The organism is Streptomyces griseocarneus (genome assembly GCF_014655595.1).
GTDB classification, from domain to species: Bacteria; Actinomycetota; Actinomycetes; order Streptomycetales; family Streptomycetaceae; genus Streptomyces; species Streptomyces griseocarneus.
This window is the reverse complement of record NZ_BNBL01000004.1, coordinates 1-57,671: the sequence shown is the minus strand read 5'-3', so window position 1 is coordinate 57,671 and position 57,671 is coordinate 1. Positions and strand designations below refer to the sequence as shown.

At 70.8% G+C, this 57,671-nt stretch carries 43 protein-coding genes, 5 tRNA genes and 1 riboswitch (1 of these 49 running past the window's edge); of the genes, 29 read left to right on the top strand and 19 right to left on the bottom strand.

Going from position 1 to position 57,671, the window contains the following annotated elements; all coding sequences use genetic code 11:
* The 4 genes from purL to purM form a co-directional block, all read left to right on the top strand.
* On the top strand, positions 1-388 hold the 3' portion of the coding sequence (gene purL, locus IE295_RS11695; RefSeq protein WP_190063529.1) for a phosphoribosylformylglycinamidine synthase subunit PurL. Its footprint begins 1,862 nt before the window's first position; 388 of the gene's 2,250 nt are visible here — the last part of the coding sequence; the start codon falls outside the window, past its left edge; it ends in the stop codon at positions 386-388.
* A gap of 108 nt (positions 389-496) precedes the next feature.
* The gene (locus IE295_RS11690) at positions 497-1,339 is read left to right on the top strand and encodes a maleylpyruvate isomerase family mycothiol-dependent enzyme (protein ID WP_190063528.1); all 843 of its coding nucleotides are present in this window, start codon (positions 497-499) and stop codon (positions 1,337-1,339) included.
* 147 nt (positions 1,340-1,486) lie between these two features.
* Positions 1,487-3,004 carry an amidophosphoribosyltransferase gene (gene purF / locus IE295_RS11685; protein ID WP_190063527.1) on the top strand — a complete coding sequence of 506 codons (1,518 nt, stop codon included), beginning with the start codon at positions 1,487-1,489 and terminating at the stop codon, positions 3,002-3,004.
* A gap of 46 nt (positions 3,005-3,050) precedes the next feature.
* Entirely contained in the window at positions 3,051-4,121 is a 1,071-nt protein-coding gene (gene purM, locus IE295_RS11680; RefSeq protein WP_190063526.1) for a phosphoribosylformylglycinamidine cyclo-ligase, read from the top strand.
* A gap of 168 nt (positions 4,122-4,289) precedes the next feature.
* On the opposite strand, the gene IE295_RS11675 is transcribed toward purM, so the two are convergent.
* Positions 4,290-4,550 carry a DUF3073 domain-containing protein gene (locus tag IE295_RS11675; RefSeq protein WP_190063525.1) on the bottom strand — a complete coding sequence of 87 codons (261 nt, stop codon included), beginning with the start codon at positions 4,548-4,550 and terminating at the stop codon, positions 4,290-4,292.
* A gap of 363 nt (positions 4,551-4,913) precedes the next feature.
* A complete protein-coding gene (locus IE295_RS11670) occupies positions 4,914-6,014 on the bottom strand; it encodes a Leu/Phe/Val dehydrogenase (protein ID WP_190063524.1) in 1,101 nt (366 codons plus the stop codon).
* A gap of 206 nt (positions 6,015-6,220) precedes the next feature.
* On the opposite strand from IE295_RS11670, the gene IE295_RS11665 reads away from it, so the two are divergent.
* Together IE295_RS11665 and bldC are read left to right on the top strand one after the other, a co-directional pair.
* The gene (locus tag IE295_RS11665; protein ID WP_190063523.1) at positions 6,221-7,066 is read left to right on the top strand and encodes a DUF8083 family protein; all 846 of its coding nucleotides are present in this window, start codon (positions 6,221-6,223) and stop codon (positions 7,064-7,066) included.
* Positions 7,067-7,557: 491 nt separating this feature from the next.
* A complete protein-coding gene (bldC, locus tag IE295_RS11660) occupies positions 7,558-7,764 on the top strand; it encodes a developmental transcriptional regulator BldC (RefSeq protein ID WP_003949541.1) in 207 nt (68 codons plus the stop codon).
* Positions 7,765-8,155: 391 nt separating this feature from the next.
* On the opposite strand, the gene IE295_RS11655 is transcribed toward bldC, so the two are convergent.
* The 6 genes from IE295_RS11655 to IE295_RS11630 all read right to left on the bottom strand — a co-directional run bounded on the left by IE295_RS11655 (position 8,156) and on the right by IE295_RS11630 (position 13,066).
* Positions 8,156-8,356, bottom strand: a complete 201-nt coding sequence (locus IE295_RS11655) for a DUF6274 family protein (RefSeq protein WP_190063956.1) — start codon at positions 8,354-8,356, stop codon at positions 8,156-8,158.
* Positions 8,357-8,531: 175 nt separating this feature from the next.
* Positions 8,532-8,606 (bottom strand) — tRNA-Asp (locus IE295_RS11650).
* Positions 8,607-8,741: 135 nt separating this feature from the next.
* Entirely contained in the window at positions 8,742-12,683 is a 3,942-nt protein-coding gene (gene hrpA, locus IE295_RS11645) for an ATP-dependent RNA helicase HrpA (protein WP_190063522.1), read from the bottom strand.
* A 96-nt stretch (positions 12,684-12,779) separates the two neighbouring features.
* Positions 12,780-12,853: transfer RNA gene (locus tag IE295_RS11640), tRNA-Phe, on the bottom strand.
* A 26-nt stretch (positions 12,854-12,879) separates the two neighbouring features.
* Positions 12,880-12,954, bottom strand: a tRNA-Asp gene (locus tag IE295_RS11635).
* 39 nt (positions 12,955-12,993) lie between these two features.
* Positions 12,994-13,066, bottom strand: a tRNA-Glu gene (locus IE295_RS11630).
* Between the two features lie 137 nt (positions 13,067-13,203).
* On the opposite strand from IE295_RS11630, the gene IE295_RS11625 reads away from it, so the two are divergent.
* The 5 genes from IE295_RS11625 (at position 13,204) to IE295_RS11605 (ending at position 18,374) form a co-directional block, all read left to right on the top strand.
* Positions 13,204-13,554, top strand: coding sequence for a metallopeptidase family protein (locus IE295_RS11625; protein ID WP_190063927.1), 351 nt, complete (start codon positions 13,204-13,206; stop codon positions 13,552-13,554).
* 95 nt (positions 13,555-13,649) lie between these two features.
* On the top strand, positions 13,650-14,156 hold the full coding sequence (locus IE295_RS11620; protein WP_190063521.1) for a hypothetical protein: 507 nt from the start codon (positions 13,650-13,652) through the stop codon (positions 14,154-14,156).
* A 316-nt stretch (positions 14,157-14,472) separates the two neighbouring features.
* Positions 14,473-16,683 (top strand): DEAD/DEAH box helicase, encoded by a 2,211-nt coding sequence (locus IE295_RS11615; protein ID WP_190063520.1) that lies wholly within the window; start codon positions 14,473-14,475, stop codon positions 16,681-16,683.
* 120 nt (positions 16,684-16,803) lie between these two features.
* Positions 16,804-16,876 (top strand) — tRNA-Lys (locus IE295_RS11610).
* Between the two features lie 259 nt (positions 16,877-17,135).
* Positions 17,136-18,374 carry an MFS transporter gene (locus tag IE295_RS11605; RefSeq protein ID WP_190063519.1) on the top strand — a complete coding sequence of 413 codons (1,239 nt, stop codon included), beginning with the start codon at positions 17,136-17,138 and terminating at the stop codon, positions 18,372-18,374.
* Positions 18,375-18,442: 68 nt separating this feature from the next.
* Here IE295_RS11605 and IE295_RS11600 read toward each other — a convergent pair whose 3' ends face one another.
* Complete coding sequence (locus IE295_RS11600; RefSeq protein WP_190063518.1) at positions 18,443-19,165, bottom strand: SDR family oxidoreductase; 723 nt, start codon at positions 19,163-19,165, stop codon at positions 18,443-18,445.
* Positions 19,166-19,382: 217 nt separating this feature from the next.
* On the opposite strand from IE295_RS11600, the gene IE295_RS11595 reads away from it, so the two are divergent.
* The 7 genes from IE295_RS11595 (at position 19,383) to IE295_RS11565 (ending at position 28,237) form a co-directional block, all read left to right on the top strand.
* Entirely contained in the window at positions 19,383-20,240 is an 858-nt protein-coding gene (locus tag IE295_RS11595; RefSeq protein WP_224323602.1) for a DUF6227 family protein, read from the top strand.
* A gap of 209 nt (positions 20,241-20,449) precedes the next feature.
* The gene (locus IE295_RS11590; RefSeq protein WP_086571010.1) at positions 20,450-20,653 is read left to right on the top strand and encodes a cold-shock protein; all 204 of its coding nucleotides are present in this window, start codon (positions 20,450-20,452) and stop codon (positions 20,651-20,653) included.
* A gap of 136 nt (positions 20,654-20,789) precedes the next feature.
* Positions 20,790-22,478, top strand: coding sequence for a DEAD/DEAH box helicase (locus IE295_RS11585; RefSeq protein ID WP_190063517.1), 1,689 nt, complete (start codon positions 20,790-20,792; stop codon positions 22,476-22,478).
* A gap of 253 nt (positions 22,479-22,731) precedes the next feature.
* Positions 22,732-23,931: a PP2C family protein-serine/threonine phosphatase gene (locus IE295_RS11580; protein ID WP_190063516.1), complete on the top strand. Its 1,200-nt coding sequence runs from the start codon at positions 22,732-22,734 to the stop codon at positions 23,929-23,931.
* Positions 23,932-24,069: 138 nt separating this feature from the next.
* A riboswitch (cyclic di-AMP (ydaO/yuaA leader) is annotated at positions 24,070-24,209 on the top strand.
* 10 nt (positions 24,210-24,219) lie between these two features.
* The gene (locus IE295_RS11575; RefSeq protein ID WP_308013211.1) at positions 24,220-25,584 is read left to right on the top strand and encodes a M23 family metallopeptidase; all 1,365 of its coding nucleotides are present in this window, start codon (positions 24,220-24,222) and stop codon (positions 25,582-25,584) included.
* A 203-nt stretch (positions 25,585-25,787) separates the two neighbouring features.
* A complete protein-coding gene (locus IE295_RS11570; protein ID WP_308013212.1) occupies positions 25,788-27,263 on the top strand; it encodes an MFS transporter in 1,476 nt (491 codons plus the stop codon).
* Positions 27,264-27,292: 29 nt separating this feature from the next.
* Entirely contained in the window at positions 27,293-28,237 is a 945-nt protein-coding gene (locus tag IE295_RS11565) for an aldo/keto reductase (protein WP_190063515.1), read from the top strand.
* A gap of 19 nt (positions 28,238-28,256) precedes the next feature.
* On the opposite strand, the gene IE295_RS11560 is transcribed toward IE295_RS11565, so the two are convergent.
* On the bottom strand, positions 28,257-28,556 hold the full coding sequence (locus IE295_RS11560) for a hypothetical protein (RefSeq protein WP_190063514.1): 300 nt from the start codon (positions 28,554-28,556) through the stop codon (positions 28,257-28,259).
* 940 nt (positions 28,557-29,496) lie between these two features.
* Complete coding sequence (locus IE295_RS11555; RefSeq protein WP_190063513.1) at positions 29,497-30,375, bottom strand: hypothetical protein; 879 nt, start codon at positions 30,373-30,375, stop codon at positions 29,497-29,499.
* 333 nt (positions 30,376-30,708) lie between these two features.
* Here IE295_RS11555 and IE295_RS11550 point away from each other — a divergent pair, with 333 nt between their 5' ends.
* From IE295_RS11550 to IE295_RS11530, 5 genes are all read left to right on the top strand, one after another.
* Entirely contained in the window at positions 30,709-31,392 is a 684-nt protein-coding gene (locus tag IE295_RS11550) for a KpnI family restriction enzyme N-terminal domain-containing protein (protein ID WP_190063512.1), read from the top strand.
* 89 nt (positions 31,393-31,481) lie between these two features.
* Positions 31,482-32,894 (top strand): ParB N-terminal domain-containing protein, encoded by a 1,413-nt coding sequence (locus tag IE295_RS11545; protein WP_190063511.1) that lies wholly within the window; start codon positions 31,482-31,484, stop codon positions 32,892-32,894.
* Positions 32,895-32,899: 5 nt separating this feature from the next.
* The gene (locus IE295_RS11540) at positions 32,900-34,729 is read left to right on the top strand and encodes a DEAD/DEAH box helicase (protein WP_190063510.1); all 1,830 of its coding nucleotides are present in this window, start codon (positions 32,900-32,902) and stop codon (positions 34,727-34,729) included.
* Positions 34,683-35,657, top strand: coding sequence for a protein NO VEIN domain-containing protein (locus tag IE295_RS11535; RefSeq protein ID WP_190063509.1), 975 nt, complete (start codon positions 34,683-34,685; stop codon positions 35,655-35,657). Before IE295_RS11540 ends, IE295_RS11535 begins: the two co-directional genes overlap by 47 nt.
* Before the next feature lie 185 nt (positions 35,658-35,842).
* Positions 35,843-37,009: a DNA cytosine methyltransferase gene (locus IE295_RS11530; RefSeq protein WP_190063508.1), complete on the top strand. Its 1,167-nt coding sequence runs from the start codon at positions 35,843-35,845 to the stop codon at positions 37,007-37,009.
* Here IE295_RS11530 and IE295_RS11525 read toward each other — a convergent pair.
* The 3 genes from IE295_RS11525 to trmB form a co-directional block, all read right to left on the bottom strand.
* Positions 36,926-37,402, bottom strand: coding sequence for a very short patch repair endonuclease (locus tag IE295_RS11525; protein WP_190063507.1), 477 nt, complete (start codon positions 37,400-37,402; stop codon positions 36,926-36,928). The genes IE295_RS11530 and IE295_RS11525 overlap by 84 nt on opposite strands.
* A 62-nt stretch (positions 37,403-37,464) precedes the next feature.
* Positions 37,465-38,817: a PrsW family intramembrane metalloprotease gene (locus tag IE295_RS11520; RefSeq protein ID WP_190063506.1), complete on the bottom strand. Its 1,353-nt coding sequence runs from the start codon at positions 38,815-38,817 to the stop codon at positions 37,465-37,467.
* Between the two features lie 88 nt (positions 38,818-38,905).
* On the bottom strand, positions 38,906-39,712 hold the full coding sequence (trmB, locus tag IE295_RS11515) for a tRNA (guanosine(46)-N7)-methyltransferase TrmB (RefSeq protein ID WP_190063505.1): 807 nt from the start codon (positions 39,710-39,712) through the stop codon (positions 38,906-38,908).
* A gap of 300 nt (positions 39,713-40,012) precedes the next feature.
* On the opposite strand from trmB, the gene IE295_RS11510 reads away from it, so the two are divergent.
* Positions 40,013-40,975, top strand: a complete 963-nt coding sequence (locus IE295_RS11510; protein WP_190063504.1) for a glycoside hydrolase family 16 protein — start codon at positions 40,013-40,015, stop codon at positions 40,973-40,975.
* Between the two features lie 30 nt (positions 40,976-41,005).
* Here the strand turns inward: IE295_RS11510 and lhgD are convergent, their stop codons facing one another.
* Together lhgD and IE295_RS11500 are read right to left on the bottom strand one after the other, a co-directional pair.
* Positions 41,006-42,232 (bottom strand): L-2-hydroxyglutarate dehydrogenase, encoded by a 1,227-nt coding sequence (gene lhgD / locus IE295_RS11505; protein ID WP_224323603.1) that lies wholly within the window; start codon positions 42,230-42,232, stop codon positions 41,006-41,008.
* Between the two features lie 204 nt (positions 42,233-42,436).
* A complete protein-coding gene (locus IE295_RS11500) occupies positions 42,437-43,915 on the bottom strand; it encodes an NsdA family TPR-like regulatory protein (RefSeq protein ID WP_190063503.1) in 1,479 nt (492 codons plus the stop codon).
* A 732-nt stretch (positions 43,916-44,647) separates the two neighbouring features.
* Between IE295_RS11500 and IE295_RS11495 the strand changes: the two genes are divergently transcribed.
* Positions 44,648-46,801: an asparagine synthase-related protein gene (locus IE295_RS11495; RefSeq protein ID WP_190063502.1), complete on the top strand. Its 2,154-nt coding sequence runs from the start codon at positions 44,648-44,650 to the stop codon at positions 46,799-46,801.
* Between the two features lie 116 nt (positions 46,802-46,917).
* Positions 46,918-47,781 (top strand): pentapeptide repeat-containing protein, encoded by an 864-nt coding sequence (locus IE295_RS11490; RefSeq protein WP_224323604.1) that lies wholly within the window; start codon positions 46,918-46,920, stop codon positions 47,779-47,781.
* On the opposite strand, the gene IE295_RS11485 is transcribed toward IE295_RS11490, so the two are convergent.
* Both IE295_RS11485 and IE295_RS11480 read right to left on the bottom strand, forming a co-directional pair.
* Positions 47,684-49,993, bottom strand: coding sequence for a sigma-70 family RNA polymerase sigma factor (locus tag IE295_RS11485; RefSeq protein WP_190063501.1), 2,310 nt, complete (start codon positions 49,991-49,993; stop codon positions 47,684-47,686). The two genes, IE295_RS11490 and IE295_RS11485, sit on opposite strands and share 98 nt — an antisense overlap.
* Before the next feature lie 268 nt (positions 49,994-50,261).
* Positions 50,262-51,020, bottom strand: a complete 759-nt coding sequence (locus tag IE295_RS11480) for a TetR/AcrR family transcriptional regulator (protein WP_190063500.1) — start codon at positions 51,018-51,020, stop codon at positions 50,262-50,264.
* Positions 51,021-51,706: 686 nt separating this feature from the next.
* On the opposite strand from IE295_RS11480, the gene IE295_RS11475 reads away from it, so the two are divergent.
* Both IE295_RS11475 and IE295_RS11470 read left to right on the top strand, forming a co-directional pair.
* Complete coding sequence (locus IE295_RS11475) at positions 51,707-53,032, top strand: NAD(P)/FAD-dependent oxidoreductase (protein ID WP_268255698.1); 1,326 nt, start codon at positions 51,707-51,709, stop codon at positions 53,030-53,032.
* 402 nt (positions 53,033-53,434) lie between these two features.
* Complete coding sequence (locus tag IE295_RS11470) at positions 53,435-55,183, top strand: ATP-binding SpoIIE family protein phosphatase (RefSeq protein WP_190063499.1); 1,749 nt, start codon at positions 53,435-53,437, stop codon at positions 55,181-55,183.
* A 110-nt stretch (positions 55,184-55,293) separates the two neighbouring features.
* Here the strand turns inward: IE295_RS11470 and IE295_RS11465 are convergent, their stop codons facing one another.
* Positions 55,294-56,667: an MFS transporter gene (locus IE295_RS11465; RefSeq protein WP_372479909.1), complete on the bottom strand. Its 1,374-nt coding sequence runs from the start codon at positions 56,665-56,667 to the stop codon at positions 55,294-55,296.
* 100 nt (positions 56,668-56,767) lie between these two features.
* On the opposite strand from IE295_RS11465, the gene IE295_RS11460 reads away from it, so the two are divergent.
* Positions 56,768-57,316 carry a MarR family winged helix-turn-helix transcriptional regulator gene (locus tag IE295_RS11460; RefSeq protein ID WP_190063498.1) on the top strand — a complete coding sequence of 183 codons (549 nt, stop codon included), beginning with the start codon at positions 56,768-56,770 and terminating at the stop codon, positions 57,314-57,316.
* The last annotated feature ends 355 nt before the right edge of the window (positions 57,317-57,671 follow it).

The following is a 57,671-nucleotide window of genomic DNA, read 5'->3' as shown; positions in this document are numbered from 1 at the left end:
CCTCGACCGGGAGAAGCTGCTGGCCGAGATCCTGATCGCCGCCTCCCGCGACGGCATGATCGACGCCGCGCACGACCTCTCCGACGGCGGCCTGATCCAGGCCGTGGCCGAGTCGTGCCTGCGCGGCGGCAAGGGCGCCCGGATCATCGTGCCCGACGACATGGACCCGTTCGTCTTCCTCTTCTCGGAGTCCGCGGGCCGCGCGGTCGTCGCCGTGCCGCGCAGCGAGGAGCTGCGCTTCAACGACATGTGCGGCGCGCGGGGCCTGCCGGCGACGCGCATCGGCGTCGTCGACGGCGAAACGATCGACGTCCAGGGCCAGTTCGCGATTCCGCTGACGGAGCTCCGGCAGGCGCACGAGGCGACGATTCCGGCGCTGCTCGCCTAGCCGGGAGCGTTGCCGGGAGCACCACGAAAGCGCCACGGCAGAGGCCGGGCCGGCGGGTTCGCCCGCCGGTCCTGGCCGATGTCACAGGGCCGCCCTAGGCTCGGCGTCATGTCTCCCGCTCCGCGCACGCCACGCCCTCGTCGTTACGACCCCGCCAAGGTGCGCGCTGCCCTGGACGGGCAGGTCCGGGTCGTATGCGAGGCGGTGGACGCGCTGTGCGCGGCGCCTGACGCCCCTGCGGTGCTCGACGCCCCCACGCGACTGGGGGAGTGGACGGTGCGCGACCTGGTCGTCCACCTGGCCGGAGCGCTGGAGTTGCTGCCGCGCCGCCTCGCCGAGGCGGCCGCGGACGCCACACCCCAGCATGCCGGAATCACCCTCATCGACTATGTGAGCAACCTGAGTTCACGGGCCGGTGAGGTCGCACGGGCCACGTCGGCCGGTGCCGCCGCGCTCGCCTCCGCGCAGCCGTCGGCGGTCGCCGGGCGGCTGCGCGAGGCTGCCCGGAAACTGGCGGACGCCGTCGGGGGAACCAGTCCCGAAACGGTCGTGCGGACGAGCTTCGGAGCCATGACGGTCGCCGATTTCCTGGTGACCCGACTGGTCGAGACGGTCGTCCACGCCGACGACTTGGCGCACGCCACCGGTACGGCCGTACGGCACGACCGGCAGGCCCTCGCGGCTGTCACGCGCCTGCTCGCCGACACCCTCGCGGCCAAGGCCCCGGGGGGCTCCGTGGAGGTCCGTATCCCGCCATTCGCCGTGGTCCAGTGCGTGGCGGGTCCCCGGCATACCCGCGGCACCCCGCCAAATGTGGTCGAGACCGATCCGTTGACCTGGATCCGCCTTGCCACGGGCAGGCTGAGCTGGGACGTAGCGCTCGAGGACGCCGCCGTGAGTGCGAGCGGCGAGCGTGCCGATATTTCCGATCAACTACCCCTGCTCAGTTGAGCGAAGAGTGTTCCCTGCGCATGCGAGTGATTTCTTTCGGCCACGAAAGGGTGATTCGCTGTGCCTGCCGAGTGGCTGTCCGTGGTGTGAGCCATAACCGGTGGTCCCCGGTTCGGATGAACCTCATCCCTGCCATAGACTCAAGGTGTGCCTCGTGGTGACGGACGACTCAACCACGACCTGCTTCCCGGCGAAAAGGGCCCCCAGGACGCTTGCGGCGTCTTCGGTGTCTGGGCTCCGGGAGAAGAGGTCGCAAAACTCACCTATTTCGGGCTGTATGCGCTGCAGCACCGTGGACAGGAGTCCGCGGGCATCGCGGTGAGCAACGGCTCCCAGATCCTCGTTTTCAAGGACATGGGACTGGTTTCCCAGGTCTTCGACGAAACCTCTCTCGGCTCTCTCACGGGCCATATCGCGGTCGGACACGCCCGCTACTCCACCACCGGAGCCTCGGTGTGGGAGAACGCGCAGCCGACCTTCAGGGCGACCGCCAACGGCTCCATCGCCCTGGGCCACAACGGCAACCTGGTCAACACCGCCGAGCTGGCGGAGATGGTCGCGGCGCTCCCCAAGGAGAACGGCCGTGCCACCCAGGTCGCGGCGACCAACGACACCGACCTGGTCACGGCCCTGCTGGCCGGCCAGACCGATGACGACGGCAAGCCGCTGACGGTCGAGGAAGCGGCCGCCAAGGTGCTGCCCGGCGTCAAGGGTGCCTTCTGCCTCGTCTTCATGGACGAGCACACCCTCTACGCAGCCCGTGACCCGCAGGGCATCCGCCCGCTGGTGCTCGGCCGCCTCGAGCGCGGCTGGGTGGTGGCCTCCGAAACGGCCGCCCTGGACATCTGCGGCGCCACCTTCGTGCGCGAGATCGAGCCCGGCGAGATGATCGCCATCGACGAGAACGGCCTGCGGACCTCCCGCTTCGCCGAGACGAAGCCGCGCGGCTGCGTCTTCGAGTACGTGTACCTGGCCCGCCCGGACACCGACATCGCCGGCCGCAACGTCTACCTCTCCCGCGTGGAGATGGGCCGCAAGCTCGCCGCCGAGGCCCCGGTCGACGCCGACCTGGTGATACCGACCCCGGAGTCCGGCACGCCCGCCGCCGTCGGCTACGCCGAGGCCAGCGGGATCCCGTACGGCACCGGCCTGGTCAAGAACTCCTACGTCGGCCGGACCTTCATCCAGCCGAGCCAGACCATCCGCCAGCTCGGCATCCGGCTCAAGCTCAATCCGCTCAAGGAAGTCATCAAGGGCAAGCGCCTGGTGGTCGTGGACGACTCCATCGTCCGCGGCAACACCCAGCGCGCCCTGGTGAAGATGCTCCGCGAGGCCGGGGCCGCCGAGGTCCACGTGCGGATCTCGTCGCCGCCGGTGAAGTGGCCGTGCTTCTTCGGCATCGACTTCGCCACCCGCGCCGAGCTGATCGCCAACGGCATGACGGTCGAGGAGATCGGCAAGTCGCTGGGCGCGGACTCCCTCGCGTACATCTCCCTCGACGGAATGATCGAGGCGACCACCATCGCCAAGCCCAACCTGTGCCGGGCCTGCTTCGACGGTGAGTACCCGATGGAGCTGCCCGACCCCCAGCTGCTGGGCAAGCAGCTCCTGGAGACCGAGCTGGCCGGCGGCGCGGACGCCGCCGACGCGCTGCGCCGTCCGTAGCGCTCGCGTACCCGTAGTTACGAACGACACGAAAGATCTCAAGACCATGTCTTCTGAGACCACCGGTGCCAGCTACGCAAGCGCGGGCGTCGACATCGAGGCGGGCGACCGCGCCGTCGAACTCATGAAGCAGTGGGTGAAGAAGGCGACCCGCCCCGAGGCCGTCGGCGGCCTCGGGGGCTTCGCCGGCCTCTTCGACGCCAGCGCCCTCAAGCGCTACGAGCGCCCCCTGCTCGCCTCCGCCACCGACGGCGTCGGCACCAAGGTCGACATCGCGCGTCGCATGGGCGTCTACGACACCATCGGCCACGACCTCGTCGGCATGGTCGTGGACGACCTGGTCGTCTGCGGCGCCGAGCCGCTGTTCATGACCGACTACATCTGCGTCGGCAAGGTCTACCCCGAGCGCGTCGCCGCGATCGTCAAGGGCATCGCCGAGGGCTGCGTCCTGGCCGGCTGCGCCCTGGTCGGCGGCGAGACCGCCGAGCACCCGGGCCTGCTCGGCGCGGACGAGTTCGACGTGGCCGGCGCCGGTACGGGCGTGGTCGAGGCGGACCGCCTGCTGGGCGCGGACCGCATCCGCGCGGGTGACGCCGTCATCGCGATGGCGTCCTCGGGACTTCACTCGAACGGGTACTCACTGGTCCGCCATGTGCTCTTCGACCGGGCGGGCTGGGAGCTGGACCAGGACGTTCCGGAGTTCGGCCGCACCCTCGGCGAGGAGCTCCTGGAGCCCACGAAGATCTACTCGCTGGACTGCCTGGCCCTCACCCGTACGGCCGAGGTGCACGCCTTCTCGCACATCACGGGCGGTGGCCTGGCCAACAACCTCGCCCGGGTGATCCCGGACGGGCTGCACGCCACGGTCGACCGGTCCACTTGGACGCCGGGCGCGGTGTTCGACCTGGTCGGCAGGCTGGGCGGGGTCGAGCGGCCCGAGCTGGAGAAGACCCTGAACATGGGCGTCGGCATGATCGCCGTCGTGCCGCAGGAGTCCGTGGACGTGGCGCTGGCGACGTTCGCCGACCGGGGCGTGGAGGCCTGGGTCGCGGGCGCGATCACCGAGCGCGGCGCTCACGCCGAGGCGGTGGCCCTCAGGGGCGACTACGCGAAGTGAGTCACGGGCCGTGTGTGGGCAGTCGTGCCGCAGGGGCGGCACGGGTGGGCACACACGGCCTGCACCCGTACGACGGGCCGCAACACACACGGCACAGCGCCGGCATTCAGGCAGCACAGAACCCGGTCCGGGACGAGGCCCCGGACCGGGTCGGTGGAAGTCGTCGCGTCAAGCGCGGCGACGATAGACGGACGGGTCGGACGACTGGTCGTCCTCGTCCTCATCGTCGTTGTAACGCGCCGCGTACTGAGCGTACGGGTCGTCGTCCAGCTCGTCCTCGAGCGGCTCGCTCTCCGGCGGCGGCTTGATCGCTGCCGGTTGCGTTGCGCCCAGCTCATTGGCCAGACGTGAGAGGTCGGTCCCGCCGCTGTTGTACTTCAGCTGGCGGGCGACCTTTGTCTGCTTGGCCTTGGCCCGGCCGCGCCCCATGGCTCGACCCCCTCATTGACGGGGCTCGACGGCCCCAGAGTCTTGACACGCGTTCACGTTCATGAGTCAGAGCGGACCCCTGTGAAAGGGTGTCCGGCCTGTAGAGCTTCAACGGTACCTGCTTCCGCGGCCATACGGTACGTCGCCCGCATGACGTGCCACGCAGCAGAACCGGCGAGAAGCTCTGTACTCGCTGGTCAGCTGCGATTTTAACGTGTCCTGGGCGCCGACCCGCCGAGGGGTGGTGAGAGATCTCTCCTTCACCACCCCTCGGCGGCGTATTTCTGTCGGGATCGCTGTGCGGGTACCGATCACTCACTCGGACCGCAAGTTCACCCGGTCGAGTGATGGCGATGCGGAGGGTTACCGGGCCGCGCGGGCCTCCGCCATGCGCTGCTCGGCGAGCCGGTCGGCCGCGGCGGCCGGCGGGATGCCGTCCGCCTTCGCCCGGTCGAATATGGCCAGAGTGGTGTCAAAGATCTTGGTCGCCTTGGCCTTCGCCCGGTCGAAGTCGAAACCGTGCAGCTCGTCGGCGACCTGGATGACGCCACCGGCGTTGACCACGTAGTCGGGCGCGTACAGGATGCCGCGGTCGGCGAGGTCCTTCTCGACGCCCGGGTGGGCGAGCTGGTTGTTGGCCGCGCCGCAGACCACGGTCGCGGTGAGGGCGGCCACGGTCTCGTCGTTCAGGGCGCCGCCCAGGGCGCAGGGGGCGTAGACGTCGAGCGGGGTGCGGATGAGCACGTCCGCGTCCGTGACGGCCGTGACCTGCGGGTGCCGGGCGGTGATCCGCTCGACGGCCTCGGCCCGGACGTCCGTGATCACGACCTCCGCGCCGTCCTCCACCAGGTGCTCCACCAGGTGGTGGCCGACCTTCCCGACGCCCGCGACGCCGACCCGGCGCCCGCGCAGCGTCGGCTCGCCCCACTGGGTCCGCGCGGCCGCGCGCATGCCCTGGAAGACGCCGAAGGCGGTGAGCACGGAGGAGTCGCCGGCGCCGCCGTTCTCGGGCGAGCGGCCGGTGGTCCAGCGGTTCTCCCGGGCGACGACGTCCATGTCCTGGACGTACGTGCCGACGTCGCACGCGGTGACGTAGCGGCCGCCGAGGGAGGCCACGAACCGTCCGTACGCCAGCAGCAGTTCTTCGGTCTTGATCAGATCGGGGTCACCGATGATCACTGCCTTCCCGCCACCGTGATCGAGTCCCGCCAGGGCGTTCTTGTACGACATGCCCCGCGAGAGGTTGAGCGCGTCGAGCACCGCCTCCTCGTCGGAGGCGTAGGGGTAGAAGCGCGTGCCGCCCAGGGCGGGGCCCAGGGCGGTGGAGTGGAGGGCGATGACGGCCCTCAGGCCGCTCTCTCGGTCCTGGCACAGAACGACCTGCTCGTGGCCGCCCTGATCGGTCCGGAACAGGGTGTGCAGCACGCCGCTTTCGGCGCCGACGGTGGGACGTACGTCAGTCACGGTGGTGACTCCATATGTCGCGGAGGTCGCCCTCCGAGGGGTGGTGGAGGGCCGGTTGCCCAAGAGGGTAAGACCTGCCGGGCCGCAGCGGCCGTCCCGTGCCGAGGATCACTCTCCCGTGCTCCGGCGCCATGGGACGATTTGGACAGTATGGGGAGGGGCGCCCGCAACTCCCTGGGGGTGTCCTACGGCTTGAGGGAGCGAGCGTGGGCCTGGCGTCTTCGGTGACCGTCCCGTACGCGGCATATCTGCGGGTATACGAGCCCCTGGGCGCGTTCCCCGAACCCGAACGGTCGCACTGGGCCCGCTACGCGCGCCGCGAGAGCTTCCCCGGCGTCCAGGACGAACTGCGCCGGTCGCTCGCCGACTTGCTGCCCACCCCGCCCGTGCCCGTCCCCGTGCACGAGAGCGGGGACGCGTTCGTGGCGGTCGTGGACGGCGTGGTGTGCGTCTGCCCCTGGCGGACCCGGCTGCGCGGCTGGCTGGCGCTGGAGGGGCTGGCCGAGCGGTTTCCGGCGCCGGTCCTGGACGCGGTGCTGCCGCCCGTCGTGCGCCGGCAGGCGGAGGCGGACTACGAGCGCTGGCTCGAGCGCAACCCCGACGCCCGCCCGTGGATCAGGACGGCCACCTGGCAGGTGCCGCTGCGCTGGTTCGTGCTCTTCTCGGACGAGGAGCGCGAGTACGGCAAGGGGGAGCCGGGCGGCCAGGAGCTGGTGCTGCGCTACCGCACGCCCATGGTGCAGGCCCGGCGGCGGGTGGCCCGGGGGCTGCGGACGCTCCGGGACGCGATCGAGGAGGGGCCGCTGATCGACGGCCTCGTCGACGTGGGGCGGTGGCTGGAAGAGTTCCATCCGAGGTCCCTGGTGGAGCTGGACTACGGCGGACTTGTGCATATGGTTCCCGAGGCACAACTGGAAGAGGACCATTCCGCCGCCGACACGGCGGAGGGTCTGGCCGCGCTGCGGGCGGGTGACGGAGCGCGGGCCGGTGCCGCGTACGAACGGCTGACGGAACGTTGGCGGGCCGTGCGCGACCGCCAGTTCGCGAACTGATCCGGGCGCGGGCGGGCCGGTCGGAGGTGGGGCCGGGACCTAGGTCCCGATCCGGGCCATTGCCACAACCGTGACCTATAGCACTTACTTCAGGTCTTGCGCCCATCGCCCATCCTCGTGGCAAAATAGGACAAGGAGTCCGGGAAGGGCTCCTTCCGCCCAAGTAAGGGCGGATAGATCGGTATTGCACTCCTTGGCGGGTCTGGTGACCCCTGATCTGATTGATCCCGCTGTGACTGATCGTCACGGTGGCGTGACTGTCCGCTATGGCATGGTCCATCGGCTTCCGTCGAGGTTGAACACCTGAGAGGGCAATTCCATCGGTTTGGCCGACGTGGCTGGACAGATGGTGTAGTTGTAGTGCCGAGGACAAGCCGTTCGTCCTATAACCGACTCGGCCCGCGTCCGCCATTTCGGGCAACGCGGGTCAAGGTGCAGAATTTAGAGGAAAGAACCGACGTGATGGTTCGGTTCTCCCGAGGAGGCCGCTCATGACCGCTCGCACCCCTGATGCCGAGCCGCTGCTGACCCCGGCTGAGGTTGCCACGATGTTCCGCGTGGACCCGAAGACGGTCACCCGCTGGGCCAAGGCTGGCAAGCTCACGTCCATCCGCACGCTCGGAGGACACCGGCGCTACCGCGAAGCGGAGGTCCGCGCCCTGCTGGCGGGCATCCCGCAGCAGCGCAGCGAGGCCTGAACAACTGAAGAACGGGTGACCACCGGGGCCCCCAACCCGGCAGCCGCCCACTGAAGCTCCACCTGCGCAACAAACGACCCGGTGCCTGCCCCAACAGGCATCGTGCCCACCGACTTGGGTGAGTCGTCGATCGCGCTGGACTCCGCCGGGTCCAGCGCGATCTTTTTATGCCCTGACGCCGGCCGTCCGCCGCGTCGGGGGCCCGGTCCGGAGGGACGGTCCGGACGCCCCCGGGGTAGGTGCAATTGCACATATTAAATTGACCGGGTGTAGGAAGGGGTTAAGCTCCCCCACTCCCGTAACTCTTTCGGTGACTCCCGTCACAGTGCGGCATGCTTGTCGCCCACCACCCTTGTGGGGTAAAGGACTTGAGCGCTCCATGCCGCGCGGGTCACCGGGGTGCGGCATCCGCGTCCCTGGGCTCCTGCGCCTCGCCCACGGCCTCCTGGGCCAGTCGCAGCAGCCGGTGGCAGACCGGGCAGTGCCGGGTCAGGTGGCGGTAGCCGACGGCGGCGGAGAGGTGGGCGCGCAGCAGCGCCCTGGTCTCATGCCGGATGCTCTCCATCCGCTTGTCGGGCCGGGTCGTCGTCATGGGGCGCAGCACCTCCCACTGACTGGGTACCCCTGGCACGTGTCGCAGTCAAGGTCGAACGCACGAAGCCCGGAACCAGGGGAGTGGATCCGGGCCTTCCGCCGACGCGCCCCCGAAGGGCTCCGAACAGCAGCAAGGCCCGCGCCAAGTCTATGGCGCGGGCCTTGCTGTGATGCGGTCCTGACGGGATTTGAACCCGCGGCCTCCACCTTGACAGGGTGGCGAGCACTCCAAACTGCTCCACAGGACCTTGCTTGCTTTCCCGGTTCCCCGGGGCTGCGAAACAAGACTCTACAGCAGGTCAGGGGGTGCGGTCGAACTCCCTCGGTGAGGCGTGGAGCACACGTCGGCCGACGCCGCGCGCGGGCGGCGCCGGCCCGCCCGCTCAGGGCGCCAGCTGGTCGATCGCCTTGACGATCCGCTTGTCCGAGACGGGGTGGGCGGTGCCGAGCGCGTGGGCGAAGTAGCTCACCCGCAGCTCCTCGATCATCCAGCGGATCTCGCGGGCCTCCTGGGGCACCGGCCGCCCCTTGGGGAACTGCTCCAGCAGCCACGCGTACTCGTCCCGCATCTCCGTCACCTTCGCCATGCGGGCGCGGTCCCGCTCGGCGTTGGAGGGCAGCTGCGTCAGCCGCCGGTCGGCGGCCACGAGGTAGCGCAGCAGGTCCGGCAGCCGGCGGACGCCGTGGGCGGTGACGAAGCCGGGGCAGACCAGCTCGGCCAGCTGCTGCCTGACGTCCGTGAGGGACGGCAGCAGCACCGGGCTGCTGGTGGCCTTCAGGCGGCGCTCACAGGCCTGCCAGGCGGCCAGCACCTCCTGGACCTTGCGGATCGTGTCCAGCGTCGCGTCCACGATGTCGGCGCGCACGGCGTCGAAGAGCTTGCGGAAGGACTCCTCGTCCCAGGCGGGCCCGCCGTGGGCCGCCATCAGCCGGTCGGCGGCTGCGGAGACGCAGTCGTCGAAGAGGGCCTGGATCGAGCCGTGCGGATTCCGCGCCAGGGCGAGCTTCTGCTGGTTGCCGAGCTTGTCCTGGGCGAATTTCGCGGGGTTCGAGGGCAGGTTGAGCAGGATGAGGCGGCGGGTGCCGCGCCACATCGCCTCGCGCTGCTCCGGCTCGGTGTCGAAGAGCCGTACGGCCACCGACGCGCCCTCGTCGACGAGCGCGGGGTACGCCTTGACCGGCTGGCCGGAGCGACGGGTCTCGAAGGTGCGGGGCAGCGCGCCGACCGTCCACCGGGTCAGGCCCGAGCGCTGCTCGAGGCCGCCACCGCCGGAGGACTCCGCGGCCTTCTCGAAGGCCTTGGTGATCGCCGCCTGCGTCTTCGGCTTGAGCCTCAGCCGCAGCGCCTCCAGGTCCTTGTCCTCCGCGATCTTGCGCTTGCGCTCGTCGATCACTCGGAAAGTGATCTTCAGGTGGTCCGGGACCTTGGCGAGGTCGAAGTCCTCCGCCTCCATCCGCACGGCCGTCATCCGGTGCAGCCCGCGGGCCAGCGCCGTCGTCAGCGGCTCCTGCAGGGGTACCGCGGAGTCCAGGAACCGCTGGGCGAAGTTCGGTGCCGGGACGCAGTTGCGGCGGATCGGCTTGGGCAGGGAACGGATCAGCTCCGTCACCAGGTCCTCGCGCAGCCCCGGGATCTGCCAGTCGAAGCCCTCGGCCGAGACCTGGTTGAGGACCTGCAGCGGGATGTGGACGGTCACGCCGTCCGCGTCCGCGCCCGGCTCGAACTGGTACGTCACCTTGAACTTCAGCCGGCCCTGACGCCAGGAGTCCGGGTAGTCGTCCTTGGTGACCGCCTCGGCGTTCTCGTTGATGAGCATCGAGTGCTCGAAATTGAGCAACTCCGGCTCTTCGTGACGCTTGTGCTTCCACCACGAGTCGAAGTGCGCCCCGGACACGACATGTTCGGGCAGCCGCTGGTCGTAGAAGTCGAACAGCGTCTCGTCGTCCACCAGGATGTCGCGGCGGCGGGCGCGGTGCTCCAGCTCCTCGACCTCGCCGAGGAGTTTGCGGTTGTCGTGGAAGAACTGATGATGCGTCCGCCAGTCGCCCTCGACGAGGGCGTTGCGGATGAACAGCTCCCGGCTGGTCTCCGGATCGATCCTGCCGTAGTTGACCTTCCGCTGCGCCACGATCGGCACGCCGTAGAGCGTCACCCGCTCGTACGCCATCACCGCGGCCTGCTTCTGCTCCCAGTGCGGCTCGCTGTACGTGCGCTTCACCAGGTGCTGGGCGAGCGGCTCGACCCACTCCGGCTCGATCTTCGCGTTCACCCGCGCCCACAGGCGCGAGGTCTCCACCAGCTCCGCCGACATCACCCAGCGCGGCGGCTTCTTGAACAGCGCCGAACCGGGGAAGACCGCGAATTTGGCGCTGCGGGCACCGACGTACTCGTTGTTCTTCTCGGTGTCCTTCAGACCGATGTGGGACAGCAGACCCGCCAGCAGGGACTGGTGCACCCGCTCGGGCGCCGCGTCCTCCTCGGCGAGGTGGATCCCCATCGTCTTGGCGACCGTACGCAGCTGGTAGTAGATGTCCTGCCACTCGCGTATGCGCAGGTAGTTCAGGTACTCCGACTTGCACATCCGGCGGAAGGCGGACGACGACAGCGTCTTCTGCTGCTCGCGGATGTAGCGCCACAGGTTCAGGAAGGCGAGGAAGTCGCTCGTCTCGTCCTTGAACCGGGCGTGCTGCTGATCGGCCTGCGCCTGCTTCTCCGAGGGCCGCTCGCGCGGGTCCTGGATCGACAGGGCGGCGGCGATGACCATGACCTCGCGGGCACAGCCGTTGCGGTCGGCCTCCAGCACCATGCGGGCCAGCCGCGGGTCGACGGGCAGCTGGGAGAGCTTGCGGCCCAGCTGCGTCAGTCTCTTCTTCGGGTCCTTCTGCTGCGGGTCGATCGCCCCGAGCTCCTGCAGCAGGTCGACGCCGTCCTTGATGTTGCGTCGGTCCGGCGGGTCGATGAAGGGGAACTTCTCGATGTCGCCGAGGCCGGCCGCGGTCATCTGCAGGATGACGGAGGCCAGGTTCGTCCGCAGGATCTCCGCGTCCGTGAACTCCGGGCGGGCGAGGAAGTCGTCCTCGGAGTACAGCCGAATGCAGACGCCGTCACTCGTACGGCCGCAGCGGCCCTTGCGCTGGTTGGCGCTGGCCTGCGAGACCGGCTCGATCGGCAGCCGCTGGACCTTGGTGCGGTGGCTGTAGCGCGAGATGCGGGCGAAGCCGGGGTCGATGACGTACTTGATGCCGGGGACCGTCAGGGAGGTCTCGGCGACGTTGGTGGCGAGGACGACGCGGCGGCCGGTGTGCCGCTGGAAGACGCGGTGCTGCTCGGCGTGCGACAGACGCGCGTAGAGCGGCAGGATCTCCGTGAAGCGGAGTTTTTTCTTCTCCAGCGCGTCGGCCGTGTCGCGGATCTCCCGCTCGCCGGACAGGAAGACCAGGATGTCGCCCGGCCCCTCCTTCTGCAGCTCGTCGACGGCGTCGCAGATCGCGGTGACCTGGTCGCGGTCGGCGTCGCCGGAGTCCTCCTCCAGCAGCGGCCGGTAGCGGACCTCCACCGGATACGTACGGCCGGAGACCTCGACGATGGGCGCGTCGCCGAAGTGACGGGAGAAGCGCTCGGGGTCGATGGTCGCCGAGGTGATGACGACCTTGAGGTCGGGCCGGCGGGGCAGCAGCTGGGCGAGGTAGCCGAGCAGGAAGTCGATGTTGAGGCTGCGCTCGTGCGCCTCGTCGATGATGATCGTGTCGTACTGGCGCAGCTCGCGGTCCGTCTGGATCTCCGCGAGCAGGATGCCGTCGGTCATCAGCTTGACCATGGTCTCGCCGCCGACCTGGTCGGTGAAGCGGACCTTCCAGCCGACCGCCTCGCCCAGCGGCGTCCGCATCTCCTCGGCGACGCGCTCCGCGACCGTGCGGGCGGCGATCCGGCGGGGCTGGGTGTGGCCGATCAGGCCCTTGATGCCGCGGCCGAGCTCCAGGCAGATCTTGGGGATCTGGGTGGTCTTGCCGGAGCCGGTCTCGCCCGCGACGATCACGACCTGGTGGTCGCGTATCGCCTCGAGGATGGCGTCCTTCTTCTGGCTGACCGGGAGCTGCTCGGGATAGCTGATCTCGGGGACCGCGGCCCGGCGGCCGAGGACCCGCAGCTCGGCCGTGTCGGCCTCCGCGGCGATCTCGGCCAGGACGGCCGCACGGGCCTCGGGCTTGCGGATACGGCGCGCCCCGTCCAGCCGCCGCCCCAGCCGCTGCGCGTCGCGCAGCATCAGCTCGGGGAGGCGGGCGGCGAGGCCGTCGAAGGTGGCGGGGGCAGGCTGCGTAGACATACGAACCCCAGGATCGCACCAGCCGCGGCGAAGCGGCGAACGCATTTCGCGGGGGAAAAGCACTGAGCCCCTCATCCGGGGATGAGGGGCTCACTGTGGCTGGGGCCGGGGTCGAACCGGCGACCTTCCGCTTTTCAGGCGGACGCTCGTACCAACTGAGCTACCCAGCCACGCGACCGTCCGAAGACGGTCACAGCGGTCCTGACGGGATTTGAACCCGCGGCCTCCACCTTGACAGGGTGGCGAGCACTCCAAACTGCTCCACAGGACCATGCTATGTGCGAGCACTAGTCTCGCACACGGTACAGCGTGCCCCCAACGGGATTCGAACCCGTGCTACCGCCTTGAAAGGGCGGCGTCCTGGGCCACTAGACGATGAGGGCTGATGGCCCACCTGGGCGCTTCGCAGCGCCTCGGGGACGTGAGAAGCATATGGGATGGGAGGACCGATCGCCAAAACGGTTTGCCGAGGGTCTCTCGCGAACGGTCCCGGGAGGCGTTCGTGCCGGACAATGGCGGGGTGCTGGAGATGACGCGCGAGGAGTTCGAGGAACTGGTCGCCGAGGGCCTGGACCGGATCCCGCCGGAGCTGACGCGGCTGATGGACAACGTCGCCGTGTTCGTCGAGGACGAGCCGCCGGCGGACGCCCCGGACCTGCTCGGGCTGTACGAGGGCACGCCGCTGACCGAGCGCGGCGAGTGGTACGCCGGAGTGCTGCCCGACCGGATCACGATCTACCGGGGGCCGACGCTGCGGATGTGCGGGAGCCGCGACGAGGTGGTGGCGGAGGTGGAGGTGACGGTCGTTCACGAGGTCGCCCACCACTTCGGGATCGACGACGCGAGGCTGCACGCGCTGGGCTACGGATGATCGATGGCTGACGGCCGACCGCCCGGCGTGTCCTGGGCGGGGCGGGGCCAGTTGGGCAGGAAGCCTGTCCCCTGCACCCGAAGGCGGTCTCTTCCATGCGCGCATTGTCGGCGCCCGCGTCAGCGCTCACCCGTATCGCGGCCGCGGCCGTGGCCACGCTGGCCCTGGGCGGGTGCATGAGCGTGAGCGACCCCGGGCACCCGGCACCCGGCGGGACGGGCAAGCAGCGCGAGACCGGGGCGCAGCCGGACGGCGGGATCGGGCTGCCGGGCGGCCGGCCCGGTCGTGCGGACGCGAAGGCGGGCCGGAGCGGGGCGAGCGGAAGCCCGGCGGCCAAGGGCGGGCGCGCGGGTTCCGCCTCGGCGGCGCCGTCGACCGCGCCGGGGGCCTCGCCGCCCGCCGCGCACTCCGGCAAGCAGGGGGCGCAGAAGCCTCCGGCCAACCCGGGCGGGGGCACGTCGCAGCCGCCGGGCAAGCCGTCGGCCCCGCCGCAGCCGCCCACGCAGCCCCCGAGCAGCCAGGCGCCGCCCTCGCCGCCGACCCAGCCGCCGTCGTCCTCCCCGCCGGCGCCCCAGCCGGGGCCGCAGGCCGGACCGTCGTAGGGCGGACCGCCGTAGGCCGGACTGTCGTAGGCTTCGCAGACGCGGGACGCCACAGGCCGTAGCGCCTCCTCGGCGGGCCGTCACCGGCCTCCCGGCGGCCCCTGTGGCGCAGGCCATTCGGACCGCGGCTTGCGCTGCACGCGGTTGGGTGCGTATGGTGGTAGATCGTTTGATCCCATTTGCCCGGCGCCTGACAGAAGCGCGCCGTGTGGCGCGTTCCTTACCTTGCCGTGGCTGACCGCATCGAGGCGGTCATTTGTGAAGCCGACACGGAGCTTGGGCGCGTGCCGAAACTCCGGAAGGTTTCGCATTTCGCATGTCCATTTCCACTGACACCACCACCATGCCCGAGGCCGACGAGATGATCGTCGAGGCTGCCGCCGAGGTCGTCGAGGCCGCCGCCGAGTCCGCCGAGGCCGCCGAGCCGCAGCTCACCTTCGGTGACCTGGGCCTGGACGAGGCCATCGTCCGCAAGCTCGCCCAGAACGGCGTGACCACCCCCTTCCCGATCCAGGCCGCGACCATCCCGGACGCCCTGGCCGGCAAGGACATCCTCGGCCGTGGCCGCACCGGCTCCGGCAAGACGCTCTCCTTCGGTCTGCCGCTGCTGTCCACGCTGGCCGGCGGTCACACCGAGAAGAAGCGCCCCCGCGGCCTGATCCTCACCCCGACCCGCGAGCTGGCGATGCAGGTCGCCGACGCCCTCCAGCCGTACGGTGACGTGCTCGGCCTGAAGATGAAGGTCGTCTGCGGCGGTACGTCCATGGGCAACCAGATCTACGCCCTGGAGCGCGGCGTCGACATCCTCGTCGCCACCCCGGGCCGTCTGCGCGACATCATCAACCGCGGTGCCGCCTCCCTCGACAAGGTCCAGGTCGCCGTCCTCGACGAGGCCGACCAGATGGCCGACATGGGCTTCCTGCCCGAGGTCACCGAGATCCTCGACCTGGTGCCGGCCGGCGGCCAGCGCCTGCTGTTCTCCGCGACGCTGGAGAACGAGATCGACACCCTCGTCAAGCGCTACCTGGTCAAGCCGGTCACGCACGAGGTCGACCCCTCCGCCGGCGCCGTGTCGACCATGACCCACCACGTCCTCGTCGTGAAGCCGAAGGACAAGGCCCCGGTCACGGCCGCCATCGCCGCCCGCAAGGGCCGCACGATCATCTTCGTCCGCACCCAGATGGGCGCCGACCGCGTCGCCGAGCAGCTGCTCGACTCCGGTGTCCGCGCGGACGCCCTGCACGGCGGCATGACCCAGGGCGCCCGTACCCGCGTCCTCGAGGACTTCAAGGCCGGCTACGTGAACTGCCTGGTCGCCACCGACGTCGCCGCCCGCGGCATCCACGTCGACGGCATCGACCTGGTCCTCAACGTCGACCCCGCCGGCGACCACAAGGACTACCTGCACCGCTCCGGCCGCACGGCCCGCGCCGGCCAGTCCGGCACGGTCGTCTCCCTGGCCCTGCCGCACCAGCGCAAGCAGATCTTCCGTCTGATGGAGGACGCGGGCGTGGACGCCTCGCGCCACATCGTCGGCGGTGCCGGCGCCTTCGACGAGGACGTCGCCAAGATCACCGGCGCTCGCTCCCTCACCGAGGTCCAGGCCGACTCCGCGGCCAACGCCGCCAAGCAGGCAGAGCGCGAGCTGGCCGACCTCAACCGCCAGGTCGAGCGCGCCCAGCGCCGCGCGACCGAGCTCCGCGAGGAGGCCGACCGCCTGCTGGCCCGCGCCGCCCGCGAGCGCGGCGAGGACCCGGAGGCCGCGGTGGCCGCCGCCGCCGAGGAGGCCGAGGCCGAGGCCGCCGCCGCCAAGGCGGAGGAGACCGCGCCCGCCGCCTCCATCCCGGCCCAGAGCGCCCCGGCCTACGAGCGCCGCGACGAGCGGGGCAACTTCGAGCGCCGTGGCGGCGATCGTGGCGGCTTCCGTCGCGATGACCGTCGTGACGACCGTCGCGATGACCGTGGTGGCGACCGTGGCGGCTTCCGTCGTGACGACCGCAGCGGTGGCGACCGTGGTGGCTTCCGTCGCGACGACCGTCCCTCCGGCGGCTTCCGTCGCGATGACCGTCGTGACGACCGTCGTGACGACCGTCGCGATGACCGTGGTGGCGACCGTGGCGGCTTCCGTCGTGACGACCGCAGCGGTGGCGACCGTGGTGGCTTCCGTCGCGACGACCGTCCCTCCGGCGGCTTCCGTCGTGACGACCGTGGCGGCGACCGCCGTGACGACCGTGGTGGCGACCGTGGCGGCTTCCGTCGTGACGACCGCAGCGGTGGCGACCGTGGTGGCTTCCGCCGCGACGACCGCCCCTCCGGCGGCTTCCGTCGTGACGACCGCCCGACCGGCGGCTACCGCTCCGGTGGCGGCGACCGTCCGTTCAACCGCGACCGCCGCGACGACAACCGCCCCGCCGGCGGCTTCCGCTCCGGTGGCGGCGACCGCCCGTACGGCCGTCGTGACGACCACCGTGGCGCGAACTCCTTCGACCGCCGCAGCGACAAGCCGCGCTGGAAGCGCAACGGCTGATCCGCACAGCTGAACTGAGGGCCCGTACGGCGCGTTCGTCGCCGTACGGGCCCTTCGCTGTGCGGGACCCGCCATAAGGACTCGGGCTCCGGCGGTCGGCCGGGCTATGCTGCGGTGTGCGGGCCGTTAGCTCAATTGGCAGAGCAGTGGACTTTTAATCCATTGGTTGTGGGTTCGAGTCCCACACGGCCTACCGCAGAGGCCCAGGTCGGATCCCTTCCGACCTGGGCCTCTTTGGCGTTCGCGGGCCCCTTGGCCGCCCGCCCCCGAACGGACGGCGAACGTCCGGACAACGGCAGGGGTGGGTGGCGGCCGTTCGCGGCGGCGCCACCCGCGCGGGTGGTCGCGGGGGGATTCCGGTCCGCTTTCGTGAGGGTTTGCCGGTGATGGGCCGGTGCGGGCCGCCCTAGGGTGACGGGCCCCGGACCGGAATTGCCGGAGGTATGTGCGCCATGAGGCATATGCGGCTGCTGCGCTCGAGGCCCGTGCGGGTGCTGTGGCTGTCGATGGCGTTGTCGGTCCTCGGCGACCGGCTCTACGGGCTGGCCGCGATGTGGGTGGTGTACGAGTCGACCGGCTCGTCCTCGCTGATGGGGCTGGTGGGCGTCGTCGAGTCGCTGCCCTACATCGTGCTCGGCGCGGCGGGCTCGGTGGTGGCGCGGTTCACCTGCTGGCGCTCGCTGGCCAGGGTCGACGCCGCCCGGGCGCTCGTCGCCGTGGCGGTGCCCGTGCTGTGGTCGCCGGACCTGCCCGGCTTCCTGGTCATGCTCGTCCTGGTGCTGCTGCTCGGCTCCCTCAGCGCCGTTTTCGAGCCGAATCTCGGCGCGTTGATCCCCCAGCTCGTGGACCCGGGCGAGGTGGAGCAGGCCAGTTGCCTGTTCGACCTGACCTCGCGGGTCGCGGCGGTCGTCGGCCAGGGGAGCGTCGGTGCGCTGCTCGTGCTCGTTCCGGAGATCCACCTGTTCGCGATCGACGGGTTCACCTTCGCCGTGTCGGCCGCAGCCCTCGGCTGGCTCGGCAGGCGCAGCGCGCTGGCTTCGGCCGGCTTGACGGCGGTGGCCGTGACCGAGGAGGGCGCGACCGGCGAGGGCAGGGCGGCCGGCATCGGGCGCGCGCCGGCCGTACGCGCCTGGGACCTGCTCCGCCGGCACCGGGGCGTGGGCGTGGCCATCACCGTGCACGGGGTGGCCCTGTTCACCGCCGCGGTCTCCACCGTCGGCCTGCCGCCGCTGCTCGTCACCCGCTTCGGCCAGGGAGCGGCCGGTTACGGGCTCACCCTCGCCGCCACGGCGGCCGGCGGCCTCGGCGGCAACCTGCTGACCGGGCACCTGTCGCCGCGCCGGCCCTGGCTGGCCACGTACTGCCTCGCCTGGACGGCGTCCGGGCTGGCCCTGGCCGGACTGGGCGTCGCCGACTCCATGACGGCGGTGATCGTGCTCTGCGTGACCTCCGGGCTGCTCTTCCCCGTGACGGCGGTGACGTTGCGCGCCCGCCTGTCTGGCTTCGGCACGGCCGAGCGGCTGCGGCTGCTCACGGTCGATCAGACCGCGATCCGTACGGCCGGTACGGCCGGCCTCCTGCTGCTGCCGTTCGCCGTGGACGCGGCTCCGGCGACCGCCTTCGTCGGCGCGGGCATGCTGCTGTCGGCGGCAGCCCTGCTGGGGTGGTGGCTCGGCGCGCGTGCCGGCTGAGCGTACGGACGGCATCGCGGGCGGCGGCCGGGCCCGCCACCGCCCGTACTACTCGCCCCCCGCCCGTACTAGATGACCTGGCCCGTCTTCGCCAGCACGATCTCGCGGACGCAGACGTTCTGCGGCTGCCGGTAGGCGTAGAGGATCGCCCGCGCGACGTCGTCCGCCGTCAGCCCGCCCTCGAGCGAGGCCTCCGCGGCCTGGTACGCCTCCCGCGTGCCGGCGTCCGTGATGTGCGAGCTGAGCTCGGTGGCGGCGTAGCCGGGGGCGATGACGGTGACGCGCACGCCGTGCGGGGCGGCCATCTCGCGGACTGCCTCCGAGGCGGCGTGGACGGCGAACTTCGTGGCGCAGTACACCGCGTTGGAGCCGAACGTCTTGCGGCCCGCGACCGAGCTGATGTTGATGATCGTGCCGCGGCCGCGTTCGGTCATGCCGGGCAGGACGGCGTGCACGCCGTTGAGGACGCCGCGCACGTTGACGTCGACCATCCGGTCCCATTCGGCGGGGTCCTGCGTGACGGGGTCGCCGGTGAGCATGACCCCGGCGTTGTTGACGAGGGCGTCCGCCGGCCCGTACGCGGCCTCCGCTTCCCGCACCGCCGCCTCGAGGGCCGCGCGGTCGGTGACGTCCACCCGGCGGCACATGGCCTTGGGCAGGCCCAGGGCCTCGAGGCGGTCCGCGCGCCGGGCCAGGAGCAGCAGGGGATGGCCGTCCTCGGCGAACCACCGGGCGCAGGCGGCCCCGAATCCGGAGCTGGCCCCGGTGATGACGACGAGTCCAAGGGTCATGACCGGCACGCTAGGTGCGGCCGGGGGCGCCCGCCCGTTGGCCGGGCGTTCGGGGGACGCGTCTGCGAGTGGCGTCAGCGGGCGGCCGGGCCGGTTCACCCCGCCGCCGCAGGCCCGGCGCCAGTTGGTGAAAACCCCGCCCCGGCGTCGTGTTCGCGCCGCTACGGTAAGTGCGCGGGGTGGGGTCCGGTGTGGCGAGGTCGGGAGGTCGGCAGGCATGGCGCAGACGCGAGCGGGCGGGGGCGAGGGCGAGAGCAGGGGCGGCTGCGGCGAGCCGGGCGGCCCCGGACGCGGTCCGCGGGGCGGCGCGTGTGAGCCGACGCCCGCCGAGCAGGTCGAGGAGCTGCTGAAACGGGCCCAGAACGGCTTCGAGATCGCCGAGCGGGTGCTGGAGCGGCTGGGCACGGCGCTCATGCACCAGGCGGAGCTGCGTTCGTACCGCCAGCGCAACGACGAGAGCCGCCCGCTGCGGTGCAACACCTACCGGCACATCTTCCTCCTGGCGGACGGCAGCAGCCTTCTGCTGTACGAGCTGGAGCACGACACCGGGCCGCAGGAGTGCTTCCTGTACGAGCTGTACGCCGACGAGAACGCCCTCGACGCCGCCGAGGCCCGTGTGCACGACCGGATCGGCGGCGGGGGCATCGGGCCGGGGAGCGAGGCCGAGGAGCTGCCGGCCTGGCTGGCGGAGGAGCTGCTGCTGGCCATGGGGCCGACGCGGCCGCGGAGGGAGTACGTCTCCGAGGCCTCGCCCGATCACGCCCGCAGGCTGCTGCGGCGCGCGGAGAACACGGACGGCCCCGGCGAGGTGGTCCGCGATCTGCTGCGGGGGGCGCTCGGCCACCACATCGCGCTGATCACCAAGCCCAGGCGCCGGGGAGCCGGGCGGGACACCACCTGGTGCCGGTTCTACGAGCACGCGTTCCTGCTGGAGGGCGGCGGCGAGGTCAGCCTCTGGGAGCTGGAGCACAACATGACGGCGGACGGCCGGCTCGTGTGTGAGGTCTATCTCGACGAGGCGGAGGCGGAGGTGGCCGCGGACCGGCACGCCCGGGCGCAGGGCGTGGAGTTATAGGGCCGGGCGGGGTGGTGGCCGGGGGCGCGGAGCGGCGTGATAGTCATGTACGTGCCATTGCTGCGGGGTCCTCGTGCTACGATTGTTCGAGTTGCAGTTGTGGTACCCATGAACTCGTGTGCGCCTCGGCCATGTAGCCGAAGGCGCATTTTTGTTTTCGCCGGTCTATTTCCGGTTTGGGGCCCATCCCATCACTAAGGAGATAAGACATGGCGACTGGCACCGTGAAGTGGTTCAACTCCGAAAAGGGCTTCGGCTTCATCGAGCAGGACGGCGGCGGCCCCGACGTCTTCGCCCACTACTCGAACATCGCCTCCAACGGCTTCCGTGAGCTCTTCGAGGGCCAGAAGGTTTCCTTCGACGTCACGCAGGGCCAGAAGGGCCTGCAGGCGGAGAACATCGTCAACATCTGACGATCACCCGCAGCGCCGTAGCGCGCCGCAGCGCGCCGACGCTTCCGATGGGGCCCGCACCAATGGGTGCGGGCCCCATCGTCGCGTCCGTCCGAACCAGGGGGTTAGGCACCCCATTGAGGGAAGGTCCCCCCGAATGACTCGCTCCGCCGCACGCCCCGCTCGTTCCGAGCGCCCCGACCGTTCCGAGCGCTCCTCGCGCCCCGACCGCTCCGAGCGCTCCCCGCGCACGTCCCGCCCCGCCCGCACGCGCGGCGGCGACGGTGGCGGACGCCAGTCCTCCGGCCGCGGCCGGGCCGCCGAGCCGCAGGGCGGCGAGTTCGAGACGCCGGTCAGCACGACCCCGGCCCTGCCGCCGGTCGACTCCTTCGCCGCACTCGACATGCCCGCCGGCCTGCTCGCCACCCTGACCCGCGAAGGCGTCACCGAGCCCTTCCCGATCCAGGCCGCGACCCTGCCGAACTCGCTGGCCGGCCGGGACGTCCTCGGCCGAGGCCGCACCGGCTCCGGCAAGACCCTGGCCTTCGGCCTCGCGCTGCTCGCCCGTACCGCCGGCCGGCGCGCCGAGCCGAAGTGCCCGCTGGCGCTCGTCCTCGTCCCCACCCGCGAGCTGGCGCAGCAGGTCACCGACTCGCTCAGCCCGTACGCGACCGCCGTCAACCTCCGGATGGCCACCGTCGTCGGCGGCATGTCCATCGGGCGCCAGGCCCAGACCCTCGCGCGCGGCGCGGAGGTGCTGGTCGCGACGCCCGGACGCCTCGCGGACCTCATCCAGCGCGGCGACTGCAAGCTCGGCGACGTGAAGATCACCGTCCTCGACGAGGCCGACCAGATGGCCGACATGGGCTTCCTGCCCCAGGTCACCCGGCTGCTCGACCAGGTCGACCCGCAGGGCCAGCGGATGCTGTTCAGCGCGACGCTGGACCGCAACGTCGACCGGCTCGTGCGCCGCTTCCTCACCGACCCGGTCACCCACTCCGTCGACGCGTCCGTGGGCGCGGTCGTCACGATGGACCACCACCTGTTCCACGTCACGGACCAGGACAAGAAGGACTCCGTCACCCGGGTCGCCGCCCGCGCGGGCCGCGTGATCATGTTCGTGGACACCAAGCGCGGCGCCGACCGCCTGGTGAAGAAGCTGCTGTCCGAGGGCGTACGGGCCGCCGCGCTGCACGGCGGCAAGAGCCAGCCGCAGCGCAACCGCGTCCTCGACCAGTTCCGCACCGAGCAGGTCACCGCGCTGATCGCGACGAACGTCGCCGCGCGCGGCATCCACATCGACGGCCTCGACCTCGTCGTGAACATCGACCCGCCGACCGACCACAAGGACTACCTGCACCGCGGCGGCCGCACCGCCCGCGCGGGCGAGTCCGGCACGGTCGTCACGTTCGTGCTGCCCGAGCAGCGGCGCGAGATGAGCCGCATGATGACCACGGCGAAGATCACCCCGAACGTCATCAAGACCTACCCGACCGACCCGGAGCTCGCCCGCATCACCGGCGCCCGCGAGCCCAGCGGCGTCGCGGTGGTCATCGCGCCGCCGGTCGCCGCCCAGCCGCAGGCCTCCGCCAAGTCGTCCCGCTCGCGCGGTTCCGGCTCCGGCTCGGGCGTCTCCGGCGGCTCGCGCGGCAGCCGTGGCGGCCGCGGCCGCACGCGCACCGAGGGCGGCGGCTCCGGCAACACCTCCGGCGGCGGCTTCCGCGGCTTCGGCGGCGGCAACAGCGACGGCGGTTCCCGGCGCTCCGGCGGCACCCGCCCCGGCAACGCGGTCGGCCGCTCGCGCCGCAGCGGCGGCGGCGCCGGAGGCGGCCGCAGCTCCCGCTGACGCCGGGGGGCTCCCGGTGTCTGTCACCTGTCACTGAGGACTCTCGCTGACGCCGGCGGGTCGTGCTGACGCCGGCGGGTCTTGCTGACACCGGCGGCTCTCGCTGACACCGACGGGGCGTGGCGCTTTCACGGCGCCGCGCCCCGTCGGCGTTCCCCCGATCGGCGCACCCCGCTCGCCGTAGCGCCCGGCACCCGCGAGGGTGGACCGGAATGCGATCGGTCAGTCGGTGAGTGGGTCAGGAGAGCGCACGGTGCGAAAGCGGTGGCGGCGGGAAGGCACCGAACCGGACCGGCACTCCGGGCGGGGGCGCCCGGCCCCCCGGGCGCGCCGGCTGCCGCTCGTGGTCATCGTCGCCGGCATCCTCTTCGACGTTCTCACGCCCCCCAAGTACTCCTCGGCCCCCTTCTTCGCCTCGGCCCCGCTCATCGCGGCGTCCCTCCTGTCCCCGCGCGGCACTCTGCTCATCGCGCTCACGGCCCTGGCCGCCATGGTGGGGCTCACCATCGGCCGCCAGGCGCCCGAGACGGGCGAATCCGTCACCGAGGTCGTGACCGTGCTGACCGTCGGCGCCCTCGCCCTCGGCATCAACCGCGTCGTCCACAGCGGCGACCGCAAGCTCGCCTCCGTACGCGGCATCGCCGAGGCCGCGCAGCGCGCCGTGCTCCCCGCGCCCCCGGCCCGGATCGCCGGCCTGCGCGTCGCCGCCCGCTATGTGGCGGCCCAGGCCGACGCCCGCATCGGGGGCGATCTGTACGCCGTGCAGGACACGCCGCACGGCGTCCGCGTCATCGTCGGGGACGTACGGGGCAAGGGACTCGGTGCGGTGGAGGCGGTCGCGGTGGTGATCGGCGCGTTCCGGGAGGCGGCGGAGCAGGAGCGCACGCTCGAGGGGCTTGCAGCGCGGCTGGAGCGCGCGTTGCAAAGAGAAGGCGCGCGCCGGGCAAACATCGATCAGACGGAGGGTTTCACCACCGCCGTGCTCGCCGAGGTCCCGCACGGCACCGGCGCGCTGCGGCTCGTCAACCGAGGCCATCCCCCTCCGCTTCTCGTCTACCCCGACGGCATGGTCGGCGAGGCCCGTCCCGCCGTGCCCGCGCTGCCGCTCGGCATGGGGGAACTGGGCGTGTGGCCGGACCGGGTGGAGGAGTGGGAGTTCCCCGTGGGCGCGACCCTGCTGCTGTTCACCGACGGGGTGAGCGAGGCGCGGGACGAGGGCGGCGCGTTCTACGACCCCCGGGGCCGCCTGACCGGCAGGCAGTTCAAGAACCCCGACTCGCTCCTCGACACCCTCGTCGCGGACGTCGCCCGGCACGTCGGCGGCCGGACCGACGACGACATGGCCCTGCTCGCCATCCGGCGCGGCGACGGCCGCCACCGCCCCGCCACGGTCACGCACGCGATCGGCCCGGGCACGGCGCGTACGATCCGCGTCCAGCCGGATAACGGCTGACGAACGGTCACGTCCGACACATCGTGAACTCGCCTCAAGAGGCGGGCGGATTCACGCTTTCGGCTTGGTTTCCGGCCGCCATGTCTATTAACGTTCGATAACGCAGCGCGGACGTTGCAACCGCCGCAAGAGGCGGCACCGCGCCCTTCGCCGAATCCCATGGATGGAACCGGGGAACCATCAACCTTTGGGGTGAATCGGGCCGTCGAACCGGCCCGTAGGAGACCTTCCTGCTCCGAACCCGTCAGCTAACCCGGTAGGCGAGTCGGAAGGAAAGGAGTGCGCCCCGTGGCGTCCAACAGGCCTGATCCGGACGGAAGTTCGCACGACGGGTACGGCACGTACGAAGCATCTGGCACGTACGACACCTCTGGCACGTACGGCACGTACGGCACCTACGAAGCGGCCGGCACGTCTGCCGCGCATGAGACGTACGACGGGTACGGCGGCTACGACGGATACGACGGGTACGAGGGCGGTGCGACCGAAGCGCATCCTGCGGCCCTCGCCGGTGCCGAGGAGCCCGCGAGCGAGTGGAACCCCTCCGAGGATTCGCCGGTGCCCCCGGCCCGCGGCAGACACCGCGTGGTCAAGCAGCGTGGCGGCACGATGGCCCGCAGTGGCGCGGTGCTGGGCGTGGGCATGATCGCGGCGGTGGGCGCGGGCGGCATGGCGAGCGCCCAGGACCGGCCGGCGGCGCCGATATCCGTGCCGGAGCTGGCCCAGAAGATCCCGGGCGTCGGCTCACTGATCACCGAAGACGGTAAGGCCCAGGGCGAGACGCCCGGGGACGAGACGACCGGGAATGTGACGACCGCGGCGGCCGGCGAGTCGGCCGGGGCCGCCCGGCACGCCGAGGCCGCGCCGCAGTCCACGCCGCAGTCCGCGCAGAGCGTCGCCGACGCCGGCGAGGTGCTGCGGGCCCGCATCCTCCAGCAGGCCGAGCGCCAGCAGGGCCTGGCCGACGACGCGGCGCGCGAGAGCGAGGAGCACGAGGCGGCCGAGTCGACGCGGAAGGTGGCCGCGGAGAAGGTAGAGAAGGCGGAGAACGCGGAGAAGGCGGAGGCGTACGAGGCGCGCGCGGCCGGCGAGGCCGACGAGGCGGAGCAGGCCGGGAAGGCCGAGAAGGCGGCTCAGGCGGCACAGGCGGTGCGGCCGGGGACGGCGAAGGCCGGGCCGGAGGCCGTCGGCGCGGCGGCCGGGGGTCAGGAGAGTGCCCGGCGGGCCGCCAGGGGCACCACCCGCACCACGCCTGTCCGCTCGTACGTCCTGCCCCTCGGCTCGTACACCCTCACCGCCGGTTTCGGTCAGGCGGGCAACATGTGGTCCTCGAACCACACCGGCGAGGACTTCGCCGCCCCGACCGGTACGCCGGTGAAGGCGGTCGGCGGCGGCACGGTCACCCAGGCCGGGTGGGCGGGCGCGTACGGCTACCGGATCGTGCTGACCCTCGATGACGGCACCCAGGTCTGGTACTGCCACCTGTCGTCGATGGTCGTGACGTCGGGCAAGGTCGGCCCCGGCACGATCATCGGGCGGGTGGGCGCGACCGGCAACGTGACCGGCCCGCATCTGCATCTCGAGGTACGGCCGGGTGGCGGTTCGCCGATAGACCCGCTGTCGTGGCTGCGGGGCAGGGGCCTGCGACCGTAGGGCGCCGTCGGGTGCGGCCGCAGAGGTGCGGCTGTACAAGGGCCCAGGGGGCCGGGGCGCGTACCGCCGGTGCACGCCCCGTAGGCGGCCGTGTGGGGTTCGCAGTCGCGGCCGTCTGCAACCGTAGCGGGGCACCCGGGTTATAGACGCTGAATATCCCATTTGATGGGAATGTTCTGCTGCCGATCGGGAAATCAGAGCATGTGACGACGACCGCGACAACGATCACCACGTCGGTGCCTGCCCGCCTGGACCGCCTTCCCTGGTCCCGGTGGCACTGGACTGTGGTGATCGGTCTCGGCACGGTCTGGATCCTGGACGGCCTGGAGGTGACGGTCGTCGGGAACATCGCCGGCCGGCTCTCCGAGCAGGGCAGCGGTCTGCCGATCACCTCGGGCGGGGTGACCGGCCTGGCCGCGGCCCTCTATGTGGCGGGCGCGTGTTCCGGCGCGCTCTTCTTCGGCCGGCTGACGGATCTCTTCGGCCGCAAAAGACTCTTCATGGTCACGCTCGCCGTCTATCTGGGCGCGACGGCACTCACCGCGCTCTCGTACTCGTCCTGGTGGTTCTTCGCCTTCCGCTTCATGACGGGCTTCGGCATCGGCGGCGAGTACGCGGCCATCAACTCCGCCATCGACGAACTGATCCCCGCCGTCTACCGGGGCCGGGTCGACCTGATCATCAACGGCAGCTTCTGGCTCGGCGCCATCGCGGGCTCGTTGCTGTCGATCCTCATGCTCGACACGAGCATCTTCCCCAAGGGCCTGGGCTGGCGGCTGACCTTCGCGCTGGGCGTCGTCCTGGGGCTGGTGATCCTGCTCGTACGGCGCCATGTGCCGGAAAGTCCGCGCTGGCTGTTCATTCACGGCCGCGCCAAGGAAGCCGAACAACTGGTCACGGCGATCGAGAAGCGCGTCGAGAAGGAGAAGGGCACCAAGCTGCCGCCACCCAAGGGCAGCATCACCATCCAGCAGCGCGAGAGCTTCGGCTTCCGGGACATCGCGCGCACGGTCTTCTCCGACTACCGGCGCCGGGCCGCCCTGGGACTCGCCCTCTTCGTCGGGCAGGCATTCCTCTACAACGCCATCACCTTCGGTTTCGGCGCCATCCTCACCCGCTTCTTCGGCGTCTCGACCTCCCGCACCGGCTACTTCTTCGCCGTCATAGCGGTGGGCAACTTCCTCGGCCCGCTCCTCCTCGGCAAGCTCTTCGACACCGTCGGCCGGCGCATCATGATCTCCTCGACCTATCTGCTGGCCGGGGTCCTGCTCTTCGGCACGGCCTGGCTCTTCGGCGCGGGCCGGCTCAACGCCGTCACGCTCACCGCCTGCTGGGCCGTCGTCCTCTTCTTCGCCTCGGCGGGCGCGAGCAGCGCGTATCTGACGGTCTCCGAGATCTTCCCGATGGAGACCCGGGCCATGGCCATCGCCTTCTTCTACGCGGTGGGCACGGCGGCGGGCGGCATCAGCGGCCCCCTGCTCTTCTCCGCCCTGACGCAGAGCGGAGTCGTCGGCGACACCGTCCTGGCCTTCAGCATCGGCGCGACGCTGATGTGCGTGGGCGGAGTGGTGGCTGCCTTCCTGGCCGTACGCGCCGAGGGCCGCTCCCTCGAGGACATCGCGGCACCCCTTTCCGTCCACCCTCCGGAGCCCCTGCCGGCGCCCGCACCTGCGGAATAACTACCTGCGCAGGGGAGTTGACGCATCGCATGGCTGACACTCATCGCACGATCGGCAGTCTTTCCGTCCACCCCCTGGCCCTCGGCGGCAACGTCTTCGGCTGGACCGCCGACGAAAAGCAGTCCTTCGCCGTCCTCGACGCATACGCGGAGGCCGGCGGCAATTTCCTCGACACGGCCGACGTCTATTCGGCCTGGGTGCCCGGGAACCAGGGCGGTGAATCCGAGACCGTCATCGGCGACTGGATGGCCGCCCGCGGCAACCGCGACGCCGTCGTCGTGGCCACCAAGGTCGGCCACGGCGTCCCGGAGCACCGGGGCCTGAAGCCGGCCGTGATCAAGGCGGACGTCGAGGCCTCCCTGCGCCGCCTGCGCACGGACCGCATCGACCTCTACTACACCCACGTCGACGACGAGTCGGTGCCGGTCGAGGACATCATCACGACCCTGGACGCCCTGGTGAAGGAGGGCAAGGTCCGCGAGATCGCCGCCTCCAACATCACGGCCGAGCGCCTGCGGGCCTCCCTCGCCTTCTCGGAAGCCTCCGGCCTGGCCAAGTACGTGGCGATCCAGCCCCACTACAACCTGGTCTCCCGCGACACCTACGAGGGCGACCTGGCGGCCGCGGCCGCCGAGCACGGCCTGGCCGCGGTCCCGTACTTCGCCCTCGCCTCGGGCTTCCTCACCGGCAAGTACCGCCCCGGCGCGACGGTGGACAGCGCCCGGGCGTCCGGCGCCGGCAAGCACCTGGAGTCGGAGCGCGGCGTACGGGTCCTGGCCGCCCTGGACGAGGTGGCGGCCGCCCGCGGCGCCGAGGTCGCCACGGTCGCCCTGGCCTGGCTCGCCGCCCAGCCGACGGTGGCCACCCCCCTGGCCAGCGCCCGCACGGTGGACCAGCTCCCGGCCCTGCTGGCGGTCGCGGACCTGAAGCTGACCGACACCGAGCTGACCAAGCTCACAGCGGCCTCGGCGTAAGGCACGGGAGCGGCGCTGCTCAGGCGCGCCGCTCCACGGCCCACGACGCGAGCGCGACGGCCCCGGCCACCCCGAACACGGACGGCCAGGCCCCCACCTTCTTCGCCAGCGGGTGCGACCCGGCGAAGGCAGCGACGTAAAGCCCGGTCAGCCCGGCGGCAGCACCGTTCCCGGCCGACTCCTTCCACTGCCGGGCAGCCACCGCCCCGGCGGCGGCCAGCACCACCCCACCCAGCGGCCGCTTCTTGCTCCACCGCGCCACGCCATACCCACCGACGAGCCCGGCGGCAGCAATCACGGACCCAGGAACCTTCGCCATTGCCGCCACAGCCGCAACCTCCACATCAAGAGACGATCTCTCGAGGCTAACGCGGCGACCTCGAGCCACGCGTGCGGGTGCGGGCCAGGCCGCGCAGCCGCGAGACGAGGACGTGCACGTCACCGCCGACGAGGACGGGCGCCGGTTCGGCGTGCGGCGGATCACCGTGACAGGCGCGGCAGAGTCCGCCGGGAAGCGCTTCGCGCCGGCCGGGGGTGCCGCAGCCGCTGCATTCCATGACACGGCGGGACGGGTCGGTTGAGGGGAAGCCGGTACGGTGACGGGCGCAGGCTCGGGCGCGGCTTCTGTGGCCATCTCCGAGAAACCGATCCCATCAGGCGTCGTCGCGCGCGGTCCGGGAGAAGTACGTACGGGAGACCTACTCCTAAGAGGGCAGCTCGAATCCCGCCCCCGAATCCCAGGCTCCGGCTCCACCAGCCAGTACAGGGAAGTGGCATGGGCTGCTCTCTGGTGTACAGGGATGCACGCCTTGAACGCAGCCTGGCGCCGGCCGGCCAGGATTACGGCGACGTTCGTGAAGCGGCAGTGCCAGAGTCGGGAGCGGACTCACCTAACGTGAGCTGAAAGTCCACGCCCCGCCTCTTGTACTTCAAGTGACCACCCAGACGCCCAGTCCGGATGCCAGCGTCGCGGGGTCTACGAAACTTCGCCCACGTGCCGAATTCCACGGCGGTGGCCGCCCCAGCCGCGCCCAGGATGGCGGGCGGGTAGGCATCCGTCGAGAAGATGACGGCGAAGGCGAGAGCGAGGTTGAAGCCCAGGACGGCCAGGAATGCAACCAGGTCGCTGCTGAGACGGGACTCCTGACGCGGTGCCGTGGTGCGACGCCGGGCGGTGCGGCCATTCAACGGGTCGGTATTGATGACTACTCCCTGGCTTAGCTGAACGGTAGATGTGGATGGCGGGCAGCGTGACGCAGCTACGCTCTCGCGCGTGACGCAGAGCGGAGCAGGGCACCGACGTCGTCATGGCGATGCTCGTTGTTGAACGTGGTCGCGAGGTAGAGAACAGCATTGATGTCCCGTTGTCCGGCGCTGCTCAGCATGGTCTCGGCTGCATCATCGAGCCCTGCGGCCCGACAATCCGAGATGGCACCAGGTACCTCTTCCACAGGCAGCGCCCATCCCGCGTTCCGAAGAATGGTGACCGCGTCGAGAGTGCGACCGCGGTCCAGGTGTACTGCCACCTCCTGGAGTCCCGGCCAGCTCATTTCGGTCAAGCGTTCGCTGTTGTTTTCGTGTGGCCGGTCCCCCTGCCGACTGGGGACCGGCGCAACTGCCGAGGCCGTCGAAGCTTCCAGATCTGTTGTCGCCGCGGATGCGCCGACATGGGCCGTGGCCTGCCGCGCGCGACGGATGGCAGCTCGCTGGTGCGACCTGCCGTTGCGCACACGCGTCAGGCGCCTCCTGACGGGAGGCGTAGCAACGGCGCGCGGCTGACGCTCCTTCTTCGAGGTATGAGGGACGGCTATGGGCGACCGCGGCGCCAACCTCTCCTCTTCTTTCCAGAGCTCCTCGAACAGTAAGACGAGCTTGTCCCAGGTGACCGGGAGCGCAGCATGCTGTGCGCTCTGTGCTGCCAAGTCGTAGATCCGCTTGATCACATCGATGTCACCACGGGAGACCTTGCGGGCGTTGAGACACTCGTTCACCGTGGTCTTGTTGCTCTGGACTGCAGTGGCGATCCCTCGCTGGGAGAGATCCAGACAGCTACGGATCCCGCGCATGGCTTCAGCGAACTCCCGCCGGGCGGCAGGCATGTCCGACGGGAGGTCCTCCAGCGACTTGTTCGGCGGCAACTCGACTCCTGTGGCCAGTTATACGTGACAGATCTAGATCGAGTCTGGCCCCTGATCGGGTAGTTGTGAAGCTGATCTAGAGCATTTCCCGTCCTCCGCTGTCCCCTTTTCTGTCAGATCTGACGGAGGGACACCTGAGCGTCGATGGTTCTTGTCCCTATTGCAGGAAGGGACAAGAAGGGACAGGGGTGGGGTTGGAAGAAGGCGGGCAGGCAGGTTCGAATGGGATGTGCCGCAAGGTGCACTCACCTCCATACCGCTGGTAGGAGGGGCGATAAGCCGCGAGGTGTACAAGGCGGGCATTTCTTCCAACTAGGCGGAGGTGGGGGCGTAATGGATATGCCGTCCTGGCAGGACCAGAAGCTCGGAACGATGAAGCGGGCGGCGCTGTGGCTCGTTGCTGAGGTGGGTGAGGGCAACGTTTTCACTAAGAGTCAGTTGCGTGACGCGTTCCCGGATACGTCTCAGATCGATCGAAGGATGCGGGATCTCCGGGACTTCGGCTGGCAAATTGCGACAAACCGTGAAGACCCTGAACTGGAGGCACACGAGCAGAGGTTTGTCCTCCAAGGCATCCCGGTGTGGGAGCCCGGCAAGAGCACAAGACCGAGCACTGCGATCTCGGCTACCCAGCGTCGGGAGATCATTTCTCGCGACGGCTACATCTGCAGGTCCTGCGGAATCTCAACCGGAGAGAGCTACGAGGGCTCACACGAGCTGGTGCAGCTTGATATCGCGCGGCGCGAGGTACTCCAGCCGGACGGCAGCACCGCGGTTGAGTTGGTGACGGAGTGCAAGCGCTGCCGGGTGGGAGGGCGGGGCCTCGTAGCAGATCTGCCGGCGGTGATAGAGGGCGTGCAGGACCTGGGAGCCTACGAGAAGAAGCTCCTTGCCGGCTGGATAGCTGCTGACCGGCGCGAGCTGAGCGCCCTTGAACAGCTGTGGGCCCACTATCGATCCCTGCCGGGTGCCTCCAGGGATAAAGTCCGCAAGGTACTTGAATCTAACGAGGGTTGATCTGGAGCGTTGCTGCAGACGGTGGGGCCGTGGATGGAGGGCCCCACCGGTCGGCACGCCAGACCAGCATGACCCTGTAGGAGAGGGCTGTGAGTAAAGACTTCGGCAGGCCGCCGCTGGCGGCAGAGAACAAGGAGCTCATCGAGCAGCGCTTGCACGAGGTCGCCCAGCAAGCCGGCGCCCGGGAGACCCAGACGATCGAGTGGCGTGGGACGCCAACCCACTTCGAAGTGATCGACATGCCGGTCGACGCGCTGTACTACAACCCGGGTACTCACCGCATCCGTGCTCAGCGCAGCCACGACCCCGAGCGTGACCGGAAACTGGACGCTAACCCGTGGGGCCCGGACGGTCAGTCTTACCTCCATCACCTGCTCAAGGCTCTGCCGGCTGACCCGTCGAAGCCTGACCCCGAGTTCGACGTGCTCATGGAGAGCCTGCGTGAATTCAAGCAAAACGAACCGGGCTTGATTACCCGCGATGGTGTGCTGGTCAATGGAAATACTCGACGAGCGGCTCTGAAGGAGCTGGGCGTTGCCAGTATGCGGGTGGCCGTACTGCCCGAATCTTGCACCTGGCAGGATATCAACACCGTTGAGTTGTCGTTGCAGCTCCGCAAGGAGCATCGTCGCGACTACTCGTACATTAACCGGCTCTTGGCTGTTGAAGAGCAGTTCGCGGCCGGCCGGTCACTGTCCGACATTGCGCGCGAGTTCCGTATCCGGAAGGCGACTTGCGAACAGGATCTCTGGGTCCTTGCCTGCCTGCATGATCTGATCGAGCGAAGCCGGGACGGTGAGGCTCAGCTTCGGCTGATGGATTTTGAGCAACACCAGGAGAAACTGCGAGAGTTGCACCGTCGATACGTCAAGGATGCTGCTGCCAACAAGGAAAAGGCAGACTTGATGAAAGAGACACGACTGGCCGCAATCGTTCTCGGGTTCTCTAAGACGGATGTGCGCCTCATCGAGCCCGAATTCCGGGAGCGGTACCTGGATCAGCGCCTTCCGGGCGAATTTAAGTCTGCGCCGACGGCCGTAGCGGCCGTGGCGATTCCCGGCCTAGGCCGGTCGGTCAGGGCCGACGACGCTAAAGTATTCGCTGCGAGGTCCTTCACCGACTCCGTGCTTAAGGCAAAGGCCGCCGAGGGCGCAGTGGATATCGTCTCCACCGAGCGGTATACAGCAGCGACCCGGATGCGCAAGGCGGCTTGGGAGGCTGTAGACGATGCTTTGGTGCCTGCCGGCAAGGACGCGCGTGTCCGGAAACGCAAGCAGGCGGCGCCAGACCGGCTTACAGATGCATGTCAGGCGATTGATCAGTGCGTAACGGACCTGGTCATGGCCCGCGCGTCACGCAGTCTTGATGAGGAGGCCTACGACGAGGCAGTCCTGAAGCTGCGAGAAAGCCTGAGCAAGCTGGCGACGGAGTCTGCGCGCAGCATCCCCGCCCCCGGCGACGGGGTGGCATGGCTGATTGATGTATTCCAGCAGAAGGGCTGAGACCGGTGGTCGGCACAGAGCCATCCTTGAGAATTGGCTTCGACGTAACCCGCACAAGAGCGGTTCTGCGTACGGTCCCACAGCACCAGAATGATCTCGTCCAGCTGGCTGCCCGCTTCCCTGCGGGTGGCCAGCGCGGGCCCCTGTCCCTGGAGGTCGACCTTGACGACCTCCTCGTCGGGATCAGTGCGCTGGGGTCCTGGCCCTCCCCGGGCGATGTTCAGTGGGATGAAGACCTGGCAGGGCTCGTTGGGAGTGTGCTCGACGACGCCGAGACAGCTGAGCGCAGCCTTCAGGGGCAGGAACCTGGTGCTGCAACGGTGGGTCCGGAAGACGTCGGTTCGCTTCTTGGAGCGGGTTGGCGGGCCGACCTCACCACCTTTCAGAAGCGGGACATAGCGCGCCTTCTCTCCTTGAGGCACGGGGCCAACTTCAGCGTTCCTGGGGCAGGTAAAACCCGCGTAGGCCTCGCAGTGTTCGCGGCTTTGCGCGAGCGCGGCGAGGTCCGGCGTCTGCTCGTTGTAAGTCCTAAGTCTGCTTACGAGTCATGGCAATTTGAGAGCCAAGCATGCTTCAAGCAGCCCTTGACAGCCAGCGTCATGGGTAAGTCTCCGGACCCCGGGGCAGAGGTGCTGATTGTGAACTATGAGCGTCTCGACCGGTCGCTTGCTTCCCTGGCTTCCTGGGTCCGCGCAGCACCCACCATGATCATCCTTGATGAAGCACACCGGATGAAGCTGGGGGCTCGCGGTACGTATGGGAGTGCTTGTATGGCACTGGGGCCGCTGGCCCTGCGCCGCTTGATCCTCACCGGCACTCCAGCGCCCAATGGTGCGCGTGACCTAGAGAACCTGCTTTCCTTCGTATGGCCTGGCCACGGACGCCGTGTTGTGACGAGCGCTGTGGGCGGCGGGGACCTTGCTTACGCCAGCACTGTGCTGCGGCCTCTGTTCACCCGGACTACCAAGCAGGAACTGGAACTTCCTGCCTTCGAGACCCGGATCCGATTTGTGGATATGCCGGTCCTGCATCGCGAGATTTACGACGCCATGGTTGGTAGGTTCTCTGCCCGGGCAGAAGCCTCCCGGGATGACTTCGATGCACTTGGGAAAGCTCTGTTGCGCCTCCTCATGGCGGCTACCAGCCCAGCGCTTTTGGTCGAGGGGAGCAGCCGGTACGAACCACTCTCTTATCGCGTACCGCCGCTTGATGTTCCCCAGAGTGATCCGCTGTACGAATTGATGCGGAACCTTCCGGATTATGAAATGTCTCCGAAATACAAGGAAGCACTCACTATCGTTGCGGAGAACGCTGCACGGGGTCGGAAGACGCTTGTATGGACGACGTTCGTCCGCAGTTTGGCGACCCTGGAAAGGCTGCTCGCCAAGTACCAACCGGCGGTCGTTCATGGTGGGACCGTAGACCGGGAGGAGCAGATTCGACGCTTTAGGGAAGATCCCGCCTGCTCTGTACTGCTGTCCAATCCTGCCACGCTGGGCGAGGGCATCAGTCTTCATCAGATTTGTCACGACGCGGTCTATGTGGACCGGGATTTCATGGCGGGCCGGTTTCTGCAAAGCCTAGACCGTATCCACCGGCTGGGCCTTGCCCCGGACACGGAGACAAGGGTGACGGTTCTCGCTGCTCGCGGAACCATTGATGAGGTCGTCGCGCTGAGGTTGGAGGAGAAGCTGGAGTTCATGGGGCGCATCCTCGATGACCCGTCCGTGCAGCAGCTTGCAGACCTTCAAGAGGAGCCATCTGTAGCCGGAGGCATGGATATGGCGGATGTTCGGGCGCTTCTTGGGCACCTTGATGGCGTCGCTGCCCGGTGACGGCGTACTGCGTGCGGCGGTGCGCTGGCTGGTGCACCTTCGCGCGGAGGAGGTGTCCCGGCTGCGGGCGTTGTTCACACATCACCGGCGGTACAGCGATCTGACACCCGCGCACTATGCCGACGCACTGGTATGGCTGCGGCAGGTCGGACTGCTGAGAGGCGACGACCGGTTGGCGACACTGCCTTCGGACGGCTGGGCAGACGACGATCGAGGGCTGCTGGCTTCTCTCCTGGAGGCCGCGCTCCCCGAGTGGCTGGTCTTGGGGGATTGGCCGTTGAGCGGGCCGGAGGGGTTGCCCAAGGAAGCCCGGCGGATGGCTGGGGTCCTCAATATGAGCGACCACGATGTCGGAGCTGCGCTTCTCGCCGTTCGCTGCAAGGTCGACACCTCCCTGCGGGAGCGAGTCGGGGAGGCGGGCGAGCAGGCGTTGCTGTTGCTCCTGCGCCAGGCCCTGGAGGCCGAGGTGCGGCATGTGGCTGCAGAGTCAGACAGCTACGGCTACGACATCGAGGTATCTGGTGAACGGCAGCGTCCCGTTCACATAGAAGTGAAGACGACCACAGATCCCTCACGGCTGGTTGTCTACCTGTCCAGGCACGAGTACGAGACGCTGAGCCGGGATGACGGGTGGGCGATGGTCGCGGTGCTGCTCGGACCGTATGGCGAGGTGGCAGCAACCGCCACCGTTGACCCCGAGTGGCTGGCGCAGGCCTGCCCCCATGACAGCCATCACTCAGCGCGTTGGGAATCGGTCCGGCTATTCGTTCCTCACGAAGCGCTGAGTGCGGGGATAGCCAGCGTCCGTACCTGGGTCAAGAGGCCGTGGGCCGCTGAGGTTCTGATGCCGGAAGGGTGGGGAGCATGCCGGCCCTGGGGCGTTGGAGTCCCGGTCAACCGGCCGCCAGATGAAATGTGTGTTCGATAAGGTGGCTGAGTCGACGGCCTACGCCCGCGGAGCGCAGTCCTTTCCTTCTCTTGGACCACCGGTGCTAGAGGGAAGTGGGACACTTCCTGGCTCAGGCAGCTGCGAGGCGTTGTTGCGTTGATGCAGCGACCCACGCGACTTCTGCGACACTGATACGTCTGCTTTGAGCCAAACCAGGAGGGGCGATGAGCTCCAGCGGTACTCCGCTGACCTCGATCGAGATCTGTGCCGGCGCTGGCGGGCAGGCGGTGGGCCTGCATGACGCCGGGTTCCGGCACCTGGCTCTTCTGGAGATTGACAAGCACGCCTGCCAGACGTTGCGGGACAACGTTGCTCAGCACCCCGACTGGACTGGCTGCCAGGTCGTGGAAGGTGATGTCAACGACGTTGACCCCTTCGAGCATGAGCAGCTCGTCGGCTTCGGGCTCAAGCCCGGAGAGCTGGATCTCTTGGCTGGTGGTGTTCCGTGCCCGCCATTCTCGGTCGCGGGTCGGCAGCTCGGCGAAGAGGATGAGCGGGACCTCTTTCCCAGGATGCTTCAGCTTGCGGAGCAGCTTCGCCCCAAGGCTATCATGATTGAGAATGTCCGCGGAATTCTCGACGGAAAATTCACTCCTTATCGCGACCGTATTGTGGCGGAGCTTGTGGAGCTTGAATATGAGTTCTGTGGCTGGGAACTGATTGAAGCACGTTCGTATGGAGTTCCACAGCTTCGTCCGCGGGCAATTCTCGTCATGATTGACAAGAAGTACATGCAGGACACAAAGTTCGAGTGGCCTACTGGCGACGAGAAAATTGTCACCGTTGCAGAAGCCCTCAAGGAAACTATGTGGGAGCGGTGCGAGCCGCACGGCGTGAAGGGCAAGGCCATCTTCGACAAGTGGCTTGATACGGCGACGCGTCGTGCCAGCGAGGCTCCTACGCTGGTCGGCGGCTCGAAGAAGCACGGAGGGGCTGACCTGGGCCCCAGCCGGGCCAAGGCCGCATGGGCTGCTCTGGGCGTGGACGGCTGGGGCGTTGCCAACGACCTTGAAAAGTGCATTCCCGAACGCGATCTCTTCCGGGAAAACGGCCCTATGCTCACCGTAGAGCAGGCCGCAATCATTCAGGGCTTCCCGCGGCACTGGAAGTTCTCTGGCGGAAAGACCGCGCGCTACCGCCAGGTTGGCAATGCCTTCCCGCCGCCGGTTGCTGAAGCCGTGGGCAGGGCAATTGCTGCAGTGCTGCGTCCGGAAGACCAGACCGGTGCCGAACTGGTTGGGACGGCCCTAGTCCCCGGTGCTCGGGGGGAAGCCGAGCTCAGCGCGACGGTTTCGGACCGTGCTGACAATCTTGAGGCTGCAAGCGTCTGAGGATTCGTGCTCCCAAAAGCGGAGCACGAGCCAGCCTTCGGCGATGAGCCTTTCATCTGTGTCCCGGTCGCGCGCCATGTTGCGCGCGACCTTCTCGGACCAGTAACCCGCGTTGATTCGGGGCGCTAGGTAGTGCTCCGGGCACCCGTGCCAGTAGCAGCCGTCGATGAAGACGGCGACCTTCACCGGGCGGAAGACCAGGTCCGCGGTCCGGCGCAGGTCGGGGATGGGCCGTGCGTGCACGCGGTAGCGGAGGCCCTGGGCGTGGACGAGCCGGCGGATCAGCTGCTCGGGCTTCGTATCCCGGCTGCGGATGGCCTGCATGTTGCGGCGGCGGGCTGCTGAGGAGGCCCAGGAGCCTTCGGGGGGCGTCCACTCGGTGTCTTCGGGCACGGTTCAGAGGGTAGTGCCGGTCAGGAGTGAGACGGTCCGATTAACAGCAGCCACTGCCGTTCCTAGAGCTGCCGCCCCGGGGCCTGGGGCCAGGCTGGTGTCGGGGGCATGGCCGGGGGCGTTCCCCAGGCCTGTCCCGGTGCGGGCATCGGCATCGGCATCGCGAACGGCCTCGGCACCCCCGCCGTGGCCTGGGTCAGGGCGGGCTGGGCCACCGTCTTGCGCTGCCACAGGTGGTGCAGGAGCTCCTGCTCCCGGGCGGTGAAGTTGGGGTCGGGGGTGCCGCGGTGGGCGCGGTGGCGGAGGAAGGCCAGGGAGGTGGCGAAGGAGATGTACTCGGCGACCGTGCGGGCCGCGGCCGGGCCGCCCGTGCGGCGGGCCACGTCGCGGGCGATGCCGCGGGCGCGCATGGAGGAGAGGGCGAGGGGCTCGGGCGGGGTGAGCCAGCCGGCGGCCTGGTAGGCGGGGAGGTGGGCCTGGACGATGCGGAGCTCGTTCTGGCGGGACCAGATGGTCAGCCAGGTCAGGAGGCCGAAGACCGGGACCATGAAGAGGGCGTAGACGGCGAGGAAGCCGAGGCCGCCCAGGCTGGCCGAGCCGTTCCACAGGCCGTGCAGGAGCATGGCCGTCAGGAGGGCGGCGACGGGCACGAGCACGCGCAGGACGCGGCGCTGGGGCGCCAGGGTCGCCGCCAGGCCGAAGCCCAGGCCGGTCATCGCGGTGAAGAGCGGGTGCGCGAAGGGCGACATCAGCACGCGGATGAAGAACGTGGCCGCCGTCGTCGAGTGCAGGCCCGTGTAGCCGAAGCTCTGGTCGGACGCGAAGGCGTTGCCGAGGTAGAGGATGTTCTCCGTGAAGGCGAAGCCGGTCGCCGTGACGCCGGCGACCACCACGCCGTCGACGATGCCGTTGAAGTCCCGCCTCCGGAAGAGGTAGAGCAGGAGGACGGCCGCGGCCTTGCCGCTCTCCTCGACCACCGGCGCCACGAACGTGGCGCCCACGCTCGAGGCGTCGCCGCGCTCGGAGAAGTCGATCGTGGTGACGAGCCACTTCGTGGCTATGCCGTTGGCCAGCAGCGCCACGAGCGTGGCCGCACAGGCGCCCCAGGCGAAGGCGAAGATCAGGTTCCGCCAGGGCTTCGGGTCGACCCGGTCCACCCAGCGGAGCGCGGCTATCAGCAGCGGTACGGGCAGTACGGCCAGGCCCAGCCCGACCAGGAAGCCCTCGGTGCCGGTCTGCTCGCGCACGAGCGCGAGGATGATCAGGCCGCAGAGGGCGAGCAGCAGGAACAGTCCGCCGACGCGTACTGCCTTGTGGTCCCAGAGCGTGTCCCACAGCGCGCGGCGCGGCTTGTAGTGGGACGACGCAGGGGGAGGCGGGGGCTGCTGGAGGGGCGCGGTGGCGGACTCATGCACGCGTTGACCCTAACCAAGCCCCGCCCGGTGCCGTGACCGTTTTCCGGCCCGGACGGAGCCGGGCGGCCGACGGACTCCCGCGGAGCAGCTACCGGTCCGCGCGGCGGCGGAACAGCAGGTCGTGCACCACGTGCCCCTTGTCCAGGCCCTGGCCCTCGAACCGGGTCAGCGGACGGAACTCCGGGCGCGGGGCGTAGCCGCCGTCGGGCTGGGTGTTCTCGAAGTCCGGGCTGGCCGAGAGCACCTCCAGCATCTGCTCGGCGTACGGCTCCCAGTCCGTCGCGCAGTGCAGCAGGGCACCGGGCGCCAGGCGGGTGGCGGCGAGCGCCAGGAACTCCGGCTGGATCAGGCGGCGCTTGTGGTGGCGCTTCTTGGGCCAGGGGTCCGGGAAGTAGACGCGGAGGCCGGCGAGGGCGTCGGGGGCGAGCATCTCGCGCAGCAGGATGATCGCGTCGCCGTTGGCCACCCGGACGTTGTTCAGGCCGTTCTGCTCGGCGAGGTTGAGCAGGTTGCCCTGGCCGGGGGTGTGCACGTCGCAGGCGAGGATGCCGGTGCCGGGGTCGGCGGCCGCCATCTTGGCCGTCGCCTCGCCCATGCCGAAGCCGATCTCCAGGACGACGGGCAGCGCGGGGTCGCCGAAGAGCTCGCCGAGGTCCAGCTTGCTGAGCCCGTCGATGTCCAGGCCCCACTGCGGCCACAGGCGGCGCAGAGCTTCGCCCTGTCCGGTCGTGACGCGGCTGCGGCGCGGCTGGAACGAGCGGATGCGGCGCTCGTGGTGCGAACCCGCGGGGTCCGGGGCCGGGCCGTCGGGGAACATCGGTTCCCGCCGGGGGCGGGGCGTAGCCGGGCCTGCGGCGGGAGCGGCGGGGGCGGGGGAGGCGTGGTTCTCGGACACAGTTCCTCAAGTCTACGGGCGGCCGGCCGGTACCCGAGGGGCCGAGGGAAGCGGCGGCCGTCACACCTCCTCGGCCACACTGCCTCGGCGGCCGTCCCCAGTCCCGCTGCCCGCGACTCGAGCCGATCATGCGCTCAGCCGATCGTGTGATCAACCGCGTCGGCGGCGTGGCGGCGCCCCCGGCCCGCCCGCCGCGCCTCTTACGCTCCTCCTGGCCCGGCCCACCAGGGCGGAGAACCCCTTCCCCCTCTCCCCTGCGAATTCTGCGACTTCCCTGCGACGGAACCCCCGGAATCCCTCATGCGACTGCGCCTCCCCTCCCTGACCGCGATCGCCGCGGCCATCGCCGTCCTCACGCTCGCCGGCACGGGCTGCGGCCCGGCCGGCCCCGGCGACTCCGTCCGCGACGACGACGCCGCGCCGCGCAAGCGGGCCGCCTCCATGACCCGCCACGAGCGGAGCGACCAGAGCAGCCGGAGCGACCAAAGCGACCGGAACGACCTCAGTGAGTGGAAGCTCGTCTGGTCCGACGAGTTTCGCGGGGCCGCCCACCAAAGCCCGGACCGCACCAAATGGGGCTTCGAACGGGGCGGGGAGCCCAAGTGGGGCAACCACGAGTGGCAGTACTACACGGACCGGCCCGCCAACGCCTCGCTCGACGGCCGCGGCAACCTCGCCGTCACCGCCCGCCACGAACGGCTACGCGGCATGAAGTGCGGCGTCGGCCCCTGCGACATCACCTCCGCGCGGCTGACCACCAAGGGGAAGTTCGCCCGTGCCTACGGCCGCTTCGAGGCCCGCATCAAGATCCCCAAGGGGCAGGGGCTGTGGCCCGCCTTCTGGATGCTCGGTGCGAACGCCGACAAGGTCACCTGGCCCGCCAACGGCGAGATCGACGTCATGGAGGCCCTCGGCAGGGAGCCCGGCACGGCCCACGGCGCCATCCACGGCCCCGGCTACGTCATCCAGGGCCTCGAGCGGCACACCGCGCTGCCCAGGGGAGGCAGCCTGGCCGACGGCTTCCACACCTACCGCATCGACTGGACCCCGGACACGGTCACCTGGTACCTCGACGGCAAGACCTACGGCAACGCCTGCAAGAACCAGCTGCGGCGCGGCCAGAAGTGGGTCTTCGACCACCCGCACTACCTGCTGCTCAACCTGGCCGTCGGCGGCGACTGGCCCGGGCCGCCCGACCGCTCCACGCCCTTCCCCGCCCGGATGCTCGTCGACTACGTACGGGTGTACGCGCCCCGGCGCTGACCCCCGGCGCCGGCGCCCCCACACCGCCCCCTACGCCCTAAGCCCTTTCTCCAGCCCCGCCAGCACCCTCCGCGCCACCTCCCGCCCGATCGGCAGCGACGCCGTCGCCGCGGGCGAGGGGGCGTTGAGGACGTGCACCATCCCGGGGGACTCGGCGAAGAGGAAGTCGTCGACCAGCGTCCCGTCGCGCAGCACCGCCTGCGCCCGTACGCCCGAAGGCGCCGGTATGAGGTCCTCCGCCCGCACCTCCGGCAGCAGCCGCCGCACCGCCGTCGTGAAGGCGGTCCTGGACAGCGAGCGCCGCACCTCGCCCGCCCCGTACCGCCAGTGGCGCCGGGCTATCCGCCACGCCCCCGGATACGTCACCGTCCCGGCCAGCTCGCCGGGCCGCACCGTCCCCCAGTCGTACCCCTCGCGCGCCAGCGCCGGCACCGCGTTCGGCCCCACGTGCACCGTGCCGTCGATGCCCCGGGTGAGGTGGACGCCCAGGAAGGGGAACGCGGGGTCGGGCACCGGGTAGACGAGGCCGCGCACCAGGTCCGTACGGTCGGCGGCCAGCTCGAAGTACTCACCCCGGAAGGGGACGATGCGCATGCCCGGGTCGTCGCCCGCCAGCCGGGCGATCCGGTCGCTGTGCAGCCCCGCGCAGTTGACCAGCGCCCGGGCCCGCAGCACCTCGCCGCGTGCCGTGCGCACCGCGACGACCGCGCCCCGCCGCCCCACGGTGCGCACCTCCGCCCCGTAGCGCACCGAGCTGCCGGCGTCCTCCGCCAGGCGCGCCAGCCGCCGCGCCACGGCGCCGTAGTCGCACACGCCCGTCGTGCCGACGTGGATGGCGGCGAGCCCCCGCACCGCCGGTTCGTACTCCGTTATCTGCGCGGGGCCCAGCTCCCGCACCGGGATGCCGTTCTCCCGGCCGCGCTGGACCAGGGCGTGCAGCCGCGGCAGCTCGGCCCGCTCGGTGGCGACGATCAGCTTGCCCGTCACCGCGTGCGGCAGGTCGTGCTCGGCGCAGAACTCGACCATCTCCGCCGCGCCCCGCACCGCGAAGCGAGCTTTGAAGGAACCGGGGCGGTAATAGATCCCGCTGTGGATCACACCGCTGTTCCGCCCGGTCTGGTGGCGGGCCGGGCCGCTCTCCTTCTCCAGCACCACCACGCGCGTGCCCGGCGCGGCGCGTGTGATCGCGTAGGCCGTCGACAGGCCCACGATCCCGCCGCCGATCACCAGCACGTCGCAGTCGTACGCCACCCTCACGTCACCTCCCCGCGCTCGCCGCCGCGCATGCCCCTCAGCGCCTCACCCACGCACCCATGATGACCTGTACCACTGACATCGACGCGCCTGATGGGAACTCTAAAGATCATTCATGGACAACCGGTCGGTGAGCCAGGCGCTGAGCCGACATGAGCCGGCCTCTGAGCTGAATCGCCGAGCCGAACGGTCGCCACCCCCGCATCCCTATGCCGGAGCGAACAGCAGCGGCCGGGCCCGCTCGCGCAGCTCCGCCACCCGGGGCTCGTTGCCGTACGGTTCCAGCCGGTGCAGCAGATCGCGTACGTACTCGGTCGTACGCGCCGAGGAGATCCGTCCGGCGACCTCCACCGCCCGCGCGCCCGCCGCGCATGCCGCGTCCAGGTTCCCCGACTCCAGCTCGGCGACCGCCGAGACCACCAGCCGCAGGCCGTGCGAGCGTACGAACTCCTCCGTCGGACGGGCCAGCGCCTGCTCCGTGAAGCGCTGCACCTGCCGCGGCATCCGCAGGTCGCGGTAGCACTCCGCGGCGTCGGCGGCGAACCGCTCCGGGGAGTAGAAGTCCAGCCAGGACGGGTCGGCGTCGCCCGGCCGCGCCCGCTCCAGCCAGCCCTCGGCGGCCTTGAGCGCGGCGCCGCAGGCCGGCGCGTCGCCCGCCTTCGCCTGGGCGCGCGCCTCGACCAGCCGGAAGAAGCTCATCGTGCGGGCGGTGGCCAGGCCGCGGTTGCGCTCGAGGGCCGCCTGCGCGAGGTCCACGCCCTCGTCGCCGTAGCCGCGGTAGGTGGCCTGCAGGCTCATCGACGCCAGGACGTACCCGCCCAGGGGAACGTCCGCCGCCGCGCGGGCCAGCCGCAGCGCCTGGATGTAGTAGCGCTGGGCCGCCTCCTGCTGGCCGGTGTCGAAGGCCATCCAGCCGGCCAGCCGGGTCAGTTCGGCCGTCGCGCCGAACAGCGCGCGCCCCACGTCGTCGCTGTACGAACCCAGCAGCAGGGGCGCCGCGTCGACGCGCAGGCACTCGGGGACCATCGACGAACGCCAGTCGCCGCCACCGTATTTGGAGTCCCAGCGGCGGGCGTCGTCGGCGGCCTCCCGCAGCTTGGTCACGTCGCTGTGGCCGACGCGCTGCGCTAAACCGGAGTCCGGTCCGCCGCCGTGGGCGCCGCCCGCGCCGGCCGCCCGGATGGTCTCGGCCTCCCGGGCCGCCTGCTGCGGCTCGCGCGCCACCGAGCTGTCGGCGGGCGTTATGAGCCAGCGCGAGGCGGGGGTCGAGTAGGCGCTGACGGAAAAGGATCCGGCCAGGCTCTGCCAGATGCCCCCGCCACCGCGCCGACCGGCGAGATCAAGCCGGTACAGCTCGGTCGCGGAGCGCACGGCCTGGCCGACATCGCGCGGAAAGGAAAGCCCCACCTCCGGCGCCGGGTCCGCGTCCGCGAGCCCGATCTCGTGCAGCGGAACGGGCCGGCCGAGCTTGGCCGCTATCGCCGCGGCGATCAGATGAGGGGCCGCGCCCTGGGGGACCATGCCCTTGGACACCCACCGGGCGACCGAGGTCTTGTCGTAGCGGAGGGTCAGTCCGCGCTGCGCACCGAGGTCGTTGACCCTGCGCGCGAGACCGGCGTTGCTGATCCCTGCGAGGGCGAGGACAGTGCCCAGCTTCTCATTCGGCCCGCGTGGCTCCCTGGACATGCGCACCCCTCGACGACACGACGCCCGCCCCGGCATAGGCAGGAGGCATTCGTAAACCCAGCGTAGTTCGCCGCATCCCGACCGTTAAGAGGCGATGTCCCGGATGGCGAGATTCTGGTCCGTATGTGCGTGCATCGAGGGGCACGTGCTCCGGTTGTGTGTGGCCGTGCGCCCATCGTGCGCTCTGTCCGCGCCAACGCGGACGGAGGTTCCATGGAGGAGCGTGGGTTGGCCCGCTGCACTGGATTCAGTGGGCTGGGGGAAGCCGCCGCCTCATTCCCCGCGGGCGGCGGAACGGTCCGGGAGGTGGCTCGCGCCTCCCGGACTGTGACGCCGCAGGCCGCGCCGACGGAAGCGGAAGGCCGCCCGGAATCCGCCCGGGGGCGGCCCGGCCGACGCCGGCGGCGCACCGCGCTCCGGTGGCGCCCGCGCGGGCCCGCCGGCGGGCGCTCCGGGTGGTGCGGTCAGTGCGCCGAGGGGCTACGACAGTTGGCGAAAGGCCCCGATTCAACCCCTGCCGTGCGGACGAATCGAATTTGGCCGGATCCGGCCGCCCTCAGCAGCCTGCGACCACACCGGCCGCCACCCGCCCTCGTTGCGAGGTGAGTTGGAGGCGCCCGCCGCCCGACACGCCCCCGCAATCAATGTGTTGCACGCCGGATGTCGCAACCGCCGTATCGCTGTGCATGATGACTGCTACCTGTTGGTTGTCCACAGCCTGTGGAGGCGGCGATGCGCTGGTTGGTGGGCTGGAGCTGCACCGCCGCCGGAACCGGCCCGGGCTCCGGTTCGGGCGAGCCCGCCGGGCCGGGCGGTCCCGCCGTCCGTCCCGTCGGCGCCCGGCTCCTGTGGGGCGGCCCCGCCCCCCTGTGGGCGGTCGGCGACTGGCGCCCCGACGAGATCCGCGTCGTCCGGGCCGATCATGCCACCCGCATCGCCGTCCTCGGCCGCTGCGGCGCGAGCGACGAGACGCTGCGCACCGCACTGTTCGCCGCCCGCGGCGGCGCGCTGCGCCACCTCACCGCCTGGCCGGGCAGCTACACCGCCGTCACCCAGGTCGGCCGGCGCGTGACCGTCGCCGGCGACTTGGCGGGCGCCCGGCCCGTCTTCCACACCGCCTTCTCCGGCGGCACCGCCTACGCCACGGCCGCGCTGCCCCTGGCCGACCTCGTCGAGGCCCAGCTCGACATCGGCCACCTCGCGGCCCTGCTCGCCTGCCCCGACTCGCCGGAAGCCCTGGGCGACGGCACCCCCTACCTCGGCGTACGGCGCGTCCCGCCCGGCCACGCGCTGGTCCTGCGCGACGGCGCCCGCGACATCACCGGCTACGAGCCCACCGCCTCCCTCGCCGTCGCCGCGCCCCAACTCGACGTGCGCCAGGCGATCGAGGGCGTACGGGACGCGCTGGTCGAGGCGGTACGCGCCCGCCTCGCCGCACCCCGCCACGCCACGGCCCACGACGCGGCGGACTTTGGCGCAGCGGACCCCGACGGACAAGGTCGCCGCACTCCCGGCCCCGCCGCAGCCGCGGGCGCACACCGGCGACGCGAGGCATTCGGCGCCGCCCCCGCGCCCGGCATCGGCGCCGACCTCTCCGGAGGCGTCGCCTCCAGCACGCTGGCGCTGCTGGCCGCCGGGCTGCCGGGCATGCCCGGCCCGCCCCACGGGCGGCCCGGGCCCGGCACGGGAGCCGGAGAACGGCTGCTCGCCGTCACCTTCAACGACCTCGCGGCCGGCGGCGGCCCGGCCCGTGAGTCCGAGCTGGAACGCGCCCGCGCCATCGCCGCCGACCCCCGCCTGAGGCACGTGATCGTCGCGGCCGGAGCGGAGGCACTGCCGTACGCCGGCCTGGGCGGCGGCCCGCTGACCGACGAACCCGGCCCCGCCCTCGCCACCGCCGGACGGCACCTGCGGCGGCTGTCCGCCGGCAGCGCCGACCACTTCGTCGGACACGGCGCCCGCCAGGTCCTGGACGCCCACCCGGCCCGCCTGGCCGACCTGCTGATGGACCGTCGGCGCCGCCACCTGCTGCGGCCCGTCTCGGCGCTGGCCCGCGTGGACGGCCCGTCGACGCACTCGCTGTTCGTCCCGTTCACCGTCTACCGGGCGGCGCGCCGGCTGGCCCGTACGACCTACCGGGAGGGGGTGGAGGAGGCCGCGGCACGGCTGCTGGCGCCCGGATTCCGCACGGCCGGGGCGGGAGCGGTGGACGCCTCGCTCGCGGCGCTCGCCTGGAGTCGGCCGGGGCCCGCCGCGCGCTGGCTCACGGGCGAGGCCCTCGCTGAAGTATCGGTTCGCCTCCAGCGCGCGGCCGTCCGCCCGGCGGGCCAGCACCAGCGCCCCGGCGAACGCCGCGCCGCCGCCGCACTCAGCCGCCACGCCGCCGACCACCGCGTCTTCGAACAGGCTGCGGAGGTGCGCGGCCAGCGACTGCACGCCCCCTTTCTCGACAACCAGGTCGTACGCGCCTGCCGCGCACTCCCCGAGGCGCTCCGGGTACGCCCCGGGGCGCGCGCATCCGTATTGCGCGCCGCCCTGGCCGGAGCCGGCATCCGCGACCTGCCGCCCGGCTGGGGAGCGACGTCCCACGCCTCGCACGCGGCAGCGCTCCGGGCCGGGCTCGGCGCGGCCGCCGGCCCGCTCCTGGACCTCTTCGAGGCGCCCCTGCTGGCCGACGCGGGCCTGATCGAGGCCGCGGTCGTCCGGGACGCGCTGCGCGCCGCGGCCGCCGGAGAGCCGCTGCCGCTCGACGGGCTCGCGGAAATCGTCTCCACTGAGGTCTGGCTGCGCCGCCTCCTCGCCCGGCGCGGCACCTGCTGGACGGGCACGGCCGAGCCCGCCAGACGGTCGGTCGTGGGCGGCGTGGCGCCCCGGCCCGGCCCGTGAGGGAGCCCGCGAGGGTCCGGCCGCGCGGCACGCACTCCGTAAAATGACTGGACGGGCGCGAGCGCGCCGGGCTCTACTCGGGCCCCGACCAGGCAAAAGGAACCACGGTGGGCACGGTGGCAGGAATACCCGAAGGCGCGGAGACCGGTGAGGGCGGTCTCGCCCTGCGCGGAGACTGCGAGAGCTGCTTCGGGCTGTGCTGCGTCGCCCTGCCGTTCGCCGCCTCGGCGGACTTCGCGGTCAACAAGGCCGCCGGAAAGCCGTGCACCAACCTGCAGACGGACTTCCGCTGCGGCATCCACACCCGCCTCAGGAAGCAGGGCTTCCCCGGCTGCACCGTCTACGACTGCTTCGGCGCCGGCCAGAAGGTCTCCCAGGTCACCTTCGGCGGACAGGACTGGCGGCAGGCCCCGGACACCGCTCAGCAGATGTTCGACGTGTTCCCGGTCGTGCGGCAGCTCCACGAGCTGCTCTGGTACCTGAACGAGGCGCTCACCCTCCCCGCCGCCCGCCCCGTCCACGCCGACCTGCGCCGCCTCCTCGACGAGACCGAAGGCCTCACCCGCCGCGACTCCACCTCCCTCCTGGAGGTCGACGTGCCGGCCCACCGGCAGAAGGTCAACGTCCTGCTGCTGCGTACGAGCGAACTCGTCCGGGCCAAGGCCGGGCGCAAGACGAAGAACCACCGGGGCGCCGACCTCATGGGCGCCCGGCTCAAGCGGGCCGACCTCAGGGGCGCCAACCTGCGCGGCGCCTACCTCATCGCCGCCGACCTCTCGGGCGCGGACCTGAGGATGGCCGACCTCATCGGCGCCGACTTCCGCGACGCCGACCTCTCGGGCGCCGACCTGACCGGGAGCATCTTCCTCACCCAGCCCCAGGTCAACGCGGCCAGGGGCGATGCCGCCACCAAGCTGCCGCCCGCGCTGACCCGTCCCCCGCACTGGACGCCGTCGGCGACTGCCGCGGCCCACAGCTGATCCGCGCGTCGGCCCAGTCCGCGACCGCGACGCGATCCGCCGCGGACCTCGGCTCGACGACCAGGCGCAGCGTCCTGTGGCCCGCCAGGGGCGCGTGCACGGGGACGGCCGGACCGCCGCCCCGCACCAGGCCCGAGCTCCACAGGCGGGCGCCGTCCGCGTAGACGGAGAAGGTGACGGCGCCCAGGCCCAGGGTCATGTCGTCCACGCCCACCAGCGCGTCGTAGGACGTGCAGGAACGGTTCAGTTCGATCGTCACCGACGACGACGCGTGGACGCTCGCCCCGTCGCGGTACGTCGTACCGCCCACCCGCAGCCCGTACCGCTGCCACAGCCAGCTCCCGCCCAGCCGCACCTCCGGCTCGCCGCCGTCGCCGATGCCGCTGTACTGCAGCTTGTTGAGCGCGTAGACGTGCGGGGGAGCGGGCGGGGGCGGAGGAACGGGCGTGGGCCGGTGGGGCGGGACCGGCCTGGACGGTTTCGCCTTCGGCGGGCTCGGCGACGGCTCGGGCGCGGGCGAGGCGGGTGGTGTGGGAGAGGCGGCAGCGGAGGGGGTGGCGGGAGCCGACGGTGACGGCGACGCGGACGGCTTCGGGGCGGACCTCGCCACCAGCGCGGGAGGCGCACTGGGCGCGGGCGAGGCCGTCAGGCTCGGCCGTGGCCCCGGCTTGTGCGGCGGCGCCGGTACGACCGGAGCCGCCGTGGTTCTCGCCTGCGATCTGTCCGGCGGCGCGGGGGAGTGCCCGGCGACGGCGTACGCGATGATGGCCCCCGTGGCGGCCAGCACCCCCGCCCCCAGGGCCACCTTCACGGGCAACCCCAGCCCCTCACCCACCACGGCCCCGGAGCCACCGCCGGCCCCGGCCCCGGCACCAGTCCCGGATGCGGCGCCCGCCCCGGAAGCGGCACCGGTCCCGGCACCGGAGCCCGCCCCGGCGGAAGCCGCCCCGGCCCCGCTAGCCACACCAGCTGCCCCGGCACCACTCGCGGCAGCGCCCGCACCGGCAGCCCCGGCCGCCGCACCAGCCCCCGCCACGCCCGCCGCACCCGCCGCGAGCCCCGCGACGGCCTTGACCGACCAGCCGGCGGCGAACCAGCCGACGACCGCGACCGGCAGCAGCGCGCGCAGCCGCTCGTTGACGTCCGCGACCTCCAGCGCCGCCGTACGGCACTTCGCGCACTCCTCGAGATGCCGGCGCATCCCCCGCTCGGCGCGCGTCCGCAGCCTGCCCCGCGCGTACGCGCCGAGCCGGTCGGCGTACTGCGCGCAGTCGCCGCCCGCCGTCAGCTGCGTATTCACATGCGCCTGCAGGTAAGCCTGCTTCAGCCCCTCCCGAGCACGGTGGGCCAGCACGGCCGTCGCATTGGCGCTCAGCCCGAGCAGCGGTGCGACATCGCTGGGCGACTCCTCCTCCACCGTCGTGTGCCACAACACCGTCTGCCATCGCTCGGGCAGGCTCCGGAAGGCCTGAACGGCCAGGGACTCCTCGGCCTCCTGCATGGCCCGCACGTCCGCGCCCAGGTTGAGCGTGTCCTCGTCGGCCGCCACCGACGAGGACGCCGCCGACGTGGCGAACACCGCGAAGTCCTCGACCAGCTGCTCGCGCTTGGCCGTCCTCGCCCAGGCCGCCGCGACCCTCCGCACGGTCGTCAGCAGGTACGCCCGTACCGCCGAGTCAGGCCCCGAACCGCCGCGCACCGCCTGCAGGGTGCTGGTGAAGACCTCGTTGGTGAGGTCCTCGGCGGTGTGGTCGTCGCGGCAGCAACTACGGGCGTACCGGCGGACGGCATCCGCATGCCGTCGGTACAGCTCCTCGTACGCCTCACTGTTCTCGCCGCCGCCACGCAGCTGGGCGACCAGCTCGAGGTCGGACGGAGGCCCCTCCGCGTCGTCGCGCACACCGGCGTCATCGGGCCGCGCGGCGCGATCGGTGCCCGTACCGGCGTCGCTGCCGGTATCAGCACGGGCATCAGCACTGGCACCGGGACCGGTATCAGGATCACCAGGATCGCGACCTGTCCGGGCGGGAAGGGCTGGAAGCCCCGACCGTGCAGGCGTCCGCTGGGGCGGGACCCCGGGATCGGGGCCGTCGCTCCACAGGTCCAAGGAGGCGGAAGCGAACGGACCACCCTGGCCGGGCACCTGGTGCGGCGCCGGTGGGTCGTCCGACTCCTCGCTCCTGCGCGGCTCTTCTTGCCCGTCAACACCCATAGCGGATGCTCCCCGTACACGCCGTCACACACGAATACCGAGGAGCGTCGCACACGGGAGCGCCCCACAGTCACTTCGCGAACGGCAACCACTCATCCGGGTTCTGTTCGCGCGCTCGAGCACGGCATGTCACTCGAACAGATGAGGATTGTCGAACTCCAGCCCTTCCGTGGGTCCTCTGGAAGAGGCCCACGGAAGCTCCGCGCCGACTGTGATGACTGCGGTTGTGATGACTGCGCTGAACGAATGTGGCCCATAGGGGCCGTGATTACTGCGCCGGCCGCGAACGGAGGCCTTCCAGCAGGATGTCCAGCAGCCGCGAGGACGCCGCCGCCTGCTGCGCCGCGTCCGGCAGCGACGGGGCCGCCGTCGCTATCACGAGCAGCACATCGGCGACCGTCACGTCGGCACGCAGCTCACCGGCCGCCCGCGCCCGCTCGACCAGCCGGCCCACGACCTCCAGCAGCGCCGCGGCACCCGCGTCGTCCCGGTCGTCGACCGCCGTCGGCCGCTGCTCGACCAGCCGCAGCTCGTGCAGCTGACCACCGCCGACGCCCGGCTGCCGCTGCTGCGGCACCCGAGCCCGGTCCGGCACAGCCGCCTGCAGCCGCTGCTCCTCGGACTCCACGTCGACGCCGACCCGCAGGACCTGCGGCGGCAGCAGCCGGCCCGCGCCGGACGCCACCGAAGTGCGCAGGAACCGGGACAGCGCCGACCACGGCTCGTCCTCCTGCCCCAGCGCCGTCCGCGCCTGCTCGGTGAGCCGGGCCGTCTCCTCCTCGGCTATGCGCCGGACCAGCACGTCCTTGCTCGGGAACCGGCGGTAGACCGTCCCCACTCCGACCCGGGCCCGGCGCGCCACGTCCTCCATCGGCGCTCCGTACCCCAGCTCGCCGAAGACCTCGCGAGCCGCCCGCAGCACATGTTCCAGATTGCGCTGTGCGTCCACGCGCAACGGCGTATTACGGCCACCGGTGCCGTCAGCCGTCGCGACAGCAGCAGACCAATGAGAGCCCTGAATGTGCATACGTTCCCCCGGTTATGACGTCTCCCCCCGGAGACTCCCCGCCCTGACTGCCGGGGCACGTCTCGACACCCCGACGGAGTACGAACATAGTTGAGCCCAGGTCAAGAAAGAAGGGGGTAGCTCCGCACAGGCCGCCCCCGATTGGAGTACGGACCTGCTCCCCCTTGATTCTGCACCACCGCACCACCCCGCCGCATCCCCCCTGACCTGCGAGCCTTCCCCGCAGAGCGGCTTTCTCGAGACGGACGGATCTGCTCCGGCACCGGTCATACATTTCGCGAGTCCTGTGGACAAACCACCGACGTCGATGCGTCATGAGGAGGAGTTGTGCCACAACGCGAGAACGACCGAGTACGAGCGAGCACGACGGGTACCCGAGTAGAGCCGAGTACAGCCGACAACTGCCGAGGACGACGCGACGACGCGAGGAGGAAGAGGCCTTGGTGAACGAACCGGCGCGGGAGGGGCAGGCAGGGCACGAGAGGCACACGGAGGCAGCAGAGCAGTCAGCGCCGGAAGAGGACACAGCGCCGGAAGAGCGGAAAGCGCAGGTCCAGCCCACACAGCAGGATCAGGCTCAGGCCCAGCCCACGCAGCGGGCCCAAGCCCAGGCCGAGCCCACCCAGCCGGCCGAGCCCACGCAGCAGGCAGAAAACGCGAAGCAGCCCGCCGCGACCCCCACGCGCATCCTCGTCATCGGCGGCGGCTACGTCGGGATGTACACCGCCCTGCACCTCCAGCGGAAGCTCAGGCGCGGCGAGGCGGAGATCCTGGTCATCGACCCCGAGCCGTACATGACGTACCAGCCGTTCCTCCCCGAGGCCGCCGCCGGCTCCATCTCTCCCCGCCACGTCGTCGTCCCGCTGCGCCGGGCCCTCGGCGAGTGCCAGGTCGTCACCGGTGAGGCGCTCGCCATCGACCATTCCAAGCGCACGGCCAGCGTCAAGACCCTCGCCACCGAGGACGAGGGCACCGGCCCCATCGACGTCCACTACGACGAACTGGTCCTGGCCCCCGGCTCCATCTCCCGCACCCTCCCCATCCCGGGCCTCGCCGACTACGGCATCGGCTTCAAGACGGTCGAGGAGGCCATCGGCCTGCGCAACCACGTCCTCGAACAGATGGACATCGCCTCCTCCACCCGCGACCCCGAGGTGCGCGACGCGGCCCTGACCTTCGTGTTCGTCGGCGGCGGCTACGCGGGCGTCGAAGCGCTCGGCGAGCTGGAGGACATGGCCCGCTACGCCACGCGCTACTACCACAACATCGAGCCCGACGATCTGAAGTTCATCCTGGTCGAGGCCACCGGCCGCATCCTCCCCGAGGTCGGCGAGGACATGGGCCAGTACGCCGTTCGCGAGCTGCGCGGCCGCAACATCGACGTACGCCTCGACACCCGGCTGGACTCCTGCGAGAACCGCGTGGCCGTCCTCAGCGACGGGTCGCGCTTCCCCACGCGCACGCTCGTGTGGACGGCCGGCGTCAAGCCGCACCCGATCCTCGCCGCCACCGACCTCCCGCTCGACGAGCGCGGCCGGCTCAAGTGCACCGCGGACCTCCGGATCGAGGGCGTCGAGCACGCGTGGGCGGCGGGCGACGCCGCGTCCGTCCCGGACCTCACGGCCGAGAACGGCGGCACGGTGTGCGCCCCCAACGCCCAGCACGCCGTGCGCCAGGCCAAGGTCCTCGCCGAGAACGTCCTCGCGTCGCTGCGCGGCAAGGAGCTCAAGGACTACCGCCACAAGTACGTCGGATCGGTCGCCTCACTCGGCCTCCACAAAGGCGTCGCCCATGTGTACGGGAAGAAGCTCAAGGGCTACCCCGCATGGTTCATGCACCGCGCCTACCACCTCAGCCGGGTCCCGACCTTCAACCGCAAGATGCGCGTCCTCGCCGAATGGACCCTCGCGGGGCTCTTCAAACGTGAGATCGTCTCGCTCGGCTCGCTGGAGAACCCCCGGGCCGAATTCGAACTGGCCGCCGGCACGGGCCGTCACCCGGAAGCGAGTTGAAGCAGCGCGGGGCGGCGGCACGTCGCAGCAGGTCGCGGGCGGGGACCGGAACACGCGGCGCGTTCACCCGACACGGCGCCTGACGGATGTCAGTCCTGTCGGCCACACTGGTCGTGTGACCATGGGTGGGCTGGTATCTGCGAAGAGTAACAATCATGAGGATCCGGACGTTTGCTGCATTCCCTCGGGGGTCGTTCCCCGCACCGCCGACCGCGGTCCCGGCAGCGCGCACCGCGGCCCCCGCACCGCCGGCCGCGGCCCCGTACCGGGCCCGCGGCTGAGCCACCCCACGTGCCCCGCGTGGCACACCACGCGGCATCCCTTGGGGCACTCCACGCGGCACCCCACGTGGCATTCCGCGTCGCCGAGCTGATCCGGAACGACTCCGCGAGGTAATCCTCAGTGAACTTCACCCGCTGGAGCGCCCGGCTCCCCGGCACACAGCGCCGAGCAGCGGCGCGCGCCGACCGCACACCCGCCGCGGCCCCGCAGGCCTCCGCCGCGGCCACCGCCGCCGGCGCCGGATCCGTGCCCGCCGCCCGGGCCGAGGCCGCCCCGGCCAAGGACGCCGAGCCCGCCCCCACCCTCGACGGCCTCTCCGTCCACGACATCCTCGGCAAGGTCCCCGCCCTCGCCACCGTCGTCTACGGCCCCGACCACCGCATCGCCTACGTCAACGACGCCTACGCCGCCCTCTTCGGCCCCCGCGCCACCGGCGCCCGCGCCCGCGACACCCTCCCCGAGCTCGAGGAACTCGGCCTGCTCCCCCTCATGGACCAGGTCCTGCGCAGCGGCAAGCCCCGCACCGTCAAGTCCCGCCGCGTGTCCGTCCCCGCCCCACCGGCCGGGACCACCGCCCAGCCGGCCGCCGCCGACCGCGGCCCCCGCCCCCGGCACGGCTACTACACCTTCACCTGCTCCCCGATCGCGGTGGGAGAGGGCGACGACACCCAGCCCGGCGTCCTCGTCTTCGCCGCCGACGTCACCGACCAGGTCGAAGCGGCGGAACGCCTCCGCGCCAGCGAACGCCGCCAGCGCGAGGCGGCCGTCACCCTCCAGCGCAGCCTGCTGCCCCAGGAACTCGAACAGCCCGACGACCTCCGCGTCGCCGCCACCTACCAGCCAGGCGGCAAGGACACCGCCGTAGGCGGTGACTGGTACGACGTCATCACCCTCGGCGCCGGCCGCACGGCCCTCGTCATCGGCGACGTCATGGGCCGCGGCGTGCGCGCCGCAGCCGTCATGGGCCAGCTGCGCACGGCCGTACGGGCCTACGCGCGCCTCGACCTCCCGCCCCACGAGGTCCTGCAGCTCCTCGACGGCCTCGCCGCCGAAATCGACGCCACACAGATCGCCACCTGCGTCTACGCCGTCCACGACCCCAACGAGGGACGGCTCGTCTACGCCTCCGCCGGCCACCTGCCCATCCTCGTCCGCGACCCCGACGGCACCGTCCGCCGCGCCGCGGAACCCACCGGCCCCCCGCTCGGCACGGGCGGCTGGCTGCACACCTCCGGCACGGTGCCCCTGTGCCCCGGCTCCAGCGCCGTCCTCTATACGGACGGACTCGTCGAGCGCCGCAACGAGGACATCGACGAAGGCGTCGCCGCCCTCGAACGCGCCTTCGCCGGAGCCACCGGCTCCCCCCAGGTCATGTGCGACCGCCTCATCCGCGCCCTCGGCGTCACCCAGGAACACGACGACGACGTCGCCGTCCTCGTGCTCCAGCACCCCGCCCGCACGGGCCACGACGCCGAGCTCTTCCACAACGCCGCACTCGAGCTCCTCGGCGGCGTCGAGGCCGCCCCCCGCGCCCGCGCGTTCGCCTCCGGCGTCCTGGCCAGCTGGCGCTTCCCCACCGACCTCCGCGACCTGGGCGTCCTGGCGGCGAGCGAGCTCGTCGCCAACTCCCTCCAGCACGGCACGCCCCCCATGCGCCTCCGCCTGCGCCGCACCGACCGCCGCCTGATCATCGAGGTCACCGACGGCGACGACCACCTCCCGCGCCGCCGCCGCGCCGAACCCGCCGACGAGGCCGGACGCGGCATCTCGATCATCGCCACGATCGCCTCGTCCTGGGGCTCCCGCCGCACACCGGGCGGCGGAAAGGCGGTGTGGTGCGAGTTCGCATTGCCGGCGGGGCACGTCTGACGACAGACGAAAGCGCCGGGGGCGGGAAGTAACGACTTCCCGCCCCCGGCGCTCGCGCCTCGCGCATCAGTGCGCAGATGTAGACGTGCAGATGTAGATGCAGATAAGGATCAGGCGGCTACGGCCACGCGATCGGCCGACTCAACCGACTCAACCGACTCAACCGATTCCGCCGACTCGACCGGCTCTGCAGATTCCACCGATTCCACCGATCCGGCAGTGGCCAGAGCCTCCGCCCGCCGGGTCCGGGCGACGAACGGGTTGTCCTGCGCGGCGGTGAGCCGACGGCCCAGACGCAGCGCCAGAACGGTGATGCCGAGCGAGAACATGATCAGCAGCGACACGTACGCGACGTGCAGGCCGAGCCCCACCAGCAGCGCGCCCAGCAGCGGCCCCGAGGCCATCGCCAGCTGCTTCACCAGAGCAAAAGCCGAGTTGTACTGACCGATCAGCGACGCCGGCGCCAGGTCGGCCACCAGCGGTGCCACGGTCGGGGACAGCATCGACTCGCCGACGCCGAACAGTACGTACGTGGAGATCAGCAGCCCCGTCGCCACCGCCTGGGCACCGTGCACCAGGCCGGACAGCGCCGCCGCGACCCATGCCACGGTCCAGATCAGCCCGACCAGCGCCATGACCCGGCTGCGCCGACGCCGCTCCACCAGCTTCAGGACGACGAACTGCGTCACCACGATGGCGGCCGTGTTGGCGAACAGCGCGATGCCCAGCGTGGCGGGGGAGACCCGGGTGACCTCGGTGGCGTACGCCGCCAGACCCGCCTCGAACTGTCCGTAGCAGGCGAAGAACATCACGAAGCCCAGCGCGCACAGCCACACCATCGAGCGATCCCGCAGCAGGGCGCGCCACGCACCCTCGGGCCGCGCGCCGGTCGGCATCGCGTCCTCGACCTTGGGAGCGGCGGGCAGCCGTACGGTCGCCACGGTCGCGCCCAGCACCAGGAACATCACCGACTCGATCCCGAACAGCCGGATGAAGCTCGACGCGGCGTTCTCGTCGACCATGAGCCCGCCGATGAGCCCACCGACGCCGAGGCCCAGGTTGTTGAGGAAGAACTGCGTGGCGAACGAGCGCGAGCGGGTCAGCGGCGTCGAGCACCACACGATCATCGTCGCGAGCGCCGGCTGAATCACCGCTATACCCGCACCGAGCGCGGCGGCGGAGGCGATCACCAGCGGCGTGCTGCCGGACAGCCCCATCCCCAGCGAACCGATCGCCGCCGAGACCGTACCCACGATGGCCACGGGCAGCGGACCCCGCCGGTCGATCGCCCGACCGGTGAAGGGCAGCACGATCAGCGCTGCGACGGCGAGCGTGAACAGCGTCAGACCTGCTGTCCCCGCTCCCAGGCCCCGCACCTTCGCCACATAGACGTAGAGATACGGAACCGTGAAGCCGTTGCCGAACGCGCTCAACGCGTTGCCCAACTGGATCCGGCGCAGTGCCGCGCCCATCGCGGTGGTCACACTCACCCCTCGAACTTGAAGACTTCAGACCTAAACTTCGAAGCTAAACAGTACATGGCGAAGGTCTTTATGTCGAATGGTTTCTGCCATACTGCCGCTCATGGCTGACACCCACGGGCCCGCCGAGCCGAGCCTCGAAGAGCAGATCGCCGCTTACCAGCGCGAGTTCCAGGGCCTCGATCCCCAGGTGGAGCGAGTGGTCTCCGCCCTCAGCCGCCTCAACCGGCGCATGAACGTCGCGTACGGCCGCCAGACCGCCGAGCTGGGCATCAGCAACGCGGAGTGGGAGGTCCTCAAGGCCCTCGTCCTCGCCGGCGAGCCCTACCGCCTCGGCCCGGGCGACCTCGCCAGGCGCCTCGGCCTCACCCCGGCCGCCATGACCCACCGCATCGACCGCATGGTCGCGGAGGGCCTCGTCACGCGCGAGCGCGACGAGAGCAACCGCGTGCGCGTCATCGTGGGCATTACAGAGGAGGGGCGAGCCAAGTGGCTCGAGGGTCTCCGGATGGCCACAGTCTTCGAGGAGGAGCTGCTCCAGGACCTCTCCGGCGACGAGCGCGCCCAGCTCGGCGCGATGCTGACCCGGCTGCTCCGCCGAGTGGAAGAGGCCCAGCCGGACGCCGGCGGACGCCTCACGGACCTCGACTGAGGCCCGGTCGGAGGCGAGTTGACACGGGTCTACTGGATCCGTAGTGTTCTCCGAGTTGTCGCGGGGCCGGTACGGCTCAACGGCAGCACTTCGAGCCGCACTGGCGGCGATCACCTCTTGCACGGCCCTTGAACGGGATGAATTTCGGCGTGCCCGGAATTCGGAACGGGATGGCTCGGGACTCCGATTAGGAGCCGCCGGGAAAATCCGCTAAAGTAGTGATCACGCCGGAAGGCGCGAAACACCCCGCTCCAACAGGGGGCCGGAAACGGAATTCGGACCGGAAACGGAACGGAAAACGGATCTGGTAAGGTTGGAAACAACGAAGGGAAGCGCCCGGAGGAAAGCCCGAGAG

Coding starts and splice junctions, on each gene's coding strand:
- IE295_RS11565 (WP_190063515.1), top strand. CDS start 27,293: ATGGCTGACACTCATCGCACGATCGGCAGTCTTTCCGTCCACCCCCTG.
- IE295_RS11585 (WP_190063517.1), top strand. CDS start 20,790: ATGACTCGCTCCGCCGCACGCCCCGCTCGTTCCGAGCGCCCCGACCGT.
- bldC (WP_003949541.1), top strand. CDS start 7,558: ATGACCGCTCGCACCCCTGATGCCGAGCCGCTGCTGACCCCGGCTGAG.
- IE295_RS11460 (WP_190063498.1), top strand. CDS start 56,768: ATGGCTGACACCCACGGGCCCGCCGAGCCGAGCCTCGAAGAGCAGATC.
- IE295_RS11485 (WP_190063501.1), bottom strand. CDS start 49,993: ATGGGTGTTGACGGGCAAGAAGAGCCGCGCAGGAGCGAGGAGTCGGAC.
- IE295_RS11550 (WP_190063512.1), top strand. CDS start 30,709: ATGGATATGCCGTCCTGGCAGGACCAGAAGCTCGGAACGATGAAGCGG.
- IE295_RS11605 (WP_190063519.1), top strand. CDS start 17,136: ATGAGGCATATGCGGCTGCTGCGCTCGAGGCCCGTGCGGGTGCTGTGG.
- IE295_RS11655 (WP_190063956.1), bottom strand. CDS start 8,356: ATGACGACGACCCGGCCCGACAAGCGGATGGAGAGCATCCGGCATGAG.
- IE295_RS11600 (WP_190063518.1), bottom strand. CDS start 19,165: ATGACCCTTGGACTCGTCGTCATCACCGGGGCCAGCTCCGGATTCGGG.
- IE295_RS11595 (WP_224323602.1), top strand. CDS start 19,383: ATGGCGCAGACGCGAGCGGGCGGGGGCGAGGGCGAGAGCAGGGGCGGC.
- IE295_RS11615 (WP_190063520.1), top strand. CDS start 14,473: ATGTCCATTTCCACTGACACCACCACCATGCCCGAGGCCGACGAGATG.
- IE295_RS11480 (WP_190063500.1), bottom strand. CDS start 51,020: ATGCACATTCAGGGCTCTCATTGGTCTGCTGCTGTCGCGACGGCTGAC.
- IE295_RS11510 (WP_190063504.1), top strand. CDS start 40,013: ATGCGACTGCGCCTCCCCTCCCTGACCGCGATCGCCGCGGCCATCGCC.
- IE295_RS11560 (WP_190063514.1), bottom strand. CDS start 28,556: ATGGCGAAGGTTCCTGGGTCCGTGATTGCTGCCGCCGGGCTCGTCGGT.
- IE295_RS11535 (WP_190063509.1), top strand. CDS start 34,683: ATGTTCGGGCGCTTCTTGGGCACCTTGATGGCGTCGCTGCCCGGTGAC.
- purM (WP_190063526.1), top strand. CDS start 3,051: ATGTCTTCTGAGACCACCGGTGCCAGCTACGCAAGCGCGGGCGTCGAC.
- IE295_RS11495 (WP_190063502.1), top strand. CDS start 44,648: ATGCGCTGGTTGGTGGGCTGGAGCTGCACCGCCGCCGGAACCGGCCCG.
- IE295_RS11675 (WP_190063525.1), bottom strand. CDS start 4,550: ATGGGGCGCGGCCGGGCCAAGGCCAAGCAGACAAAGGTCGCCCGCCAG.
- IE295_RS11590 (WP_086571010.1), top strand. CDS start 20,450: ATGGCGACTGGCACCGTGAAGTGGTTCAACTCCGAAAAGGGCTTCGGC.
- IE295_RS11690 (WP_190063528.1), top strand. CDS start 497: ATGTCTCCCGCTCCGCGCACGCCACGCCCTCGTCGTTACGACCCCGCC.
- IE295_RS11500 (WP_190063503.1), bottom strand. CDS start 43,915: ATGTCCAGGGAGCCACGCGGGCCGAATGAGAAGCTGGGCACTGTCCTC.
- IE295_RS11530 (WP_190063508.1), top strand. CDS start 35,843: ATGAGCTCCAGCGGTACTCCGCTGACCTCGATCGAGATCTGTGCCGGC.
- IE295_RS11620 (WP_190063521.1), top strand. CDS start 13,650: ATGCGCGCATTGTCGGCGCCCGCGTCAGCGCTCACCCGTATCGCGGCC.
- hrpA (WP_190063522.1), bottom strand. CDS start 12,683: ATGTCTACGCAGCCTGCCCCCGCCACCTTCGACGGCCTCGCCGCCCGC.